This is a genomic window from Sutcliffiella rhizosphaerae (assembly GCF_917563925.1).
Classification (GTDB): Bacteria; Bacillota; Bacilli; order Bacillales; family Bacillaceae_I; genus Sutcliffiella_A; species Sutcliffiella_A rhizosphaerae.
The window spans coordinates 1-57,671 of record NZ_CAKJTJ010000022.1; the positions used below are offsets into that span (position 1 = coordinate 1).

Annotated in this window: 69 protein-coding genes, 2 pseudogenes and 1 riboswitch (1 of these 72 running past the window's edge); of the genes and pseudogenes, 11 read left to right on the top strand and 60 right to left on the bottom strand. The window is 36.3% G+C overall.

The annotated features are described in order from the left end of the window. Positions 1-227 precede the first annotated feature (227 nt). From LRP81_RS16155 to LRP81_RS23380, 5 genes are all read right to left on the bottom strand, one after another. Positions 228-896 carry an SGNH/GDSL hydrolase family protein gene (locus tag LRP81_RS16155; protein ID WP_230502935.1) on the bottom strand — a complete coding sequence of 223 codons (669 nt, stop codon included), beginning with the start codon at positions 894-896 and terminating at the stop codon, positions 228-230. A gap of 496 nt (positions 897-1,392) precedes the next feature. Then, a complete protein-coding gene (locus tag LRP81_RS16160) occupies positions 1,393-2,232 on the bottom strand; it encodes an uS10 family ribosomal protein (RefSeq protein WP_230502937.1) in 840 nt (279 codons plus the stop codon). An 89-nt stretch (positions 2,233-2,321) separates the two neighbouring features. Then, a complete protein-coding gene (locus LRP81_RS16165) occupies positions 2,322-2,819 on the bottom strand; it encodes an SRPBCC family protein (RefSeq protein WP_230502939.1) in 498 nt (165 codons plus the stop codon). Between the two features lie 13 nt (positions 2,820-2,832). Continuing rightward, positions 2,833-3,174 (bottom strand): ArsR/SmtB family transcription factor, encoded by a 342-nt coding sequence (locus LRP81_RS16170; RefSeq protein WP_230502942.1) that lies wholly within the window; start codon positions 3,172-3,174, stop codon positions 2,833-2,835. Between the two features lie 582 nt (positions 3,175-3,756). Next, positions 3,757-4,470, bottom strand: a complete 714-nt coding sequence (locus LRP81_RS23380; RefSeq protein ID WP_317987087.1) for a D-Ala-D-Ala carboxypeptidase family metallohydrolase — start codon at positions 4,468-4,470, stop codon at positions 3,757-3,759. A gap of 296 nt (positions 4,471-4,766) precedes the next feature. Between LRP81_RS23380 and LRP81_RS16185 the strand changes: the two genes are divergently transcribed. Both LRP81_RS16185 and LRP81_RS16190 read left to right on the top strand, forming a co-directional pair. Further along, positions 4,767-5,312 (top strand): PadR family transcriptional regulator, encoded by a 546-nt coding sequence (locus LRP81_RS16185; RefSeq protein ID WP_230502944.1) that lies wholly within the window; start codon positions 4,767-4,769, stop codon positions 5,310-5,312. 2 nt (positions 5,313-5,314) lie between these two features. Next, on the top strand, positions 5,315-5,794 hold the full coding sequence (locus LRP81_RS16190) for a DUF4188 domain-containing protein (RefSeq protein ID WP_230502946.1): 480 nt from the start codon (positions 5,315-5,317) through the stop codon (positions 5,792-5,794). A 63-nt stretch (positions 5,795-5,857) separates the two neighbouring features. Here LRP81_RS16190 and LRP81_RS16195 read toward each other — a convergent pair whose 3' ends face one another. The 7 genes from LRP81_RS16195 to LRP81_RS16225 are packed head-to-tail and all read right to left on the bottom strand — an operon-like array spanning position 5,858 to position 10,418. After that, positions 5,858-6,370, bottom strand: coding sequence for a GNAT family N-acetyltransferase (locus tag LRP81_RS16195; RefSeq protein ID WP_230502948.1), 513 nt, complete (start codon positions 6,368-6,370; stop codon positions 5,858-5,860). After that, positions 6,367-6,885 (bottom strand): nucleoside/nucleotide kinase family protein, encoded by a 519-nt coding sequence (locus tag LRP81_RS16200; RefSeq protein ID WP_230502950.1) that lies wholly within the window; start codon positions 6,883-6,885, stop codon positions 6,367-6,369. The genes LRP81_RS16195 and LRP81_RS16200 overlap by 4 nt, the downstream gene beginning before the upstream one ends. A gap of 17 nt (positions 6,886-6,902) precedes the next feature. Further along, positions 6,903-8,126, bottom strand: a complete 1,224-nt coding sequence (locus tag LRP81_RS16205) for an MFS transporter (RefSeq protein ID WP_230502953.1) — start codon at positions 8,124-8,126, stop codon at positions 6,903-6,905. Between the two features lie 17 nt (positions 8,127-8,143). Then, positions 8,144-8,719, bottom strand: coding sequence for a DJ-1/PfpI family protein (locus LRP81_RS16210; RefSeq protein ID WP_230502955.1), 576 nt, complete (start codon positions 8,717-8,719; stop codon positions 8,144-8,146). Further along, a complete protein-coding gene (locus LRP81_RS16215) occupies positions 8,716-9,489 on the bottom strand; it encodes a class I SAM-dependent methyltransferase (protein ID WP_230502957.1) in 774 nt (257 codons plus the stop codon). The genes LRP81_RS16210 and LRP81_RS16215 overlap by 4 nt, the downstream gene beginning before the upstream one ends. Position 9,490: 1 nt before the next feature. After that, positions 9,491-9,940: an NUDIX domain-containing protein gene (locus tag LRP81_RS16220; protein WP_230502959.1), complete on the bottom strand. Its 450-nt coding sequence runs from the start codon at positions 9,938-9,940 to the stop codon at positions 9,491-9,493. A 13-nt stretch (positions 9,941-9,953) separates the two neighbouring features. Then, positions 9,954-10,418 carry an NUDIX hydrolase gene (locus LRP81_RS16225; RefSeq protein ID WP_230502961.1) on the bottom strand — a complete coding sequence of 155 codons (465 nt, stop codon included), beginning with the start codon at positions 10,416-10,418 and terminating at the stop codon, positions 9,954-9,956. A gap of 148 nt (positions 10,419-10,566) precedes the next feature. Next, a riboswitch (SAM riboswitch) is annotated at positions 10,567-10,673 on the top strand. A 152-nt stretch (positions 10,674-10,825) separates the two neighbouring features. Between LRP81_RS16225 and LRP81_RS16230 the strand changes: the two genes are divergently transcribed. After that, complete coding sequence (locus LRP81_RS16230; RefSeq protein WP_230502963.1) at positions 10,826-10,999, top strand: hypothetical protein; 174 nt, start codon at positions 10,826-10,828, stop codon at positions 10,997-10,999. A gap of 79 nt (positions 11,000-11,078) precedes the next feature. Next, entirely contained in the window at positions 11,079-11,867 is a 789-nt protein-coding gene (locus LRP81_RS16235; protein ID WP_230502965.1) for an alpha/beta hydrolase family protein, read from the top strand. Between the two features lie 212 nt (positions 11,868-12,079). On the opposite strand, the gene LRP81_RS16240 is transcribed toward LRP81_RS16235, so the two are convergent. From LRP81_RS16240 to LRP81_RS16295, 12 genes and pseudogenes are all read right to left on the bottom strand, one after another. Beyond that, positions 12,080-12,835 (bottom strand): phosphotransferase family protein, encoded by a 756-nt coding sequence (locus tag LRP81_RS16240; RefSeq protein ID WP_230502967.1) that lies wholly within the window; start codon positions 12,833-12,835, stop codon positions 12,080-12,082. A gap of 23 nt (positions 12,836-12,858) precedes the next feature. Further along, a complete protein-coding gene (locus LRP81_RS16245) occupies positions 12,859-13,383 on the bottom strand; it encodes a hypothetical protein (protein WP_230502969.1) in 525 nt (174 codons plus the stop codon). Between the two features lie 43 nt (positions 13,384-13,426). After that, positions 13,427-13,885 carry a hypothetical protein gene (locus LRP81_RS16250; protein ID WP_230502972.1) on the bottom strand — a complete coding sequence of 153 codons (459 nt, stop codon included), beginning with the start codon at positions 13,883-13,885 and terminating at the stop codon, positions 13,427-13,429. A 157-nt stretch (positions 13,886-14,042) separates the two neighbouring features. Continuing rightward, positions 14,043-14,228 (bottom strand): hypothetical protein, encoded by a 186-nt coding sequence (locus LRP81_RS16255; protein ID WP_230502974.1) that lies wholly within the window; start codon positions 14,226-14,228, stop codon positions 14,043-14,045. Positions 14,229-14,741: 513 nt separating this feature from the next. After that, positions 14,742-15,059, bottom strand: coding sequence for a hypothetical protein (locus LRP81_RS16260; RefSeq protein WP_230502975.1), 318 nt, complete (start codon positions 15,057-15,059; stop codon positions 14,742-14,744). Positions 15,060-15,189: 130 nt separating this feature from the next. Continuing rightward, positions 15,190-16,374 (bottom strand): IS200/IS605 family element RNA-guided endonuclease TnpB, encoded by a 1,185-nt coding sequence (gene tnpB, locus LRP81_RS16265; protein WP_230502977.1) that lies wholly within the window; start codon positions 16,372-16,374, stop codon positions 15,190-15,192. Between the two features lie 42 nt (positions 16,375-16,416). Then, positions 16,417-16,479, bottom strand: a pseudogene (locus tag LRP81_RS16270) (IS200/IS605 family transposase); the annotation flags it as partial. A gap of 176 nt (positions 16,480-16,655) precedes the next feature. After that, a complete protein-coding gene (locus LRP81_RS16275) occupies positions 16,656-16,988 on the bottom strand; it encodes a hypothetical protein (protein WP_230503165.1) in 333 nt (110 codons plus the stop codon). 27 nt (positions 16,989-17,015) lie between these two features. After that, the gene (locus LRP81_RS16280) at positions 17,016-17,348 is read right to left on the bottom strand and encodes a DUF4406 domain-containing protein (protein ID WP_230503166.1); all 333 of its coding nucleotides are present in this window, start codon (positions 17,346-17,348) and stop codon (positions 17,016-17,018) included. A gap of 16 nt (positions 17,349-17,364) precedes the next feature. Continuing rightward, positions 17,365-18,312, bottom strand: coding sequence for a DUF2268 domain-containing putative Zn-dependent protease (locus LRP81_RS16285; RefSeq protein WP_230503167.1), 948 nt, complete (start codon positions 18,310-18,312; stop codon positions 17,365-17,367). Positions 18,313-18,327: 15 nt separating this feature from the next. Then, positions 18,328-18,666, bottom strand: coding sequence for a hypothetical protein (locus LRP81_RS16290; RefSeq protein WP_230503168.1), 339 nt, complete (start codon positions 18,664-18,666; stop codon positions 18,328-18,330). Positions 18,667-18,753: 87 nt separating this feature from the next. Next, positions 18,754-19,300 (bottom strand): annotated as a pseudogene (locus LRP81_RS16295) (AAA family ATPase). 148 nt (positions 19,301-19,448) lie between these two features. On the opposite strand from LRP81_RS16295, the gene LRP81_RS16300 reads away from it, so the two are divergent. After that, on the top strand, positions 19,449-20,327 hold the full coding sequence (locus LRP81_RS16300) for a DUF6843 domain-containing protein (RefSeq protein WP_230503169.1): 879 nt from the start codon (positions 19,449-19,451) through the stop codon (positions 20,325-20,327). Positions 20,328-20,647: 320 nt separating this feature from the next. After that, the gene (locus LRP81_RS16305) at positions 20,648-21,613 is read left to right on the top strand and encodes a serine hydrolase domain-containing protein (RefSeq protein WP_230503170.1); all 966 of its coding nucleotides are present in this window, start codon (positions 20,648-20,650) and stop codon (positions 21,611-21,613) included. Positions 21,614-21,928: 315 nt separating this feature from the next. Here the strand turns inward: LRP81_RS16305 and LRP81_RS16310 are convergent, their stop codons facing one another. Continuing rightward, positions 21,929-22,138, bottom strand: coding sequence for a DUF3006 domain-containing protein (locus tag LRP81_RS16310; RefSeq protein ID WP_230503171.1), 210 nt, complete (start codon positions 22,136-22,138; stop codon positions 21,929-21,931). 201 nt (positions 22,139-22,339) lie between these two features. Between LRP81_RS16310 and LRP81_RS16315 the strand changes: the two genes are divergently transcribed. Genes LRP81_RS16315 through LRP81_RS16325 form a run of 3 tightly spaced genes read left to right on the top strand, consistent with a single transcriptional unit; the run spans position 22,340 to position 24,338 of the window. Beyond that, positions 22,340-23,224, top strand: coding sequence for a ComEC/Rec2 family competence protein (locus tag LRP81_RS16315; protein ID WP_230503172.1), 885 nt, complete (start codon positions 22,340-22,342; stop codon positions 23,222-23,224). A 16-nt stretch (positions 23,225-23,240) separates the two neighbouring features. Beyond that, the gene (locus LRP81_RS16320) at positions 23,241-23,819 is read left to right on the top strand and encodes a hypothetical protein (protein WP_230503173.1); all 579 of its coding nucleotides are present in this window, start codon (positions 23,241-23,243) and stop codon (positions 23,817-23,819) included. A 24-nt stretch (positions 23,820-23,843) separates the two neighbouring features. Beyond that, positions 23,844-24,338: a hypothetical protein gene (locus LRP81_RS16325; protein WP_230503174.1), complete on the top strand. Its 495-nt coding sequence runs from the start codon at positions 23,844-23,846 to the stop codon at positions 24,336-24,338. 665 nt (positions 24,339-25,003) lie between these two features. Here LRP81_RS16325 and LRP81_RS16330 read toward each other — a convergent pair. The 20 genes from LRP81_RS16330 to LRP81_RS16425 form a co-directional block, all read right to left on the bottom strand. Then, positions 25,004-25,732, bottom strand: coding sequence for a S26 family signal peptidase (locus LRP81_RS16330; RefSeq protein ID WP_230503175.1), 729 nt, complete (start codon positions 25,730-25,732; stop codon positions 25,004-25,006). After that, positions 25,729-26,262 carry a sigma-70 family RNA polymerase sigma factor gene (locus tag LRP81_RS16335; RefSeq protein ID WP_230503176.1) on the bottom strand — a complete coding sequence of 178 codons (534 nt, stop codon included), beginning with the start codon at positions 26,260-26,262 and terminating at the stop codon, positions 25,729-25,731. The genes LRP81_RS16330 and LRP81_RS16335 overlap by 4 nt, the downstream gene beginning before the upstream one ends. A gap of 106 nt (positions 26,263-26,368) precedes the next feature. Then, positions 26,369-26,563 (bottom strand): hypothetical protein, encoded by a 195-nt coding sequence (locus LRP81_RS16340; RefSeq protein ID WP_230503177.1) that lies wholly within the window; start codon positions 26,561-26,563, stop codon positions 26,369-26,371. Positions 26,564-26,585: 22 nt separating this feature from the next. Beyond that, positions 26,586-26,966 carry a group-specific protein gene (locus LRP81_RS16345; RefSeq protein WP_230503178.1) on the bottom strand — a complete coding sequence of 127 codons (381 nt, stop codon included), beginning with the start codon at positions 26,964-26,966 and terminating at the stop codon, positions 26,586-26,588. 121 nt (positions 26,967-27,087) lie between these two features. Next, complete coding sequence (locus LRP81_RS16350) at positions 27,088-27,846, bottom strand: TerC family protein (protein ID WP_230503179.1); 759 nt, start codon at positions 27,844-27,846, stop codon at positions 27,088-27,090. Positions 27,847-27,946: 100 nt separating this feature from the next. Further along, a complete protein-coding gene (locus LRP81_RS16355; RefSeq protein WP_230503180.1) occupies positions 27,947-28,807 on the bottom strand; it encodes a S16 family serine protease in 861 nt (286 codons plus the stop codon). Between the two features lie 15 nt (positions 28,808-28,822). Next, a complete protein-coding gene (locus tag LRP81_RS16360; protein WP_230503181.1) occupies positions 28,823-29,377 on the bottom strand; it encodes a histidine phosphatase family protein in 555 nt (184 codons plus the stop codon). 65 nt (positions 29,378-29,442) lie between these two features. Next, entirely contained in the window at positions 29,443-29,793 is a 351-nt protein-coding gene (locus tag LRP81_RS16365; RefSeq protein WP_230503182.1) for a VOC family protein, read from the bottom strand. 64 nt (positions 29,794-29,857) lie between these two features. Next, a complete protein-coding gene (locus LRP81_RS16370; RefSeq protein ID WP_230503183.1) occupies positions 29,858-30,619 on the bottom strand; it encodes a hypothetical protein in 762 nt (253 codons plus the stop codon). Between the two features lie 13 nt (positions 30,620-30,632). Next, a complete protein-coding gene (locus LRP81_RS16375; protein ID WP_230503184.1) occupies positions 30,633-31,112 on the bottom strand; it encodes an SRPBCC domain-containing protein in 480 nt (159 codons plus the stop codon). Between the two features lie 16 nt (positions 31,113-31,128). After that, positions 31,129-31,431 carry a hypothetical protein gene (locus tag LRP81_RS16380; protein ID WP_230503185.1) on the bottom strand — a complete coding sequence of 101 codons (303 nt, stop codon included), beginning with the start codon at positions 31,429-31,431 and terminating at the stop codon, positions 31,129-31,131. Positions 31,432-31,451: 20 nt separating this feature from the next. After that, positions 31,452-31,730: a hypothetical protein gene (locus LRP81_RS16385; protein ID WP_230503186.1), complete on the bottom strand. Its 279-nt coding sequence runs from the start codon at positions 31,728-31,730 to the stop codon at positions 31,452-31,454. An 85-nt stretch (positions 31,731-31,815) separates the two neighbouring features. Beyond that, positions 31,816-32,043, bottom strand: coding sequence for an alpha/beta fold hydrolase (locus LRP81_RS16390; protein WP_230503187.1), 228 nt, complete (start codon positions 32,041-32,043; stop codon positions 31,816-31,818). Between the two features lie 23 nt (positions 32,044-32,066). Further along, a complete protein-coding gene (locus LRP81_RS16395) occupies positions 32,067-32,366 on the bottom strand; it encodes an alpha/beta hydrolase (RefSeq protein ID WP_263458261.1) in 300 nt (99 codons plus the stop codon). A 79-nt stretch (positions 32,367-32,445) separates the two neighbouring features. Then, positions 32,446-32,631 carry a hypothetical protein gene (locus LRP81_RS16400; protein WP_230503189.1) on the bottom strand — a complete coding sequence of 62 codons (186 nt, stop codon included), beginning with the start codon at positions 32,629-32,631 and terminating at the stop codon, positions 32,446-32,448. 21 nt (positions 32,632-32,652) lie between these two features. Next, a complete protein-coding gene (locus tag LRP81_RS16405; RefSeq protein ID WP_230503190.1) occupies positions 32,653-33,225 on the bottom strand; it encodes a hypothetical protein in 573 nt (190 codons plus the stop codon). Between the two features lie 79 nt (positions 33,226-33,304). Continuing rightward, positions 33,305-35,191: a squalene--hopene cyclase gene (shc, locus tag LRP81_RS16410; RefSeq protein ID WP_230503191.1), complete on the bottom strand. Its 1,887-nt coding sequence runs from the start codon at positions 35,189-35,191 to the stop codon at positions 33,305-33,307. Positions 35,192-35,304: 113 nt separating this feature from the next. Further along, on the bottom strand, positions 35,305-35,574 hold the full coding sequence (locus tag LRP81_RS16415) for a hypothetical protein (protein ID WP_230503192.1): 270 nt from the start codon (positions 35,572-35,574) through the stop codon (positions 35,305-35,307). A 53-nt stretch (positions 35,575-35,627) separates the two neighbouring features. Then, positions 35,628-36,020: a hypothetical protein gene (locus LRP81_RS16420; RefSeq protein ID WP_230503193.1), complete on the bottom strand. Its 393-nt coding sequence runs from the start codon at positions 36,018-36,020 to the stop codon at positions 35,628-35,630. A 13-nt stretch (positions 36,021-36,033) separates the two neighbouring features. Then, entirely contained in the window at positions 36,034-36,225 is a 192-nt protein-coding gene (locus LRP81_RS16425; protein ID WP_317987086.1) for a helix-turn-helix transcriptional regulator, read from the bottom strand. Between the two features lie 164 nt (positions 36,226-36,389). On the opposite strand from LRP81_RS16425, the gene LRP81_RS16430 reads away from it, so the two are divergent. Continuing rightward, on the top strand, positions 36,390-36,989 hold the full coding sequence (locus tag LRP81_RS16430; protein ID WP_230503194.1) for a cupin domain-containing protein: 600 nt from the start codon (positions 36,390-36,392) through the stop codon (positions 36,987-36,989). Positions 36,990-37,557: 568 nt separating this feature from the next. On the opposite strand, the gene LRP81_RS16435 is transcribed toward LRP81_RS16430, so the two are convergent. From LRP81_RS16435 to LRP81_RS16470, 8 genes are all read right to left on the bottom strand, one after another. Continuing rightward, positions 37,558-38,736, bottom strand: a complete 1,179-nt coding sequence (locus tag LRP81_RS16435; protein WP_230503195.1) for an aminotransferase-like domain-containing protein — start codon at positions 38,734-38,736, stop codon at positions 37,558-37,560. Between the two features lie 27 nt (positions 38,737-38,763). After that, entirely contained in the window at positions 38,764-41,205 is a 2,442-nt protein-coding gene (locus tag LRP81_RS16440) for an ATP-binding protein (RefSeq protein ID WP_230503196.1), read from the bottom strand. Continuing rightward, positions 41,202-41,561 carry a response regulator transcription factor gene (locus LRP81_RS16445; protein ID WP_230503197.1) on the bottom strand — a complete coding sequence of 120 codons (360 nt, stop codon included), beginning with the start codon at positions 41,559-41,561 and terminating at the stop codon, positions 41,202-41,204. The genes LRP81_RS16440 and LRP81_RS16445 overlap by 4 nt, the downstream gene beginning before the upstream one ends. A 21-nt stretch (positions 41,562-41,582) precedes the next feature. Then, positions 41,583-42,992 carry a glycosyltransferase family 2 protein gene (locus LRP81_RS16450; RefSeq protein WP_230503198.1) on the bottom strand — a complete coding sequence of 470 codons (1,410 nt, stop codon included), beginning with the start codon at positions 42,990-42,992 and terminating at the stop codon, positions 41,583-41,585. Next, a complete protein-coding gene (locus LRP81_RS16455) occupies positions 42,982-44,037 on the bottom strand; it encodes a HEAT repeat domain-containing protein (RefSeq protein ID WP_230503199.1) in 1,056 nt (351 codons plus the stop codon). The genes LRP81_RS16450 and LRP81_RS16455 overlap by 11 nt, the downstream gene beginning before the upstream one ends. A 2-nt stretch (positions 44,038-44,039) precedes the next feature. Next, positions 44,040-45,605, bottom strand: coding sequence for a diguanylate cyclase (locus LRP81_RS16460; RefSeq protein WP_230503200.1), 1,566 nt, complete (start codon positions 45,603-45,605; stop codon positions 44,040-44,042). Between the two features lie 432 nt (positions 45,606-46,037). After that, positions 46,038-46,172 carry a nucleotidyltransferase domain-containing protein gene (locus tag LRP81_RS16465; protein ID WP_230503201.1) on the bottom strand — a complete coding sequence of 45 codons (135 nt, stop codon included), beginning with the start codon at positions 46,170-46,172 and terminating at the stop codon, positions 46,038-46,040. A gap of 35 nt (positions 46,173-46,207) precedes the next feature. After that, the gene (locus LRP81_RS16470) at positions 46,208-47,155 is read right to left on the bottom strand and encodes a DUF4097 family beta strand repeat-containing protein (RefSeq protein WP_230503202.1); all 948 of its coding nucleotides are present in this window, start codon (positions 47,153-47,155) and stop codon (positions 46,208-46,210) included. Between the two features lie 373 nt (positions 47,156-47,528). Here LRP81_RS16470 and LRP81_RS16475 point away from each other — a divergent pair, with 373 nt between their 5' ends. Continuing rightward, the gene (locus LRP81_RS16475; protein ID WP_230503203.1) at positions 47,529-49,196 is read left to right on the top strand and encodes a transglutaminase domain-containing protein; all 1,668 of its coding nucleotides are present in this window, start codon (positions 47,529-47,531) and stop codon (positions 49,194-49,196) included. A gap of 59 nt (positions 49,197-49,255) precedes the next feature. On the opposite strand, the gene LRP81_RS16480 is transcribed toward LRP81_RS16475, so the two are convergent. From LRP81_RS16480 to LRP81_RS16510, 7 genes are all read right to left on the bottom strand, one after another. Next, positions 49,256-50,179, bottom strand: a complete 924-nt coding sequence (locus LRP81_RS16480) for an HD-GYP domain-containing protein (RefSeq protein ID WP_230503204.1) — start codon at positions 50,177-50,179, stop codon at positions 49,256-49,258. Between the two features lie 66 nt (positions 50,180-50,245). Beyond that, positions 50,246-50,797: a hypothetical protein gene (locus LRP81_RS16485; protein WP_230503205.1), complete on the bottom strand. Its 552-nt coding sequence runs from the start codon at positions 50,795-50,797 to the stop codon at positions 50,246-50,248. Positions 50,798-51,255: 458 nt separating this feature from the next. Beyond that, positions 51,256-52,293 carry a fatty acid desaturase gene (locus tag LRP81_RS16490; protein WP_230503206.1) on the bottom strand — a complete coding sequence of 346 codons (1,038 nt, stop codon included), beginning with the start codon at positions 52,291-52,293 and terminating at the stop codon, positions 51,256-51,258. An 862-nt stretch (positions 52,294-53,155) separates the two neighbouring features. Beyond that, positions 53,156-54,106 (bottom strand): DMT family transporter, encoded by a 951-nt coding sequence (locus LRP81_RS16495; RefSeq protein WP_230503216.1) that lies wholly within the window; start codon positions 54,104-54,106, stop codon positions 53,156-53,158. An 85-nt stretch (positions 54,107-54,191) separates the two neighbouring features. After that, positions 54,192-55,259: a sugar ABC transporter substrate-binding protein gene (locus LRP81_RS16500; protein ID WP_230503207.1), complete on the bottom strand. Its 1,068-nt coding sequence runs from the start codon at positions 55,257-55,259 to the stop codon at positions 54,192-54,194. Continuing rightward, positions 55,240-56,802, bottom strand: coding sequence for a response regulator (locus LRP81_RS16505; RefSeq protein ID WP_230503208.1), 1,563 nt, complete (start codon positions 56,800-56,802; stop codon positions 55,240-55,242). Before LRP81_RS16505 ends, LRP81_RS16500 begins: the two co-directional genes overlap by 20 nt. Further along, a protein-coding gene (locus tag LRP81_RS16510; protein WP_230503209.1) for a sensor histidine kinase crosses the window boundary here: on the bottom strand, positions 56,795-57,671 show its 3' portion. Its footprint extends 572 nt past the window's final position; only the last 877 of its 1,449 coding nucleotides appear in the window; its start codon lies off the right edge, out of view — the gene reads right to left on this strand; the stop codon is at positions 56,795-56,797. The genes LRP81_RS16505 and LRP81_RS16510 overlap by 8 nt, the downstream gene beginning before the upstream one ends.

Below are 57,671 nucleotides of genomic sequence, written 5' to 3' on the forward strand. Positions count from 1 at the left end.
GTAATATACTTACCAATATCAATGCACTAAATATAAGAATATCCGAAAAAAACTCTGACAAACAAAATCCCCCCTATTACAGCTTCTATATTTGTTACAAAATATTTTATGATATAGGATATCTTTTATAATTTTAACATATTTACCCAATTTATTTATCAACTAATTTTGACAAAAATAAAAACTTGAGAAAGGATTATCTCCCCCAAGCCTTAGATGCTACATATTTAAATATCATCAATTTTTTCAGCGTAAGCTTCTGCTACTAAATTAGCTCCGCGGCTATTCAAATGAATGCCATCCATTGTCAGGTGTAAACCTCTCGTAGCAGACAGCTTGTCTATTCGTTTTGCACTTTTGTAAAAGAATACATCTTTAACAAGTTGGACAACACCAATGTTTAGGAAATCAGAACTTCTTCTGGTTTCTAATTCTTCCATGAACTTCGCCTGCAAATCAATAAACGTGACAGCCTTTTGTTGTTTAGCAATTTCCTCAATAATTATCGAGAGGTTTAAAAGGCCTCGATTGGATGAATTAATGGTTTCTCCAATTACTGCTGGGGAAACCACCACTACACGCTTAGCTGCCTTTTTTACGATTTCAAGGACACTCTCATAGAAGTCTTTAAACTCCTCTGATCCTCTCGTTATAGGCTGAGCCTGCACCTTCAAAAGACGGGAGTAAATATCATTCACACCAATCCACAGAAATGCTAAATCAAAATCTTTCTCCATTTCTTTCTTCATTAACCTGGTATGTAAACTTTTCACTGTCTCGCCAGCCTTGCTTATATTCACAAAGGTAACGTTTGGATATTTCTTTTTTAAAATCTTGAAAAAGGAAACCCCTGGGCTTCCATCTGTTAAACTATCACCGATGCAGGCTATCTTCATGTTGGCTCCTCCTTAGAGAATAGTATCTCTATATTACCAGATATAATTAAACTTATTATCTATCAAAGTACATCTTGTATTGAATAAATCCTAAAAGGAGAGTATTCGCTAGAAATATAGGAACTACATAACTTAAAAATCCATCTATTATGGATAAATTCTTCAGAACTAACAAAATACCCATAGATATTATAAATAAAGCTGGCACCAGCATTTTATTACTTTTGGGTGCAAGTCGATAAACCGTTATACCCACTCCAGCCATTAAAAAAAAGGCAGCTAATATTAGTGAGGAAATCCAGATTATCCCGATTGGGCTGTGCTCCGTTGGCAGGCCTTGAAACAATATGAACTACCAACTAATTAGAAAAATAACCAATACTATTATATTTATTTTTAATGTCTTTTTCTTTTTCAAACGCAAAAAAATAAGTGGACTTATGAAAGCTCCAAAAAGTACATAACTGGCCACCCTTATTCCTCCTCGTATTACATATTATCGAGAAAGCCATTCCTGCACATCCTCTATGAAATGTTTTTCTTTCCATGCTACAATTGCTGTATGTTCTCCTAATCTTTTCTTCTGGTATTGAAAAAATTGATCTCCGATATAATACGCTAGTCTAGCGTTTTTAAATGTTAATCCACCCCTGATAGAAAACCACTCTCGGAAAATAGATCCCGAATCTTCCTGTTCTACATCCTTCGCGAACGCTTTCTTAATCTCGGAGAAATGTGTGCTGGCAAATTCAATCCATTCTTCCCCTTCATCATTAAAAGAAAAATACACAGATGGCTTCAAATCAGGAATGATATTCCTTGAAAAATGAGTCGCAGCCCCTTCCTGATTTATCCATATCAGTGGATGATTCCACGCCATTTTTGTCCAGTCAGTACCAGCTTTATCGGAAAGCAAATTATGTGCAGCATGACCAAACTCATGAGCTACGATTACTCTTAAGTGATCGGGATCTGACGATAATTTTTCAAGGGCAAAGGTAATATCGGGAATAACTTGTTTATGCGTGTAAGCATTGGATCCATAACCGCCAACAATGAGATTCACTCCTATCGGGAGGTCTAACTTGTATAGCTCAGCAAATGTTTGAGATACTTCTTGAATAATTGGTACGATACGTTTGTGGGTTTCTAAAATAGAAGGAATCGAATCAGGATACTTAGTCAAAGATGTCATATGGCGTTCCTCTGTATCTTGACAATGATAAGAAAAGTATTCATGAAAAATGGCAGGATATGTTTCATAATAGCTTCTTAAGAATGGTATGGTTCTCTTTTCTTTTGCAAGAAAAAATGGAACTGTATCAATGATTTGCATAGTATCCCTCCTATGCCAATTATTTCAAACTTTTCAAACAGTTACAATAAAAAAAACACAACCCTGTATTAGGATTGTGCCAGATTTATTTATCCTTTGTAACTTATTTCACCAGTTTCTACTAATTCTTTCAGTCCCATAAACATCAGATTCCAACCATGCTCGCTTCCAGAGTGGTACTCACCAAGTGCTTTTTGTAAATCAGCTTCTGTCCAATTTTCTTCTGGAGCTACATGAATAAGCTGAGTAAAAGTCATTTCACTACCTTGTTCTGTTTTTTTCAATAAAACGGTGATGGTATCTTCTAACTCACTGAACTGAGGCATTTTAAATGTAAATACCAATTTTTTCGGCGGATCAATCTCTAAATACTCCCCAACTGCCCTGTAATCTTTACCTTCTCTGTGATCAACTATTTCCCAAGTTCCCCCTACTTTTGGGTCATTTTTTGCCACTTTGTTTGTTCCTTCTAATGTAAAAAACCATTTGCGCATCATATCTGGATTGAGCCATGCATCAAATACTCTTTCTGGTGCTACATCAAAGTTTCTAGTCATAGTTAAAGTGGTAGTGGATACGTTATGCATCATCATTCTCCTTTTAATGTTCCTTTTTCTTAGCTTGTTGCAGTTCTTTTTCCAGTAAATCAAAACGATTGCTCCAAAATTTTTCATAAAAGCGGAGCCATTTTGTTGCTTGAGATAATGCGTCCACATTAAGTTGGCAAATGTGGGTTCTACCGCTTATCCTTCTGTTTACAAGTTGGGCACGTTCAAGTACTTTAATGTGCTTAGAAATAGCCGCGAGAGACATATCAAATGGCTCGGCGAGTTCTGAGACCGTCCTTTCTTTCTCCGACATCATCTGAACGATTTCCCTTCTAGTCGAATCAGCCAAAGCATGAAAAATATCATCTAAATGTTCTTCATTATATTTAACCATATAGTTAAATATAAACTAAACCCACTATTTATTCAACCATTTAGTTAAATAAAATAGGGTGTTTGAAAATCGACTCGTAATTACAATTCGATAAAGGTATATTAAATACTTTTGTGGTAGGGGGGGCTGCAAGACCTTTTGCAATTTGTCCGAATAATTAGCGGGGGTGTCCATATTACTTGGTGATGTCCGAAATATCATTCTGAGTGTCCGAATAATGCAATTTAGTCCTATCACCTTCGCAGTATAATGGAATCTCCCTAAAAATAACCTTAATTTTCACGTGGATTCATGCCACACAAATAAAGGATAGGTACCAACTCATATTTTTTGACTATTTCCTTAGAAAAGTGATCATTATAGATCGAGTCGACAATTTTACTACTTTTTTTATTTTGCCCATAATACCCTTCAACAAATCGGTCGATGTGCCAAGGGGAAACCTTACAGACTGACCGGAAGACATCTTCTTAACGGAGTGGCTTATGATCTCAATGGCAAAGGAGCTGTTCTAAACTTGAAAATCTATACTTTCTAACTAAAAAAATCCCTGCACTCTTAACGAGTACAGGAATCCAACTATTATCTCCACCACCAAGCTTGCGATCCGTATGGAAATTCTACACGACTGTCCATATGGGTGAATCCACTTTCACTGTAGATTCCACTAAATCCTGAGCTTTTAGCTGCGTTTTGAACGGTTGCATTGCTAACACCAGATACACTGATGTCTGCTGCAATACCGTATGTGTGTTGGCTGTTAGATGCGCCGCCAACATTGCGGTTGTGAGAGATGCTTCTAAATCCAGAATTAATATTAATTGGTCTATTTCCAAGCTTTACACGAACGGCTTCTAGCTTGTACATCGTGCGTCTAACATTTTCACGCACTGTTGCCGCTGATACATTTCCACCGTTAAATTGACTTCCGTCTTTAGAATAAAATTCACTGTAGCTGAAGTGTTTCGTACCATTTGATGATTCCAAGTCATTTAATTTTGCTTGCGTTTGTGGGCCAACAATTCCATCTGCAGAAAGGCCATAAGCACGTTGAAACCTAATTACTGCTGCTCTTGTCCCTGGTCCAAATTGACCATCCACTGATACCACAGTCTGTTGTGGAGAATCAGCTGCCCAACCTGCCACACGAATTTGCAATTCCCTAACATCTGCACCACTTGATCCTTCACTAAGTGTTCTCGTCCAGTTATATGCGGACGCCTCTTCTGCTGAAACCAGTGACAAAACCAACCCAAGCATTAATGTAAAACTAAATACCATAAAACTACGATACACTTTTACCAATTTACATCTCTCCCAACCACAATTATTTTTTTGAATTTTCCTTCAAAGAAAAGTGCAGTTACAACAACGACTAAATGTATATCTAGGAGATTACTAGATTAGTAGAATCAAATCCTCCTTTCATAAAAAATTTAGGTAGATTATGTAATTTCTTGAAGTTCACCTTTATATTACTTCATTTTGATAGTTTAAAAAGGAAATATTCCTAGAAGAATTAGAATATATTGACATAAGATGAATTATATATCATAATGATATATATCAATAAGATATACAGAGGTGCAATCATGACAAAAGAAAATACTCAATTCGCTATCCTCGGTCTTCTTACAACGGGCTGTAACACTGGATATACGATCAAACAAATGATGGATGGCAGCTTAAATCATTTTTGGAAAATTAGTTATGGGCAAATCTATCCCACATTAAAGCTGTTAGTTGATAAGGGATATGCCACTGTGGAAGAAACGAAACAAGAAGGTAAGCCAGACAAGAAAGAGTATCAAATAACGGCAAAGGGAGAAGAAGCGCTTAGGGGCTGGCTGGTGAACGATGTTCCAAACCTGGAGACAATAAAAAACGAACTACTCTTAAAGCTTTTTTTCAGCAGGCATCAAGAGAACACCTTAACCATAGAACATATCCAACTCTACAAACAAAAACTTCAAGAACGTTATCAGACCTATGAAACGATCAAAAACGATTTAAGCAAACATCATATGAGCAACGCAGACGCAACCTTTTGGATTATCACCTTAGATTTCGGACTAATAACGACTAAAGCTGCGATTGACTGGTGTGAAGAAACAATATCAAAACTAATGGAGGTATGAAAATGGGAGTATCTTTATTTCCGGGACGTTATACGATAACAGATAACAACGAAGACATTGTTGTATTTGTAATAGGGATGAGAATTAATAAGTGGTGGGCTATGCATAAATGGTTGCCTGTATTGATGGCAATGCCTCCAATGATACGAGAACTATACATGAATAAAGAGCTTGGGTGCCTTTCCATGGAAAACTTCTCAAGGCTCAGGACTACCCTTTTAATTCAATACTGGCAGTCTGAGAAGCATCTCATGGCTTATGCTCGTGGGCAGAAACACCTCAAGGCTTGGGCAGATTTCAACAAAAAAGTAGGAAATAATGATGCAGTTGGGATATATCATGAAACCTATATTGTTCCAAAAGGGAACTATGAATCTATTTATGGAAATATGCCAAAGTTTGGGCTAGGCAAGGTAATGGGTACGACACCAATTACTGCCACTACTAAATCTGCAGAACATCGTTTGAAAAAAACTCCGTAAGAACTATCAGATAAGGAGCTGTCCAGAAAGTGAATATTTTCTGGACAGCTCCTTCTTCATGCACTAAAATTGCATTTCATAATATGGCTCTTCTTGCTTTGTATCTTCAAACCACCTCATCTCTACAAACTGAAATCCTAATTTTTGGAGGATATGATGAGATGACGTATTTTTTGGATCAGCTGAAGCGAAGATACATGTAACAGATTTAAGTTTTCGTGCTATATCCATACAAGCCTTGGCTGCTTCTGTTGCGTATCCATTTCCCCAAATATCTTTTGCAAAATGATAGATTAGCTCTACTTGATTAATGGAAGATTCCACATTAAATCCTGCTGCACCAATAACGTGTCCGCTCGTTTTTTCCACCACTGCATACACAGATATCCCGTTCTTCTCATAGCAATCACGGTAAAATTCCAAGTTTTTAGGAATTTTAGAATGAGGAGTAGCCCCAGAACACTGTGCCATTACCTCTTCATCTCCCCAGAATCGTTTTACCTCCATTGCATCTTCTTGTTCAAAAACTTTAAGCAACAATCGATCTGTTTCAGCTACCACCATCTTATTACTCACCTTTTCTTCAACTTATTTAAAATAATACTCACTATATTATCAAGCGGTAGAGTTCCATCCACCACTAAATCACAGTCAGGTTTGATACTTTTTTCCATTTCCAAATATGCTGCTCTGCCGAAATTTAAGTAAAATGCTAAATCTTGGTGGATGTCTTGCAGTCGAATATGATCTCTCAGCATCCTTCTTGCCATGGCAATATCCAAAGGCGTATCGATAAAGATCGATAAATCGATATATTTTTTCAATGAATCATTCTTGTACGAGAAAGGATAATCTAACAAAATATATGACTTTGAAGAAATATATTTTTCTATATCCTCTATTAAAGGTTTCAGGCACCAGAGATTATAATCAGCTCCATCTTCTACCCATTTTATGAGATCATTTGGTCCATTAAAGTCATAATCATCAAAGTGTAGAAGAATAGAGTCGGGTAACGCCTGCAGCAGTCTTTTCGTTACAGTCGTTTTCCCTCCTCCCGAAAAACCTGAAACAGCAATGATTAAAGTCAATCTAGACCAACTCCGTTCTATACATGTACTTGCTTGGTTTCTTCACGAAAGTAGTCATCTTTGCTTTTACCCATTACCGTTAGTAAAAGTATCGTAGCAAAAAGTGTTCCGACAACTGCAAATACTATACAAACGAACTGTAATGAAAACCATTCTGCTAGAAAACCAAGTAATAGGGTCAAAAGGATTTGTACAAACCCTTGAAACATATCAGCTATACTTGCAAATCTACCCATAATATTCACTGGTACCGTATTTTGAAAAAACGTAGCATATCCTGCATTTGCAAAAGCCATAAAGAAACCTAAAAATACAAAGGCTGCAGTAGCGGTAAGGAAATCAAAGGATGCATAAAACGCAACGTATCCAATTGCAGTTAGCAGCATACCTCCCCCTAGATAGAGCTTCAAGGAAACCTTCTTCGCCACCATCGCAGAGACGGTCGCACCCACTAATGCTCCTAAACCAGTTAAACTCATAATTAATCCATAGTCTCTATCAGTGAGTTGGAGATGTTGTTTAATAAAGGTTACTTCTTGTGAATCTAACGCAAACCCCATTAATAGAGCAATCTGGAAAAGCAAATAAACACTAATAAAAAACTTCGCTTGCAAAGCAAAATCCTTCACTGCCTTCCAATCACTTACAAGCGTTTGGAAACGAATTGGTTCTGCCTTTTCTGAACTCTCTTCATCCACATTTGGAAGAAGATATAAAAAGAAAGAACACACCAAAAACGCTATCCCATTTATCCATATACATATTGACGTATTAAAGAACATAATTAGAAACCCTGCAATCGCAGGACCAATTAAAAATGCACCATAGCTAGTCATACTCATTAAGGAGTTAAATCTTTTTCTATTTTCCACTGGAATAAGCCTTGTAATATAAACAGAAGAGCTTGGACCAAAAAAAGCACCGGCAATATTAATTAATAAAATAATAAAATAAATGATCCATAGATGACTAATGAATGGGATAATACATACTAGTATTCCACGTATGATATCAATAGAAATCATTAACCTTCTTTTGTTTACACGATCTACTACGCTTCCTGACCAAGTATTTGTAAGTAACATTGCAATTGGTCTAATAATATAAAGACCAGCAACAGCTGCAGCTGATCCAGTTAGATTCAAAATGGAAAGGTTAAGGGCAACCAAATAAATCCAACTTCCTAGATGAGAGACACCTATTCCTGTTAATAAATAAATAGCATATTTATAATGTTTCACCTGTTTACATCACCTTATCATAAGTCTTTTTCCATCAATCGATTACCCTCACCACTGTAAAACGTAATCGAATCTTTGCTAACTTCCCTCATCAATTTATTCACTTCTATGCCAAATTCAACAAATGCATGCCCTTGTGCAGTAACTATGTTCCCTGCTGTCACTACATTTGAATAAATATATGAATCTTCATTAAATCCACCAAGAAATTTCCGTTGTTCTTTTGATAGAGTAGCCGTATAGGTAGCTTCCTTTAATAAGCCAGCTTTGGCTAACACAAATGGTCCACTACAAATGGCTGCAACAATTTTACCAATTTTTGCAAAGGATTCGACCAAATGAAACAACTCCTGTGCATTTGCAATTGGTGCTAGATCTCCCCCAGGAATAATAATTAAATCATATTCCATTGCATTCACTTCTTCTAAGATAAAATCTGGTTCTGTTCTTAACCCAGCTTCAGAAGTATAAATACGATTTTCTAAGGCACATGTTTTTATAGAATGTGTATCTCTTAACATAGAAATAGCTGTTGCGATTTCGAATTCACAGTAGCCTTCAAAGATAAACAATAATGCTTTTCTAGATTTCATAGTCTTTCCCCTTTACGTGCCAAGCACACCAATTCTGCAAAGTCCACGACGATTTTCTTTTCTGGATTTGCCTTTAAATCGTATTTCATTTTTGCTAGCCCTTCTTGATAGTCCTCTTCACAAATAAGTGTTAAAACCGAAATATCCCTGTTATCTGCATAATTGATAAGACCCTTTATCTTTGCCTGTAGCATTTTATACTGGATTTGAAGATTGACATCAAAACCTCGTTGACTTAATTCATGATAGAGCAATTCCTTCGACCAGAATCTTTTCAAATCCTCCATACGGGCAGTTGGAAAATAGTGATACACCCACCACTGCGGCATATCATGTATCGCAATATTATGGAGTTTGTATACTCCACCTTTTCTTAACACCCTGCTAATTTCATCTATTGCTTTCTCTTTATTTTCATAATGATGAAAGGCATAATTGTTCACGATGTAATCAAATGTCTCGTTCTCAAAAGGAAGGTTCTCTGCACGACCATGGTGAAAAGAAACAAAGTTACCCACCTTCTCTTTTGCTTTTGCCAGCATTTCCTCAGATGCATCGAGACCAAACCATTGGATTGATGAAGACGTAAAGTACTCTGTCTGTTTTTGTAAATAAAGGCCTGTCCCACATGATAAATCTAATACCTTGTATTGCGGTTGTGTAGATTTTCTTATGTAATCCTCTAATTCTGTATCTGTTTTAATTTCCTGCGTTCTGAATGTATTTTTATCATACTTATCAGCTATGTTCGCATATAAGGTTCTCTTCATCTTATTTCTCCTTTTGAAAAATATCTGTTGGAAAAGGTAAGGCTAGTGGGGGAAAGTGACTATAATCTACATATTTCAATATTTTTGATTCTCCATCGATTGGTATTAAATCTCCATGCAGGACGGAGCAATCAAAAACACTTACGACGTATTCCACCTGATCTCCGTTATGGTAGATATAACGAAAACCTTTACCACCAAATACGCCAACTAACTTTTCTACTTTCACTCGAAGCCCTGCTTCTTCCCAAACCTCTCTGATAATAGCTTCCTCGGGACTTTCCCCTGGCTCTATTGCTCCTGCTGGAAGACTCCAACATGTTTCATTTGCAGGAAGTTGTAATAAAATTTCATTTTTCCCATTGCGGATAATGGCTGCAACAGATGGTATAAGAAGTAAATCTTTGCCGATTTTGTTCCTTAATTGTTGGTAGTATGCTGAAATAGCCAAATGGTTCACTCCATCAACTTATAATTGGCTTACCTCTATTTGAAAGTAAGTCTCTAAAAAGCATTTGATGATCACTAAATAAATTAGAAGGCAATTCCGATAAGGAGAAGAATTCCATACTTATCGATTCATTGTTTATGAGTAGGTTCCCTTCATAGTCATTACACGTGAAGAAAAATTGAACAAGTGAAACTTGGTCCCCATTAGGAAATGTCTTGTCATACTCCGGACCTGAATAAACTCCAAAAAGCTCGAGTTTTCTCATTTTCAACCCTGTTTCCTCATGCACTTCCCTTCTTGCTGTATCTTGAATATTCTCGTTCAACTCCATAAAGCCGCCAGGGATTCCCCAGGTTAACGTATCCGAGCGTTGTTGAAGTAGGACGCGATGGTCATTATCAAATACTACTGCGCCTGCCACTACCATAATTATTTTTTCTTTTCCAACCATTGATCGTATATGCTGTACATAATCCAAAATTTATCATCCTCAAATTTTTTATAATTCCAATTATTCCAAACAAACCCATCTATTACAATCTTTATTTTAGAAATGACCTATTCTAGGTCTGTTATTCCAATTGACTTTTCTGAACATTTCTTGTATCTTAGTCTTTATAACTTAATCCTTATAAAGAGTCGGGGGAAGAACTGGTCTTATGATCCCGCAGCAACCTCTTCACATGTAAGAAGGTGCTAAATCCAGCAGGTTACTATGCCTGAGTGATAAGGAAGATATCGGATGTACGTTGTAATCCTCTCCTTATCTTGGAGAGGATTTTTTTCTTGAGATGATTTCTAAGCCACGTATATGATTTGGACATTTTTTTTACTATCAATTCCAAGTAAACCAATATGAATAATAAAACAAAAGGAGGAACAGAAATGTCTACCCACTTTCGGAAGGCGATTAAAGTACGGAGGGAACAGCTCATTCGTGAATTATTAAAGTTGAATAGAAAAGAATTGAATGCGATATATCTAGATAATCTCCTATTAAGTGACCTAGAAAAAGAATTAAAAGAACAGCTAGAATCGAAAGGAGCACGAAAAAAGTGAGCCGCAGTTTTGCCACACACCTTTATTGTTCGAAATGTCATAAAACTGATTGTATAAGTAATAATAAAGAGGTATTCATATGAGAAAACATACTAATCTATTATGGAAAGATATAAATCTCTCAGTTTCAATTGATTATCCAGCATCCTATTTTGCAAACACCTATCAGAAATCTCCTGCAATTATTATCTGCCACGGATTCATCGGTTCTAAAGTTGGAGTGAATAGACTCTTTGTAAAAGCTTGTGAGGAATTAAAGAAAATTGGCTATGTTGTCGTTCGCTTCGATTATGCTGGCTGCGGGGAAAGTGAAGGGCACTATGGAAAGAACACTCTGCGAGGCTTTATTGAACAAACAAAAGAAGTACTTAACTTTGTGAAAAGCCTTGATAAAATTGATTCTAATCAACTTACATTAATTGGGCATAGTCTTGGAGGAGCTATTGCCACCATTTGTTCAGTTAATGAAGAAAATGTGAAGAGGCTGATATTATGGTCTGCTGTTGGAAATCCATATAAAGATATCCAAATCATTATGAGTAGAGAGACTACTAACATTCACGATTATTACGGATATACTTTTCATACGGAATTCTTTGAATCACTTAAAGAGGCTAATCCTATCAAACTCTGTTCCTTCTTCAAAGGCGATGTCCTAATTATTCACGGGGATGCAGATGAAGATATACCTGTACAATATGCTGCATTATATGAAAAAGATTTTTTATCTAGATCATTAGGAACATGTAATAGGTTCACCATAAGTGAAGCCGATCACACATTTTCTAGAAGTGATTCCTTTAAAAAGCTTATAGGCATTACCAAAGACTGGTTATTGGATGGTTACTTGCAAAAGAAGACTATGTAAAAAGTAAGTCCCCTTTTTATTAAAGGCTTTTTTCGCAAACTTTGTTGCTTTTACGAACTTTATAAGATACTCGTAATAATCGTTACTATCGTGCTCTTTTCCTGCATTTAGTATGAGTCAAAAGGACAAGTTTTCAATGAACATGCACGTAAAAAGTCCAGAACCCGACTTTTTACTGGTTACTAGCAACAATCTTTTAGAAAAGAGCCTTATTAAAAATGGGGACTCATTTGGTGCACAATATTCATTAGTTTCTCCGAATCTTCTTTTGTTCCCACTTTTTCTGATAATCTCGCAGCTGCAATGATTGGTGCCCATTGAAAGATTTCTTCTCTCGTTACGCCACTTTTCTTACAATAAAAGTAAAGATATTTTTCTGCGAGTTCACTTGAAAATTGGGAATAAAGGAGGTAGGTTCTATATACATCTGCTCGAATATCTCCAGAGCTTGCGTCCACCCAATCAATAATATGTGCACGTTCCTCACTCTGGATTAAGTTGTAAAGATGAAAGTCACCATGACACAATCTTGGTTCGTACTTTATTTCTTGCATTTTGGATAGCAATTGATCTTTAACCTCTCGAGAAAGGTGTGATACTTTGTGAATTTGTCTTTTTAATTTTTCTTGCATGGACATAAGACTCTCTGCCTTCTTGGTATGAATTTCTTTTTGAATATCTACAGACATTTCTAAATAGTATTCTGTCCGGTCAGTATTATCCATAAAGAGCTGACCTAGTGTTTTTCCGGAAACATACTCCATTACTAGTGCGTTTTTTCCATTTATTTTTGTAACTTCCAATATCTTCGGAACTGGAAGGTTACAGTCAAACGCTATCCTTTGTTTGGTAGCTTCATAAGCTGGCTCTGAGTCAGAGATATGATCATGATATATTTTTATTGCTCTGTCTTCCTGCAAGTAAACATTCGCAGTATTACCTTTTGCGTATGGTTTTCCAAGTTTCACAACTATACCTCCCTTCTATTCCCTTACATTTGCTCTACTTCTTTTAACTTGCTTTTTAAAAATGCTAAAGCCTGCACCGAATTACCTTCAGGAAATGCACGTTTGTAAATTGGATGAACAATTTGATTGTATTTTAAAGCACCTGTAAGAACTGCTACAAAAAACTCTTTTTTATGTAGAATAAAATTCTTTCCTGGAATTTCAAACTGTACTGTTTCCGTATCAACCGCCTTAAGAGTTAATTTCATTACGTAGTCAGGAAAATATTCAACACTATAGCCATTCTGCAAACAATCATAAATTAGATTGAGTAGAATTCCCCATATTCCAGCTATAGAACCATACTCTTCCTCTCCTAAAATTTCCTTACCTTTATATGTTATTTGTACAAAACCATATAACCTTGCATGAATAATCGTGTTAGCAAGATCAGGTAACTTCTTATGATCTTTTTCAAGATGCACATACTGGTTCTTAAATTTCTCAAGAGGTAGCCTATCCTCATACCATTTTGAATCCTTACTAATATAGGTTTTTACATGAAACATTCAAAATCACCCTTAAATTTATTTTATGTAAACTACGCAAAATTTAAAGGGCTCCTGAATCGCCACCTTCTCTTCCACCGCTGTATAGATTGTAATTTTGATATTTTGTTTTATCCGCTCCTCCGTTAGGCTTATTTTCCTGTCTCATTAAGCAAATAATTATATTGGCAACTCCAAGCAAGAATATCCCACCAAATAGGAACAATGATAGGCCGCCTCCCCCTAGATTAATCTCATCTGCAATGATTGCTTCAAAGTACACTACTTGGCCAGCTAATATAAAAGAAAATATTGATATTCCAATTGCAGTTAATCCATTTATTTTCCCCTTAACTCTTTTAGGCATTACCACTAATATAAATACAATTATTACAGCAAAAAGAATTGTTGTGAACAAAGGCTGCAGCAACGTAAATGAGCCACCAGACTCAAAAGATGAATAGGTATACATTTTCTCCTTATATAAGAAACCAACTATTACTGTGATAACGCCTGTAGCCAAAGTTAGCTTAACGAAGGTGTTTGGGAAATTGCATAGCCTCTCATAAAGTGAAAAACAGTGGAACTAAAACGATTAGCCCATTGATTTCCCTTGAAACTGTTTAACTGTTTTGATATAAACATGTAAACAATTACTCTACAAAAGCATTTCTGAATATTTAATGATTTCCTCCACCATCACCATCTGAGCTATTGTAATGTAGATACCTTGAAGTTTCTGCCTCTACGTTTTGGTTCCCTTTGTTTACGTCTGGTGGTGAATTCTTCCAATTGTTCTTTTTATCAATGATAATTGAAAATACTATTAAAATGCTGATAGGTACTAATACAAATAGCCAAATCATTAATTATCCCCCATCTCTTTGTTGTCATTTATTATTTCTATCCCCCTTATACTACGATTTAGGGAGTGAAAAGTTTCAAAAATATTCTAATAACTAGTAGTAAATTTACATCTAATAGAGAAAGTTTCACCAGCTATATCCACATGGGTGTGTAGTAACCCCCTTTTAATATAGAATGAACTTTCACTTTAATGTAAATAAAGATAGTGAGGATTAAAGGCTACAGTAGATTCCACCAGATTCAAAGCATATATAGATATACATTTTTTGACCTCCTATTTCTCCTTATATAAGAAACCAACTATTACTGTGATAAAACCAGCTACAAAAATAAGCTGTACTAGAGTGCTGGGATAATCCCCCATAGAAATGTTATGAATAAAAAAACTTAATAGTAAAACGGTTATACCCAGTAGCATTATTTTAATTGAATTTTTCATATTTTATTCCTACTTCCTATATTTCTTATAGTACGGTTATAATTCTATGTAGTATTCCTTCCGTTTTATCATTTTAAGAATAATCATTTGGTAAACTGATTGCCCATGATTGTCTTCCACCTTCACTATTTTGAAAACCTTGGATGTACTTAGCAGACTCGTCATATGCAGAATCCATCCCTACATTTTCAAATAAAAAGGCAAATATATTTGTATTTTCTAATCCGAAGAAAAAAACTGGATATTGGACTGGATTGTAAAAAGAAACATAACACTTTGCAAAAATTATTAAAGCATCATACTTTTTATTATCGTTTAGCATGTCCTCTGCACTTATATTTACATATTTAACATTTTCTATTTCGATTAACTCATCTTGACCAAACCGCAATTGTTAATAAGCGTTCACTGATAGTATCATCTTTATAAGAAATCTCTTCATCATAATTGTTTAAACATCCAGATAATATTGAACCTCTCGCCACTTAACACTCTTACAAGTTGTTTGAAGTGGGAGATTCCTAAGAACACCAGCGTAACCGCCAGTTATGGATTAGGCTAGCCCAAGTTATTCCTACGGTTAGAAGTCTTATCGCTTCATTTTTAAGATTGATACTTGCGTTGATATCTCGGTCATGATGTGTACCGCATGAAGGGCAATTCCATTCACGCAATGCGAGATTCTTTACGTCTTTATTCCGATAGCCACAACCTGAACAAGTTTGAGAACTAGCAAAGTTTTTGGCTACCACAACCACTTGCTTGCCATACCATTTTGCTTTGTACTCAAGCATGGTTCTAAATTGTGACCAAGATACTTCACTTATCGCTTTGGCTAATTTGTGATTCTTTAACATGTTCGATACTTGCAAATCTTCCATTCCGACTATATCGTGGTTTTTGATAATGTCAGTTGAGATTTTATGTAAGTAGTCTGTTCTTGCATTGATTATCTTTTCATGAATGCGTGCTACTTTCCGCTTTTGCTTTTGATAGTTTTTCGCTTCATCTAAATTACCATTTCGTTTTAACGCTAATTCTTGACGTCTCGAAAGGATGCGCTGTGCTTTAGCCAATTTCTTTTCCTGTGTGCGGAAATACTTATGATTTTTATATACGACTCCATTAGACAAAATAGCAAAGTCTTTTATGCCAACATCTACCCCAATGGAAGAACCTGTTTTTTCTAATGGCTGTACGTCTGTTTCTGCAAGAATGGATACAAAATATTTCCCACTCGGATTCCGTCTAACCGTAGCTTGAAGAATACGCCCTTTTACTTCACGACTTTTTGCAAACTTAACTAATCCAAGTTTAGGCAACTTCATTTTGTTTTCTACAATCGCAATATTGCCTTTCGTGTGCTTGGTTGTGTAAGATTGCACGTTGTTCTTTTTAGACTTGAAACGAGGTGCTTTGTTCTGTTTCTTGAAGAATCGAGTATACGAATCGGCAAGGTTTTTGAGGGAGGATTGAATGGCAATGCTGTCCACTTCTTTTAACCATGGTAGATCTTTTTTGAGTTGTGGTAGTTTTGCTGAACAAGAATGGTAGGTTAATCCTTTTTTTGTTTCTTTGTACGTATCATTCCATTGTGCTAAAAAATGATTGAACACAAAACGGCTACAGCCAATTGTTTTAGCAATCAGTATTTCCTGTTCTTTGTTTGGATAGATACGAAATTTATATGCTTTGTTGATTATCATTCATTTCACCTCACTTCTTGACCAAAACCTTTCTTTCCATCATTTTTTTCTTATTTGTGGAAAGTCCTTTTTAATCATTCGAGAACTTGCACTCTTGTAAGCATTATCTATCATAAGGTAAGCAGATTACCAAAAATAACCTTTAGACTTATGCCTAACCGACATTCATCTCCCACTTACTCATTGGGCTAAGCCCTACACATTCCTTGAAGTGGGAGTCTTCTGTCGGGAAACGATAAAAGTGATAAGACTAATAAAACTTTTTTCATTTGTGTACACCCTTATTCAATAGCATGATTTTTCTTCCCAATCACTGTCATTTCATCCTCTGCAATGTAAACAATCAAATTTCCAACAACATCTGTTTCAGTATGATTAAAAGTTACTTCATAAAGTATTTGATTAAGGTGATTGCCACCCAAATAACTATTCAATTGATGATCCACGACTACTTTGTTTACATGTGAATCCTTAGGACTAACTAAAATTCTATTACTTTCTTCTTTCGTTAAACTATTAAAGGCAACCATTTCTAACGATAGTTTAGCAGAGTGATGATAATCGTATAGTCCACTTACAATTAAAATAGCTAAAAAGACAAAAAGTAATCTCATCCAACTCTCCGCCTCTCTATATACCAATTATACTAATGGACAATTTTCTTCTATTACTTCTTTTTCCTCTGACCAATAACGTATAGGCTTACCATTTTTTCGTGCATACTCGATTTCACTTGCTGTACTCTCTCCGATGTAGCCCTTCTCATCCACAACAAATATCTCGTCTGCCATGTCTATTTTTTTATAGTGCATTTCTTTGAAAAGTTTTACCTGTTCTTGTGTAATCGTTATTCCCTCGCTTTGCTCAAAGAAACCGAGGCTTAGTACGATGTTTCCTTGCAAGGTCAGGGTAGCTTCTGCCATTCTGAATTCTTTTTTAAATTTTGTTGAACCGCATAGGGTAATTACTTTCATCTTGCATCCTACCTCTCTATTTAAAACGATCCACATAATTACTCTTTTCCAAAATTTTTTCTGGGGATAATGCCGTCCACTCATCAATAGTAACTTCAGGATTATTATTCAAAAAGTCTTGCATAATATTAAACCCTGCAGCATAACCGTATAATCTTGGAAATTCTCCACCACCAAGGATAATCTTTTGATTATCAAGACTAATAGAATCTAAGCTATCTACAATTTTAGCCCAACTAGTTTCTTCTTGTTGTTGTGTTATAGAATACGTGGTTGCAGTCGGATATAGTCTATGTTTGAAGCTTTCTGCCCGTCCTTCAAATATCATATACTCCAAAAGAGTTGTATACCCATGTGTATAATGTCTATCTGTCCAGACACTATGATGATATTCATGTGCCACTGTACCTGCTAAATCTTCTTCTGTTCGATAAAAGTTATCATCATAAAAGATGGTAATTTTTCCTGCACCAATATTAACTGCAAGTCCACCTGCGTTTTGATTATAAGGAAGTATACATACATTCGTGTCAGGACCAGATAGTAATTGAGCAGATTCAATGAGTGACTGCTTAATTATCTGTTCAAGATTAGCACCTGCCATTTTATCAACTAATCTTTCTAAAGCATCTAAATTTGCTGGTGGTTTATTAATATACTTGTTCATTAATTGAAGGTACTCTCCTTCTCTAAAACATTTATCCCAATTAGGTGTAAATACGTTTTGCATATATAAAACATGTAAGTTTGGATCTTCCGCCTCTCTCGCTTTTTCTATGTAAACTCGTAAACTCTCATACAAAGGGATGATTTCAAAATTTTGCTCTCCGGTTTCATGTTGAACTGAAAACACTCCTACTTTTTCTTTTTCTTCAGCAATAACCTCCTCCTGCATTTCTCCTTGTTCACAGGAAGTTAAGAAAAGAATAAGTAATAAATTCCAGATAATTATATTAACTTTCACTTAATTCACCTCAACTCATTGAAATTTTTCCCATGCCAAGTGCTCCACATCCTTAAGCTTTTTCACGTCTTTCTTAAACCATTCTATATTTCCAGCAAAATGTTCTGAGCATTCAAACTCTATTCTTTTTGCTTTTGTTTGTTGGACGCACCTTAAACACCCTAAAAATATCTTTTCTTTGATGGGGGATTCTTTATATATACCAATTTGAGGGACGAGCTCGTAATAATATTCCTTTGCGAGAGAATCAAAATAATTCCTTTTAACAATTTTAGCTATTTTTATATAAGAATCTGTATCTAGTCCCCAACGAACAGTTACCCATGTCCCCTCTAGGTAGATTTTGAGCTTCATAAAGTTCCCATACTTATCACATGAGACCTTTAATACCTTAAAATTCCTATGCTGGAATGTCATATTTCACCTCTATTAATGATCCAACTATTGTGCGAGATGTACAATGTCATCGATAACATGATTCATTTCTATATTGTCTCTTACGAGAAATAAATAGTCTGCCTCTTCTTCAGTCGAAACATCTTCATTTTCTAACTGTTGTCTTTTAAGTAATGCTTCAAAATTATTGGTGTCTCCTCTGAATATATTCGTGTTCCTGTTACTAGATTTTACTCTTTCAAGCAGAGTATCCTCAGGAACATCAAAATATACAAGGACCCGAAAAAAGTTTTTCATAGGAAAAAATGTATCCAAAACATGAGATCTAGCATGTTTAGTTCGATTTGAATTACAGATAATTAAGTGATCTTCTGTATTAAATGGCATAATTGACGATAAGCTCCGTAATAGCGTGCTTTAGCTTATTAGAACCCTTTTCGGGTTGTAAGCTTTTATAATAAGTATTGATGAACAGAGCATGATCATCCTGGTCCGACAATAAGGAATTATTCATATTTTTCTCTAGCATTCTTGCAAAAGTTGATTTTCCGCTATGCGTTTTCCCAACTGTCATTATTACAAGTCTTTTCATGTTCTACCAGTTAATTACGATAATAATACTTTTTTCGACACCACCAGAAAAAATCCCTTCTTTTTCCATAAATTAAAACCTCTTAAAATAAAAAATATGGTAAAATATAGTTATAACAGAAATTATCATTTACTAGGATTGGTGACCCTTGAGAAAATTTTTAGCAGCTGTGTATTCAACCCTTTTGTTTTCTTTGTATTATTTTATTTTAGCACTCATAGAACCGGAGCATATTGGATTCTTTATAATCTTGTTTTCTATATCAATCGCAGGAAATATAATTTATGGCATACCAGTTTCTTTGTTGTCTGATTATGTAACTAAAAAGCTTACAAAAGGAAGACTATTTAGTGCCGGTATTATTCACATAATATTTGGTTCTCTTCTAGTGTTTTTTATTGGTGGTTTTGCCTTTTTCGCCATTATTTGTGCAGTACTCTTCTTTTTCTTTGACGAGTTATTAAAAGGGAGCTTTAAAACATTTTGGAAAAAACCGATTATAGTAATGGAATTTACGATTGTCATTCTTTTAGGAGTATCATCATCATTTTGGTGGCTTGGATATAATATAGAAGAAACAAGGGAAGAAACGAATACTATATTTTTAATTCCTGATGATTATGAAGGTTCAGTTATGGTATTTTACAATGTACCTGAAGAACCACCTTTGGATAAAGAAGGGGAGTATTCAATTGTTCCACTTAAATTAGAGACAATCCCACAATTACATATGACAAATATGGATGAGGTTGCCACGTACAGCACATCTAGCAGACAGGTTTTGGGTTATATAACTGACGAATATTATTATGTGGATGAAAATGGGGAAAGAATTGCTATTGATGGCTCATGTATCTATCATGCTAATTCTGGATCTGATGGCAACATAGAATATAGTGTTTACCAAATTAAGGCAAGCGGCTGTGGTGAGAACTTTAAATGGGATGGACATGCACCTTATTTCGATCAAACTAGGGAAGCATTAAAATATTTTAACTATGGATATAAAGAAAAAAAGAGTCTCTGATTTTCCTTAAGTAGTTCGGTTGTGAAGTAGAAAATATAAAATCACAAGTATTTTAACAAGGGGATTTGACAAGGATTACTATGATTAAACATTGAAATTAGCAACGGTTTTAGCATTGTTTTTACAAGTGGACAACAGTTATTGTCCACAAGTTGAACGTGTGCTAAAAATAAGGTCAAGATTTATGCTAATTGTATAACTAATTATCGGTATACCAGAGGAAAATACGGTTTTATGGTAAAATTTAGATATGGAGATTATGTAAGAATGTTCTTACACAAACGGATGATTTTGATGGCAATTATATGAAAGGAGAAAATATGGAAAAAAAAACAGAAAATATTTTAGTTTCTAAGAAAAATAGAAGCAGTGATTCAAGTACCTTACTTGGTATCGTGAATCAAAACGGGAGACAGATATATTCAGTAGGCATAGACGATAGATCAAATATACCTATTGAAGACAGAATTTTTGAAATTGGCTCTATTTCAAAGGTTTTTACTGCTGTACTCTTACAGACAATGATACAGGATAATATGGTTCATTTAGATGACTCCGTATTAAAATATCAGCCGAGTTATAGCCAGGCGTTTTCAAATGATAAAAAAGAAATAACTTTACGAGATCTAATTACCCATCAATCGAATTTGCCAAGAGATGCTACAAATATTAAAGTTCAAGATAAACTGAATCCGTTTGCATCTTATCAACCAACTGATTTAGACGATTATTTGTCAAACTTTCAGTTAAAAAAGTATAAATACAAATGGAAATATTCGAATGTTGGTGTAGGGTTTTTAGGAAATTTACTAGCAAGTGTGCTTGATACAGAATATGAAGATGCAATAAACGAGCGGATTTGTAAACCTTTAGGTTTGCATAGTACTAGTGTTAATTTAAGTGATAATAACCAACAAAGAGTAATTGTATCGTATATGAAAAACAAAGAAATACCTCCATTTTCAATTCCTGCTTTACCAGGAGCTGGTGGATTGAAAAGTACATTACACGATATGTTAACGTTTTTAGAAGTAAACTTGGGATTAACGAATAGTCGTTTACAACCAGTTTTTAAACAAACGCACAAAATACAAAATAATGTTAAAGTTGATAATAATACACAAATGGGATTGGGATGGATGATTTCCAAAGATAAACAGACACAAGATTATATTCATTGGCACACTGGTGGTACAGTCGGATTTAATACTTATATTGGAATGAAAAAAGATATGAAAATGGGTATTTTATTGCTACAACTCAAAAACACTCATTGTGGAAAATAGTTAATATCCTGTTGGGATTCGGAATAACGATTGGTGAAGAAATTGCCTTAGATGTATTTAATCACTTATTATCAAGGGAATAATTTTATCGGAATTCTGAGGATTAATGATTATTAGAAGATAACTTCTTGAACGGAGGGATGTCTTATTTCAAGAATAAATCAATAAAGTTTTAACACGCAGGGGCTTTTAAATCCCTGCGTTTTCTTGTGCGATTTCCTTATCTAAATTTATACGATTTATCCTGTTCATTCACTTGTTAATTTGATTTTTCTATCTCTGAACTGAACTACTTAGATTGTCCAGAGGCTCCTTTTATTCTTCCACGAATAACTGTTTTGCCAAGCTATCAATATTTCTTTTTCGTTTTGCTGTTTCGGATTCATTAATTTCAAAGGTAATAGAAAGCACATCTCCTTCTTTCACTCCTTTAGGTAATACAGAAAGCGGACAATCAAAGGTTTGCCTTTCATATTCAAGCACTGCCCAGCTACCTTCCAAACGATCGACTATACATTTTTTCATCTATACCACCTCCATTTTCATCATAACATAAAAAAATCCCCATCCAACTTTAGAATTATATGACAAACCATCCTGCTGACCTATTTTAATTATGTGGAAGAAAGATAGAATTAAATTGAAGGAATATACAGATTATTATTGATACTCTGTTACAATTCATTTGGCTAATCTTTAAAAAGAAATCAACAACAGGAGGTATAAATGAAAAATTCTAAGAGCGTACTGTTTAGAGTTGTATTATTAACCGTATTAGCATTCTCTTTTCTTTTTCCACAGCAATCACTTTTTGTAAACGCGGCATCCAATTTACAGGTTCACTTTATTGATGTAGGTCAAGGTGATTCAATCCTCGTAAAATTACCAAATGGGCAAAATATGCTGGTCGACGCTGGGGATAACCATTATGGGTCGACTGTCGTGAATTATCTTAGAAACCAAAATGTAAGCCGTCTTGACTATGTGGTTGGCACCCATCCACATGCAGACCACATCGGCGGCCTCGATGATGTGATTAATACTTTCTCTATTGGGAAGGTCTATATGCCAAATGCAACAGCTAACACAAAAACGTATGAAGATGTATTGTTGGCGATTCAAAATAAAGGACTAACTATTACGAGGGCACGGGCAGGTTTGACCCTTGTTAATACCACTGTGGATGGAAAAGCACTGCGGGTAAATATGCTTGCACCAGTAAGAGACTCCTATAGTAACACAAACGATTACTCCGCTGTCATTAGAGTCTCGTATGGATCGACTTCCTTCCTTCTAACTGGAGATGCCGAGCATATTTCGGAGTCAGATATGGTGAATTCTGGTGAACTATTGTCTGCCAATATATTAAAGGTTGGACATCATGGCAGTAATACTTCCACAACTGATGCCTTTTTGAACAGCGTAAATCCTTCTGTTGCTATTATTTCTGTTGGGGCAGGTAACCGGTATAATCACCCCACACAATCTACTATCGATAAACTAAAAGCAAGAAACATATCCATTTTCCGAACAGATATGAATGGAAGTGTCATTTTTACTACAACAGGCTCTGGCTGGTTAATTAATAAACAAGCATGGTGGCGACCATAGAAAGGGGGAGAACTTGATGAGGATCATTCCAAATAGATTTTTTCCGATTTTTGCAGTCTTGCTTGCCCTCCTCTTATTCATACCTAACACTGGGCAAGTCCAAGCATCAACTTATTCCTGGAACATTTACAGTAATAACATCCAATATAAAGCTACTGCAGCAACCTTTTACAACAAATCATGCGGTCAAGTAAATAACGCTACACAAGGCTATTTCAGACTACCAAATACGTATGCTAGCACCAATATCGCAAAATATGAAGTTGGGAATGGCAAATTTGTAGATTTAGATTTTGGCAGCTGCTCCACTTACGGAATGACGCATATTCTAGCTCGTCATGCACCAGAGCATTTTATTGGAAACCCGACCACGGTGCAATCTTTCTTTAATCCAGGTCACAATTTAGGGTACTATGAAAGTATTATCGCTCAAATCGTACATAACAACCGTACCCAAATATTGAATAACGGTTTCACAAGCAACGGCACTGTTGTTTATGGAAATACTGCACACGGTCAAGTTCGCCTTGTCGTAAAAGGTGGTAAAGTTATTACCATGTATCCAAACGGCTGGGGCCTTGGTGAACGTATGTAAAATACTTTGTTAAGGAGAGGTTAGATGATTACCAGTTATTTTTTAAAACCCCAATATCAAATTGGAATGGCAGTGGAAAGAATGGATTGTTTTATCCCTTCTACCAACATCCAGGAAGCACAAAAGCTTCTAAATCTACACCAGCCTATATTTCCTGGAACGTTCCGAATGAAAGTGGGGGACATCATCTTTCCTAACAAAATAATCATTGATAGTATCGACTCCTTTTGGTTCGGGGTGCTAACTGCTTTAGAAGCATTACAGGAGCATGATGAATCTTCCATTCCATTAGTGTATCAACCGTTAGAAATAAAATTAATAAAAGAATCCAATCAGCTCATCATTCGCGTTGTCCATGGAAAAATGACGATGGAGCAGCAAACCTTTCCCCTTAATGTGCTGGATTCGCTTCTTACCTGTGCGGAGTCGTTCTTTCAGCATTGTGAACAGATAGGGTTAACAGTAATAAAAAATGAATACGCTGATATTTGTACGCGGATGAAAGTGTTGAAAAGATAATTGTAGAACGAACTCCATAAGGTGGGGTTCGTTTTTTTTGTGTAGATTGGGGAGGATGGTACCTCGAAAGGTTTGCAGGTTTTTCAGAGGATTTGGTTTATCTCCAAAGGTTTGCTGAATACCTCCAAAGGTTTTGGATTTTCCTCGATAGGTTTGATGAATACCTCCAAAGGTTTTCTGGTTTCCTCTTAAGGTTTCACATTTACCCCGAAAGCTCTGGCGGTGACACTAATATGTATTTTCACTTCTATTTTGAAATGAAATCTGGCACTATCTCCAAAGGTTTGCTGATTACCTCTAAAGGTTTTGGATTCTCCTCGATAGATTTGATGAATACCTCCAATGGTTTGCTGGTTTCCTCTTAAGGTTTCACATTTACCTCCAAAGCTCTGGCGGTGACACTAATATGTATTTTCACTTCTATTTTGAGATGAAATCTGGCGCTATCTCCAAAGGTTTGCTGAATACCTCCAAAGGTTTTGGATTTTCCTCGATAGGTTTGATGAATACCTCCAAAGGTTTTCTGGTTTCCTCTTAAGGTTTTGCATTTACCTTCAAAGGTTTTAATTTTTGTATCTGTAAGTCAAATAAAAGAAAAAGCCCATTGTCGATGAATGACTAAAGGGCTGTGATTATCAACTGGAGTTTATTCAATTAAGTATTTGTCAATCAGATCGAATCCCTACTACCTTACCAATTATCTGCTCACGAGTGATAAGCCCCTGTGTCCCTCTCATCCAATCATCACTCATGCCAAAAAAGTGTTTTTCAGGAATATTGGTTTTTGGTATATTTAACTCAAATAACTCTAGCATTCCTTCCTTATTGTAAACCATGTTTATTTTATCCATCTCAATGAAATACTCCTCTTTTTCTAATCCTAGCCGGTGTGCCTTGCCATAAAATGTATCTAGCATCTTATTATCAATGTAAACCTGCCCTACTTTTATCTCTAAGCTTTCCCCTTCAAGACCCACAATTCTTATTAGATGATCACGGTCACCTTCCCCTTTATAATAAACAATGTCACCTCTGGAAAATTGGGTTATCTCAGGATCAATGATAACGATGTCGTCATAAAAATCATGATTTCCCCGATCCATATTGTCTGATACATAATGTACTTTTATCATTCCTTCTTCTACAGACTCTATAACCGGAATGTCAGCTCTTGTAACTGTGTCGGTGGTAGTTCCTGGCCCTGATTGTAAGGTAAAAATTAATACCACTATTAATGATACTGCTAGTATAAAAGCAGCATATCCAAACACTGTTTTATTTTTCTTTCCTTTTACGCTGCCTATATTTTCAAGAAAACGGTGTTTGTCTGTGTCTGTTATTTCAACATCTTCTAAAACAGACTCCTCCAATATTTTTCTCAGTTTTTGCCTCATTCAAAATCACCGCCCCTCAATACCTCTTTCAGTGATGATCTTGCTCGATGCAGTCTGGTTTTCACTGTATTTTCATTGATTTCCAGTATACTGCTGATTTCTTTAATCCCCAGTTCTTGATAATAAAATAATATAATGACTTCTCTTAGTTTGATGGGTAGCTGGAGGATAGCCATTCCAATTTCTTTCTCTTCCTCACTAACAACTGCCTGATTCTCTGGCGTCTTTGTTTCCACTAATTTATCACCAGCATCTTTACTGAAAAATATATTCCAGAAGCTCCATCTCCGTAAGTGATCACGGCACTTGTTAACAGTAATTCTTATTAACCATGTTTTATAGGAGCATTCTTCTCGAAACTCCTCCAGCTTTTTGTAACAAGCTATAAAAACCTCTTGCAAGACATCTTCTGCAAGGTTTATATCTTTTAAGTAAAGATACGCTGTTCGTTTAACCTCTGTTGCGTACCTATTGAATAGTTGCTCCACAAAGTCCTTTTTGTTTAGCCATTCTTCCCGAAGCTCCCCCACACACTTCCCCCCTCATGCTTTCATATTAATAGACGCAGCTAGTGACTTTAGGTTCCCTAACATAAAAAAGTGTTAACTCCTAATGAATTAACACTTTTTATAACGTTTAGTTTTTCAAATAAACCACAAGCTCTTCAAACCAAATGCCTTCTTGTTCATAATGATTTAAAATAAATTCATCAAAGTTATAAACCTCCTCAGCAAAATGGATGCTACTGGATCTCTCAATGGCCATCATCAATCCGCTCAAGTCAGAGGTATGAGTTTCATATATTAACTCGTCCTGATAATAATATTTCACATTCAAAGCAATACAGCCCTCTCTAACGTAGTTTTTCTATTAGATCATCGACAGTACCAATTACCTTCACCACGTTATCCAGATGATAAAACGTGCTTGTTGTTTCAGGATTATTCACATCATCATTGGTCGAGTATAAATAGATACGTTTGTTATGGCCAAGAGCTATTCCAAACTCAATGTGACTTCCTTTTCCCGCTGGTAACAACACAATCACGAAGTCCGCCTCAATGACTGCCTCTTTCTCCAGCTCACCAATTCTTTTTAATTCTTTTAATGTTGCTGCTCTTTCGTTCTGAGTCCAGTCGTAGGTTTGCACATACCCCTGTTGTCGTAAAATGTCACTTACTTCCCTGACCATATCAATATTTTGAAAACTTGATGCGATATAGAATTTTTTCATGTTGGTCTCCTTATATATCTTTTCTCTATAAAAGTATTTCAACAAAAAGAGAGATTCCCCTTTAAAACTCACAAAAAAAGACGTTTATCTTATTTAGATGAACGTCCTTGCATGGATTTTATTATTGTATTTCCTCTTCTTTAACTTTTGAAAAAAACCATCCTCCTCCTGCAATTAACAGGAGTACAACGTAAAACGTTATTTTCCATTCTGGAGATTTTGGGAATTTCTCTGGAATGATAGCTAGCTCTGGATGACCTAATGTATATACAAGGAGCTTTACGCCAACCCATCCTACGATTAAGAAAGCAGCTATTTCTAAGCCAGGTCTTTTATGCAGCAAGGCTACAAATAAGTTGGCAGCAAATCGCATTATAATAAGTCCAATTAAACCACCAGCAAATATAACTAAAAATTTCCCGCCATCAAGTCCCCCGATTCTAGGCAAGTTAGTGTTTGGCAGTGTTACAGCAAGCGCAACTGCTGCTAGAATAGAATCTACTGCAAAAGCAATATCTGCTAATTCTACCTTTAAAACAGTTCCCCAAAAACCGGCTTTCTTACTTTCTTTTTTCTTGATTTTATGCTTTTTCCAAACGTACCGTCGAAAAATATGATTCAACGCGATAAAGAGAAGGTATATCGCACCGATCGCTTGAACCTGCCAAACATCCACTAAAAAGGAAATGACAAACAAGGAACCGAATCGAAATACAAAAGCACCAGCCAATCCATAAAATAATGCTTTTTTCCGCTCTTCATCCGGTAAGTGCTTTACCATAATTGCCAACACTAACGCATTATCGGCTGCTAATATTCCCTCTAATATGATTAACACTAATAAAACCCAAGTGTATTCAAATAAAATGGAAAGCTCCATCATAATCCCCCTAAAAGCAGATTTTCGCCTTATAATATAATGTGCAATTCAATCTGCTTTTAGTAATGATTTTTATTTTTCTTTTTATTTATTTTTAGGACTAATTCGTATTCCATTCTTTGATAATCGCTAATGCTTCATCTAAATTTTTAACCCCTTGCACTTCTATAGGGAGGTTTAACTCTTCCTTAGCCTTTAATGCTTCCTTGAGATTTGAAGTAGGTACAATCATGTGAGTGTGTCCATATCGGGTTGCTATTTGGATTTTCTCCTTAATTCCTCCAACAAATAATACCTTTCCATCCTTATTAATAGCACCTGTTACTCCAATGGAAAGCTTATTTTTCCAAGTAGGTTCTATAGAAAGATAGGAAAGAACAAGCGCTAAACCCGCACTGTCTCCACCTACATCTTTTCTATAGAAATAATTATGAATTTCGGTATGTTCTTTATCAATAAAGTAATTTACATTCTCTTTCATCTCATCATAAGAATTCTTTTTATTTAGAAAGTTATGTATTAAAGCTACACTCTTACTTTCATATCTAATAATATTTGAAACAGGTTCTACCTTAAGAAGTACAGTATCGTCAAAATAAGTAATTTTTTCATTTTTATACTTTTGATACTCTGCTATGCTTATGATGTGAATTCCTGATCCAACTACTATTTCTTCGGTTGGAGTATAAAATTTATAGATAACTTCAACTATTTCATATTTAGTAGTAGGGAACTCAAATACTAACAACACAAAGCTAAAAACAGTAGTGATAATAAACGTCCTTCTTAAAATTCGAATGTCCAAAGCGACAAAAATATATATAAAATTCCCAATTACAAGCAACAATAAAAACAGTACAAAGTACCAAGCTGAAATATGGTCGAATAAGTACAAATAGAGAAACGATAAATATAAAAAGCATGATGCCAAAAATGGCATAGTATGATACGACTTCTCCATGATATCCCCCAGTTTCTATCTCTCCCACAATTTCTCTACACTAATAAGTTTCGAATTATTAAAAATCAGCTTATAAATATCTGGCATGTCTAGGTTGTTCCAAAAGGATAAATCAAAGGCTGAATTGTAATGATTCATTATTAAAACCATAATGTTGCCGTGGGAACCTATGACAATATTTTTGCCATCGTATTTCTCTAATATATGCTCGAAGATCTGAATGCCTCTGCTTTGTGCTTCGTTATTTGATTCACCATCTTTCCATGAGAAATCAGGTTCCTGCCAGACTTTTTTGATAGCGGTTGCGAAATCACCAATAGGAACTTTAGATAGGGTACGCTCTTTAAGGTTTTCATGAACCTCTACAGTCAGTCCAAAATAATCTGCTGCACCTTGTACAGTTTGTATGGCTCTTCTATAGGGACTTGAAAGCACGACTTCTATCGGTGCTTCTCCCAGTATTTCTGTTACTCTTTCGGCATCCATCATTCCTTCACTGGATAACGGTCTTCCTAGCTCATCTGGTGTGTATACAGAATGAGCATGTCTTACAAAATACACAGTAGTCATCACTTTACTCTCCTATGTCCATATAAATAGAGCCCATCCAATTTATGAGCTCCAGTCAGTCATTTTTACTTTTCCCATAGTTCAATTCTTCGGCCTTCCGGGTCTTCAATCCAAATGAACTTTCCATATTCACTTGTTTCTAAATCTTTTACAAGTGGAATGTCTAACTGTTTGAGATGCAGCATACTTTCTTCGATACTTTCCACCTGAAAATTCAACATTACTTGTTGTTCTAATGGAAAGTAATCACTACTTTCTGTAAAAAGGGAGAAAACCGTTATATTGTCTCGTTGGGGTGAAATAATTGCCCCGCCCCATTCTTGCATATCAATGTTCAGTACTTTTTGATACCATCCCTTTAGTTCCTCTACGTTTCTACTTCGGTAGAAAACACCGCCAAATCCTTTTATCTGCATTAGGTTCACCTCTTAAATCAGGGTAATTCGACAGAAAAAAGCTATATCCCTTCTTTTTCCAATATTAATTATCTAATTCTTTATATGCCGTGAGTGTTTCAAGTAAAAAATCTCGATGATACCCAGTCTTGGCATGAATCCGCTCCACCCAACCTTCCAATTTGCCAGTTAGGTCCTTATCATTCTTAATTCCTTCTGTCGTACTAAGGTAGCTTTTCCAGTTATAGAATTCCCAATGTGCAGTTTCATTTTTATAGGGAATCCTGCATTCTAATAATGGTTTTGGATATATGTTGTTTTGTGAGATTTCTGCGGCTCTCATAAAATCCTCTAACTCTATCGGTTGTAAATCATAGTGCTGTCGTGACATTTTTCCGTTTGGTCGATGATAGTGGATTTCAACCGTTTCCTTACTTGGGATTACTTGAATATCTGCTGCTGGAAAAAATCCACTATGCTTAGCATGGCTGAAATTTTCATTAACATCGAGTAAGATTGGGGATAGCCATTGATCACCTAAGTCACACAAAAAGCGATTACCTTTTTCATCAAGAGCCATAACTGCGACATGAGCCTCTTCGCTCCCGATATCATGGCCAATTGGATATGCCTCAATTCTATCTTTCTTAAACTCATCCAATAGCCAAATGGCTAAATCAAAACAGTTTCCTGTAATGCCATATGCTTCATAATCTTCTTTCATTTGAGAAACAGATCGCTGTCTCTGTTCTTCTCTACGTTTATGAACCCATATTTTCGTTAACGTTTCCATCGGAAAAGTATTAAATTTTTGCCAGGTGGATTGAATATATTTAGGTGAAAACATAAAGAACACCTTCCTATGTAGTGGTAGTAAAAATTTCTTTATAATAGGACCTTAAAGAAGAAGCATTATTTTTCCATTCTATTTCTTCTCCATTCACAATCTGCTCGAAAACATCTAAACATCTGTGCCAGCCTGCTGCAATATACATTGCCATTTCTTTATTATCAAAAGTATGTATGAATGTAAGTTTGCATCCATTCATTTCTTTCTTTACATACATTTCCAACAAATCCTCTACCTCTTTAAATACGAAGGTGCTTGGTGCTTCCAATTTACTAATAACTCCTTCATATAAACTGCCATCTCCATCATTGAAATGGATCTTTCCACCAACCCTCCATTCCACTTCTCCTGTTGCAAAAGGATACCAAAGGGTGAAAAGATGAGAATCTGTGAGTGTTTGAAAAACCTCTTCCGTTTGTTTTGGGAAAAATCGTTCAAATTGTAAACAATAGCGGTTATCCGCTTGATATAATTTGCCAAATTGATTCATTGCATAAGCTCCTTCCTCAGTGTCCATAAAACTCAACATAATGAAAAAAACCGTATCTTTTTACTAAATAATTCTCTAACATTCCTTGGGTCGCTTTTTCAATCGGCGGGTTTGTTAATGTGTATATTTTGGCATTCATTTGTTCATAACTTTCTTTTTCCCCAGTACTGTAATTATTATAATCCATAATATCCGTTGTCATTGCAATTATAGGATTTCCACTAACAAAAACATATGTACGAACTGCTAGATTAGGTGTGGAATGTAGGGTTAATATCGCTATTATTAACGCTAAAACAACCATTTTTTTCTTCTTCATATATGGTACTCCCTCACCCTTTAGAAATTTTCCCCAGTTACGTTTTTATAAATTCCAGCTGCTAAAATTCCAATACCAATTAAAAAGATAACGGGAAACATAATCCCCATAACAGCTACTGCCGCAAACCCTTCTCCTACCATTACACCATAGCTAATAGCAACAAGCCATGTAAAAAGCGGGGCAATAGAAAACATGGTAATTACACCCCAGATGATAAGTATTTTCTTAGGGAACTTCCTACTGAGTATAAAACCTAATAATAAGGTAGCTGTTAAAATAAGCAGTGCAAAAGGCATATTTATAACCTCCAACTCTATTAAACTTAGACGAATAAAATAAGAAAAAGTTCTCTAATTTGTAAAAATATTACCCTATTAAGTTTCACAATCCTGTAAAAAAGCCTTCCGCAATATTGTTTTTTTCATTCGGCTTTTCTAATAGTGTCCAATGGCCACATTCAGTAATTTCTACTAATTTTGCATGTGGAAGATGCGATAATAATAGCAGTTTCATGTTGTGAGGAGGTAAAATATCCTTGCTTCCTTGTGCAATTAATATTGGAATGTCTGATAATGATTGAAGTTTGTCTGTTAAATCATAGTTATCCATAATATCCTTGCTCTGCAGCTAATTTACTTTATGATTGATGGGGGTATATTTTTAATACTTCTGAAGAGAAAACATTGAAGGGGTTTATTAAGTTTAATACCATCATCAAATGAAGCTTTACCTTTCTTTATTTTTCTATCTAGCATGAAAAGTTTCCACTTATCAACCCATGGTATTTTTCTAATGAGTTCTTTTTGAAATAATACATATCCTTCTGCATTTATGCCTACTGCTGCAGTTAGGAAGATTTTCTTTACACGCTGAGGATAATTAGCAGCATATTGAAGTGCAAGCATGCTTCCCCAAGAATCACCAAAACAAATGAACTTTTTCTATTATTCTTTTCTTAATTCCGCCAGTACTTCCACTTCATCACTTATCGTATATGTATGGACTAACGGTTCAGTAGACTGCCCCCATTCGGTTTGATCGTTGGAATTTACCTGCTAACGGTAATACATGTAGCAGAATACTGAAGTTCACTACTTGGTCCACCATGAAGGAAAATAATAGACTCACCATTACCGAACGATTTACTAAAAATCTTCCCATTTTTGCGTATAAAAAGAATGCCTCACCATCTAGCAAAGCATTCTTAAAATCGTACGATTATTTTTCTTTCAAGGGCATAACACGGATGCCGCTCTCTTCTAACTTTGTAATAACGCGTTTTAACCTCTGCTGATGTTCCACCGTTCCTTCTTTCGGAATATAAAACTTCTCATCTTTCGATCTGCCATTTCCAACATAAAATAAAAAGTTACGAGCGGAGGAATGAACAAGGAGAGAATTATTTGCACGTATTTTACTTTTATCCTTACCAACTTGAAATTCCTCAGATCGAGAATCAAACCCAATGTGAAGCTTAGAGTCGATATTTTCATAAAATACGTTACTCCGCTTTTGGACAATTTTTTTTAATATCATATTTACAAGAAATCGAATAACGAAGTAAAATACTAATCCAAATACAATTGTAATAACATTTAAGATCACGAACTGGGTACCATCTACAGCAAACTTATAATTTTCAACAATATTATAAATACAAAAGGTAAGTAGCGCTATGATGTTCCCAACCATTGCAAGTTTAAACAGTGTTTTAATATATGGAGTGTTTTGGAAAAGCTCGTAAGTATCCTCCTTGCTGACCTGAAACTGAAATGGGATAATCTTCTTCAATGTAATCCTCCTGATGTAATGTAATCTAATTTCTAAATATTATAATTATATTTTAGCATATGAATGTCCCATTTTAGTTTTATTTCCCACCAAATTTATTTCGATAGTGACTAAGGGTCTGCAATGGCCAGATGTAATTATAGCTATGGTATCTGATGTAAAAGCCACCTGGAATACCCGCACCTGTAGGATACTTTATACGCCAATCATCACTTTTCAACAAATGAAGCAACGTCCGTATTCCCATTTCTATTCCTGGACTCGATTCATCAGATGCTGCGATTAATGCGTCCAATGCCCATGCAGTATGTGATGGCGTACTCGCATGGAGTGGTACGTATTTTTGATTCCAATCACTTTGACAGGATTCTCCCCATCCACCATCTTCATTTTGAATGCTATACAGCCACTCAACACCCTTCTGTAAACTAGGGGATTGACGTGTTTCTCCAATTGCAGTCATTCCCGTTACCGCAGCCCATGTTCCATAAATATAGCAGTTTCCCCAACGACCATACCACGATCCATCAGCTTTTTGATTTTTCAGCAGCCATTCTTTACTATGACGAATAGCCTTCGAATGTGGTGATACCGTAGTGTATTTCCCAAGAAAGTACATAGTCCTCCCCGTTAGGTCAGCTGTTGATGGATCAAATAAAACTCTATCCTCATATTTAAAAGGAATAAGAAAAAGTAGGTAGTTATCCGTGTTTTTTTCAAACGCAGCCCAGCCACCGTCATCATTTTGCATTGATAAAAGCCATGTTATTCCTCTCTCCCAAGCATTTTTATACTTTGCATCCAGCTCAACAAAAGGTGTGACCACACGTAAAGCAGCTGTCGTATCATCTACATCAGGAATCATTGTGTTTATATCGGAAAATCCCCAGCCACCTGGTTGTACGTTTTGATTTTTTAGTGACCAGTCCCCGTATTTTGTTTGCTGCCTTGAGAGGATATAGTTGCGCGCGTTTTGGATGGCTTCATGATTTTTTGGTACACCAGCCTGCAGCATGGCCGCTGTCAATAAGGAAGTATCCCAAACAGTAGAAGGGGAATTTTGTACGTGAATGAAATCTTTATCTTGAAAGATATAGGATTTCATTCCTTGAAAAGCTTTCTGAATAGAAGGATGGTTTCTATCGTAGCCTAGCGATAAAAATGCAAATACCATAAAAAAGCTTGCACTAAAATAGCTATATAAGATTCCGTTCTCTTCTATTCTATTTTTGATATATGCTTCTGCTTTTGAGTAGGATTTTTTGCGCAACGTTTCTGGTGCGTCTGCAAGTTTTTGGACGAAGCTATTCACAAAGTGGTGAATTATCCGTATTCCGTCTGAAGGATCCTCATCACGTGTTCTTGTTTGTAAGTGGGAAATATCTGGTGTTTTGCTTGTTGTAAAAGAGGAGTTTTTATTACTGCAAATAATAATCGGAACCCAGTGAACCCTTGCATATCCAACTAAGTGATAAATATTAACTGGTGCCCATTTCGGAAGGAGCATAATTTCAATCGGGATACTCCTGATAATTGCTGGCCATGATATTTGCCCCGTCAATGCAAGCATTACCCGTGTCAGCCAGTCACTTTTTGTTAAACCACCTTTTCTGCGAATATAATTCTCTGCCTTTTTCATCAATGGTTCGTTTCGACTGACATACCCTGAGTATAGTAAAGAGTAATAACCCTCAATTGTTGCATTTACATTACCCTCTTTTTCATCGGAAAAAATCTTCCAAACCCCTGTTTCTTTTTCCTGCCTGGCTATAATTTGGTGAACTAACTTCTTCACTAGTTCCTCTTCATTTTTTATTTGTAGCACTCGAATCAATATGATCATATATGCATCTGTCATGACCGTACCTTCAAAACAAAAATTCCAGGATCCCTTTACTGTTTGCTTTTGGAGAAGTTCATTTACCAATAACTGAATCTTGTCATTAACCTCGTTGATAATCGTCATAAATTCCTCCTAAATCAATAGGTTACTATTAATTTATGACTTCCACCTTTTTTTAGAAGAAAGAAAAAAAGAGCATTTCCATCAGGTAGAATACTCTCCAGTAAAATATCAACTTATAAACTGAAAACTGATAATAGACCAGTAAAAAGAAAGCCAATTACAATCATAATTAATGATGCTTTTGCAAAATTTTTGATGCTTTGATTATGATCTCCAAATGCCAAGAATAGCATGACAATAATGTTCAAAAACGGAATAGCAAGAAGTATCAAGATAATTAGCCATTGTCCAAGAGAAACTTCTTCATTGTCATTGTCTGAATGAAAGGAATTCCTGTTGTCTTCGTGTTGATTGTAGTGATGAGGTGATTGATAATAATCCAATGAGTCTCCTCCTTCCTTTACCATTTTTATACATTATGTTAAGGGGAATAAATTTATCTATATTTTTTTGAATAGAAAAACTCCGTAATCGGCAAAATCGCTAAGGAAAAGAATACAACGAGGGCCAGTGGGATATTTTTAATCTCGTTTAAGTTTCCTACTCCTTCTGTCATAATTAAGATGACAATGGAAAGTACCATCAAAGTAAAATAGCCAATTTTTGCACTTTGAGTTTTGATATGCATATCCAGTTCATCTGTAGACTTGTCAGCGTTCACATCTCCCCAGGTTAACGCGTTAAAGAGAAAAGCCAGTGCTAATGATCCCGTAAATATGGCGTTTAAGTCTACTATTCCTTCACTAAGCCATTTATATAAGCCAAAGCAGATGAGAACTGTAAGCAATAACGCCGAAACTACAATACTAAATTTCTTCATTTTCCCCAAAATGATTTCCTCCTTATTCCGCAAAAAATAATTCGTCTACCTTTACTCCTAAATGTTTAGCCAAATCAAATGCCAGCTGTAGACTTGGAGAGTATTTTTCATTTTCAATTGCATTGATTGTTTGCCTGCTGACACAACAAAGCTCTCCAAGTTTCCCTTGAGATATTCCTTTTTGTTCCCGGTATTTTTTTATATGATTTTTCAAAATTATCACCTTCTAATGTAAAAAACTTTTTACATTTATACAATATTATTTTCCTCCTAATGTGTCAAACATATTTTACAGACTGTTTTAAAGTGCCTTGGTACTTGCTTTTTGAATAAAGTGGAAGTAATGATACGTTATCGACTGAAAAGGAAAAGGGTAAGATGACTAAAGAAATGGATTATACCTCCCCTAATACGCAGTTCTTCTTTGATGTGAACACAAGTAATCTAGTCGCAAAGGATAATCAAAATTTAATTAATATTATGGGGGTCGAGCAGCTTAATACGTTGGACAATGTTTCCATCTTAGATATTTTCTTAAGTAAGAACAATGTTGTAGAGCCACATTATCATCAGAATGCATCAGAGACAGTGTATTGTATTTCTGGGGCAGCGGTGGTTTCCATCTTTAATCCATTTACAAAGCAGCTTTTGAACTATCCAATAACACCAGGACAGGTCGCGAATGTTCCGCAGGGTTGGTGGCATTATGAAATCGCAACGATGGATAATACTCATTTGCTTGCCATATTTAATGCGTCAACTCCTGAAGTAATTTTAGGGTCTGATTTATTGAAATTCACGCCAGCTAATGTGATGGCACATACGTATTGCATGGACGAGGAACAGTGGAAGCAGACGACAGCCCCCGTAGAAGCAGGCACGTTTATCGGTCCGACAGTTAATTGTCAACGGCATTACCAGCAACCATCCTATCCTCAAAATCAGGGATATCACTATCCCTATAGGTACTATAAGTAAAAAAGGGACTGCCCAGATTTGACTAAAGTCTTCTGGCAGTCCCTTCTTTATTAAAATTAGTTTTAGAAACCAATGCAATGTGCTGAACTTCTTTTATACTGGGAGGTATAACCTTGAAAATGTGTCAGGAACGATGGCATTTTCATGCTTGCAACTTTGATGTTTTTGTCTTCATCGACCTTATGAATACTTTTTTAGGTTTCCAGCACTGCTAGTTTTGTCTTCATCGGCGTCTTAATACTTGTTCGTAAAATATATTCCTTTTTCTATTTTTCAGTGCCCGGTTTTTTCTTTTTGCTGTTTTTCGGGCACCTATTTTCCTTTTCAGTGCCCGGTTTTTTCTTTTCGCTGTTATTCGGGCACCAATTTCCCTTTTAAGTGCCCGATTTTTTCATTTTCCTGTTTTTCGGGCACTTAATTTCCTATTAAAAGAGCAAGGTTTGGTGCCATCACCTCTATGTGGCCTCAAATCCAAACTTCATTCTTCCCTACCCCTGCACCGGTTCCCTCCGTAATTAAAAGGTACACGACCCTACATTTGTTTCTCTATGGTAGCCAAACCCGTTCCCTACAAAATGCTGCCTAATAATTTTATTCCCTTTTCAATCTGGCCTTCGCTTTCATAGCTAAAAGACAGTCGTAGGTATTCCTTACCCTCTTCTTGATTCATAAAGAAGAACTCACCAGGAAGGTAGGAAACTCCTGCCTGACTTGCTTTTGTTAGCAGTTTAGAGGTGTCTGAACCTGGTATACGCACCCACACAAAGTAGCCTCCTTTTGGAATGTACCATGTAACAGAATCTGGTAAATAGGTTTCTAGAGCCTTTAGCATTACTTGGCATTTTTCTTGATATCTATTGTTTAATTGATGAAGTCGGTCTTTATAATTAATTGTTTCTAACAAGGCGGACATAGATGCATGTGAAAACGGGTGATCCAAATCTTTTTTGAACCAGGATAAAGTCTGAATGAATTCACTTGCTGCTGATATCCATCCTATTCTCATGCCTGGTGCCACTACTTTCGATAGCGAGCCCACATAGAAAACACGTTCGTTTTGGTCTAGAGCTTTTAATGCTTTCGGACTTTGATAAAAAGCAAGCTCACCATACGCATCATCCTCCAGCACAAGGAAATCATACTGTTCCGCAAGTGCAAGGAGTTGCATGCGCCGTTCTACTGACATCGTGGTACCGGTTGGATTTTGGAATGTCGGAATGGTATACACAAGCTTTGGTTTTGGAAGTCCTTGCTCTTGTCTTGTAGCGAGAAGTTTGGCAAGTTCTTCTACCTGCATACCTTTTTTATCAATTGGTATACTTATTATTTGGTTCGTATAGTTTTTAAAAATCTCTAATGCTTCCATATACGTTGGTGCTTCCACTACCACAACAGATGATTCATCAAGAAGTATTCTTGCGATTAGATCTATTGCCTGACATGCTCCAGATGTAATCAAGACATCCTCTTCTTTTGCAGGAAAACCCCGCTCTTCTTGTCTTGCTAGAATAAAAGCCTTCAAGCTATCAATTCTGGGACTTCCAATGTAATGTAGCGGCAGATCCTGCTCTTCATCCAGTAATGTGGATACTGCACCCTTTAACTGTTGACTTGGCACTAGAGCTGGGTCGGGATAGCCAGAGCTTAGGCGAATACATCCTTCAGGTACGTAAGGCATCCATTCTCCAGGGGGATCTTGTTGAAGTGCTTTCTTAATTGTGTCTGGGTAAAATTTCTCTGGTTTCACGTTGATCTATCCCCTTTCTAAATTGGTTCAGTTCTCTAAAGGAAGCAGTATGGTCACCTTCGTGCCTTTTTCTTCCTTCGAATTAATCCAAACCTCTCCTTCGTGTGCATGAACTATTTCTCTTACTATAGATAATCCTAGTCCTGTTCCACCAATTTTCCTAAGGTCGGAATTATCGACCCGATAAAATTTGGTGAAAAGGTGTTGGATAGCATTTTCAGGAATCCCCATACCATGGTCCTGTACCTCTATTTGTAATTGCTGATTTTGTTCAGAAATGGTAATTAATATGTCACCACCAGATGGTGAGTATTTAATAGCATTACTAATAATGTTAGTAAATACTTGCGTCAATTTCTCTTTATCTATCAAAACGTTCGTTTGATCTGTTAACACATGAAAGTGAATTGGATGCGTGATGGAACTTCCCTCGAATATACCACAAGCATTTTTCACTATTTTAACCATATCTTCTTTAGTTTTATGATATTCTTGCTTTCCTGCTTCCATCCTCTGTACGTCTAAAAAATCATTTATTAGACCTGTTAATCGATTCGCCTCTTGAAAAATGGTAGTCAGATAGGTTTTTTTACGCTCTTCTGAAAGGTCCTTATATATCATTCTCTCTGTAAACCCTAGAACGCTAGCAAGAGGTGTCCGTAACTCGTGACTAACCGTACTAACAAACTCTGACTTCATTTTGTCTACTTCAAATTCTTTTGTAATGTCACGAAATACAAGAATATATCCGTAGCTTTGGTTTTGGCGGTACACCTTTTCTCTGTATACCTTAATTACATTTTGGTAGCCATTATGTTTTATATCAAATATAAACGTCTGATCACCATCTTGTAAGTCATTAAAAATTCCAATTAGCTGATTCCGTACATGCTCTTTATCGTCCACTCCATCTAGTAAGGCAGTAGCCCACTCTTCAAAGGAAAGATTCAACAAGCGGTTTGGTGAAGGATAGTTTAATAGTGCGCACATTTTCGTATTGGACTGGAGCACTTTTCCACTGACATCGACTAATAATATTCCTTCTTGAATCGTATTGATAATGTCCTGATAGAATAAACGCTCTGCTTCTGAGTTTTCATAAAGCTCTACTTTTTCTAATGCCATGCTGACTTGTTTGGAAAGGGCTTCACTAGTCTCTAATTCACTTTCATTAAATGGTGAATCAAATCTTGTAAATTGCATATACGCAATCATTTCTCCATTGAACGCAATAATAGGTACATACACATCAAAGGCATACATCTCACTAGAATGGTAGGAACTTTCTGATGGATAACTGCTTCTTTTAACAGCAAATGCCTTTTTAGTATCTTTTAATTGTTGTAAAAAGACACTGTTTTCTTGTGTTTTATAATTTTCTACAGATTCTTTCGCTAAACCAATATTGGCACTTGTTTTTTTCTCATCCAACAGCAAAATAATTCCTACATGCGCACCGAGTACCTTCCCCATATTACGGATGACGCTATCTAACAAATGCTGCCGATTTAATGTTTCCGCCATTTCATGTATGAATGTGTTCCGGACTTCCAGTTCCTCTTTACTTTCTTCTACAAGATGCAAGGTATCTTGCAGTTGCTCTTGCTGTGCCTGTAATTCATCCTGCTGAGCAATCAATTCATCCTGTTGGGCTATTAGTTCCTCATTTTGGCCAACTAACTCTTCCTCTTTATATTGAAGTGTAGTGACCATCGTATTAAAGGAATCTGATAAAACGGTAATTTCTCTCGTACTTTTCGGAAAGGAAGGAAGTTTAATATGCTTTCCTTTCGTTATATTTTCAGCTGCCTCTGCAAGGACTCTAAGTGGCTTCCCGATTTTTCGGATTAGTTTCCACGTAATTGCGAAAAGCAAGGCAAGGACAAACAGAACATAACATCCAAAAAGGAGTTGGCCAACCTGTAACCTGTCATATAGTCTATCGATATTATTCCTAACTTCCTGATTGACATCGCCACGATATTCTTTCACATATTCTCTGAAGGTTACTATTTTTTGTGAGGCACCTTGGTTTATTATATAGTCGTGTATCTCTTCTATTGCATCTTGTTCAAAAAGTACCTCGATTTGTGGAAGGTATTCACGAAAGTAAAACGTTTGAAAATCTGTTACGGTATTTACAAACTTTAAATCATGCTCTTCCTTCACCAGATTAGCCAAACGCTCTATTTCCTGATTAATTATCCTCTCACGGCTCCGTGCATCCTCTAGCATCAATTGATTAGAAAACGCAACATACCCCCTTGATTGAAGGATGGATTGATTGTATTCATATTCGATGGATTGTACGATTTCTTCTTTTTCCTTTAGCTTTAAGTTATCCGCTACAAACTGTCTAGATAATGACACCTCATACATTAATAAGGTTATTAGACCGATAGCTAAAACCACAAAGAAGATTCCGTTCATCACTAAAAATTGCTTGGTAATACTATTTTTCCATTTCATGTAAGTGCCTCTACTCTTTCTGCAAGTTCCAAAGGACTAAATGGCTTAGACATAAAATTAGCACCGCTATTCTCCACTTCTTCACGAACTGATTTTTGGGTTTTGGCAGTCAGTATGAGAACAGGGGGGAATGGTGAAAGGTCCATCTGTTTCATTTGTGTAAATACCTCCATTCCTGTAAATACAGGCATCATGTAATCAAGTATGACTAAATCATAGTGCTCCTCTGTTTTCAGTACATTGATTGCTTCCTTCCCACTACAAGCCTCTACGACGGTATGTCCTTCATCTTCCAAAGTATCAGTAATCAGCATACGTAACACACTCTCATCGTCGGCAAGTAATATCTTTGCCATATGTTCTCTCCTCCGTTCATATTATTGAGAAACACCACGGCGCTGCATGTCTCCCCATCCTCTTTTTTTCCTTAGAACATCGATTATTCCTTGACATCGCCAAATAACGGTTAATGGCCGATACCACAAGGTTTCCGTTAATGAGTAAAAAAACAAGACCGTAATCTGCTTTGCTTTTGGATAGCGTCTGAGACTCCATTCTTCCATTAACACTGCGAGCATGGAATACATAGAGCCATATATAATAAAAAGCAAGAATAATAAAAGTGCCATTTCGATATAAATTCCACCAAGGAAAAAGGAAAGTAGAATGTAAAGAAATCCACCAAGTTCTATAACAGGACCTAAAAATTCAATTAAGATAAAATAGGGCATCGATACCATACCGATAGAACCGTATTTCGGGTTAAAAGCCATGGAACGATGCATCCAAAGACTTTCAAATAAACCTCTATGCCAACGATTTCGTTGCCTTTTCAAGTAAGTCATTTCCTCTGGAGCTTCTGTCCAACAAACCGGGTCCGCTACATACACAATTTTATTTTTTGCTTTTTTTTCTTTCACAAGCCTGTGTAACCGGACTACAAGCTCCATGTCCTCACCAACAGTGTGGAGGTAACCACCTGCATCAATGACCCATTTTTTCGAAAATACCCCGAATGCTCCAGATACGATAAGGAGGAGATTGTGTCTGCTAAGGCCTACTCTTCCCATTAGGAACGCTCGCAAGTACTCAATGACTTGCATGATCACAAGGGGATTTCTAGATAAACCAACCTTACTAATGGAACCATTTTCTATAACCGATCCATTAGCTATCCTTACACTACCTCCAGTGGCAATCACTTCACCATCTGAATCAATGATAGGCTTCATTACTTTTAGGAAGGCATCTCTTTCAAGAATCGAATCCCCATCTATAGAGCAGAAGTACGGATAAGAAGAAACGTTAATGCCTACATTTAAAGCATCGGACTTCCCGCCATTTTCTTTATCAATGACAAATAAATTATCATAGATGGTAGACTGGTAAATTCCTTTAACATTCTTCGTTGTAAGCTTTTGCTTTACAATTTTTTTTATTTTTTTTAACTGGAATTCCTCCATAAGCTTATCGAGCGTATCATCCTTCGACCCATCATTAATCACGATGACTTCATATTGTGGATACTCAATACTTAGCAACGAACGGATAGAAGGAATAATACCAACAGATTCGTTATAGGCTGGGACCAAGATTGAAAGTGGTTTCGAATAACTTACATTTAAGAGATCTTCATAAGGTTCCGTATTATCCAATTGATATTTTCTTCTAATCTGAAATAACGCTACAAGTAACATAAAAAAGTAGAATAGGATGACAAGTACCATATAGCCAATTACAACCCAGCCAATTCCTTGAATAACCACTAAAAGAATATTACTGTCCATCCAAATACCCACCTCTCTGTAGCCATTCTTCTGCCATATCCTTGGCATAACGATCAGATGTAGTCTCATAAATGTTGCGAAGGTATGCGACTCCTCCTTGGATATCTAGCATCGATTTTGCTGCATGGTTCCGAACATCAAAGTTACCGTCATTTATGAATTCTCCCAATATTTGAAGACTTTCCTTCAGATTGGTTTTGCCAAGTAACTTACTCAGCATTAATCTCTCTTCCCAAGAACCATTTGGCTCATATACCTCCGCATAAGATTGAAGAATTTGAGAGTAACCAAGTTCATTTAATGCTTTTAAGATTCTGATTTTCTTTTCAGCGCTAGCAGTAAGTAGTTGTTGTTCAAGAAATGGAAGGAATTCTCTAGCACCGGTTATTCCAATCATATCAATTACAGGCAGCTGAATATAGTTTGGAAAGGTATCGTATTGATTAACCATTTCCTGAAACTGCCCCTCATCCATTCCCCCAAGGAGCGAACGGTACATAAACTCAGATAAGCGCCAATCTGGTCTTATTATTAATGTTTCCCAATCTTCTACATGAAATTTTACAAGAACCTTTATTAATTGCATTTTCTCTTCATGTGTTAACGTACGTTTTTGATATTCTTGAAGTAAAAAAGGTACCATTGCTTTCACATGAAAATCCTCTATCTCATACAACGCATTCATTCTAATACTCCAACGATGGTGGAACAGAGATTTTTGATAATATTTCTGAAAATGCTGTTCAGCAAAAGCAGATATCCTCTCCTCAACTTCTTCCCCTTGCACTACATCGGCAAAATCACTAAGTAGTTCCTTCAATGACTTTTCATGTAGCCCATCCAACTGTTTCTCAAGAAAAGTATTGTCACCTCGATATAAATAATCAAACATATTAGACCGATATTTCTCTTTAAAAGCATCTATTTGAATTCTTTGCTTATTTTGATATAGTTTGATTCCAATTAAATAGATAAATAGAATGGATAAACAAATAAAAAAGATAATTATAACAACTAAAACAGTCCCTAATAGATTTGTTACCAATATTACATCACCCTCTTTAGTAAGTGCTGTATTCTTGCTTCCACTTCTAATAGCTTAAAAGGTTTTGTGACATAATCATCTGCTCCTAAAAGAAGGGCCTTTTGAATATCACGCTCACTTTTTCTTGATGTCAGCATCATTACTTTGTATAGGTCATCTCGCTTATCATTACGCAACTTCTGCAATACTTCCAAACCATCCATTTTTGGCATCATACCATCCAAGATAATAACAAACTGGTCCTTCGTTTGGATCCACTCCGATTGCAAAAAGCTTTGTCCATCCTCAAACACTTGAATGTCCAACTCTTTATTTGGTGGTACCTCTATTTTTCTTATGATTTCAGACAGCATCATTCTAACAACCGAATCATCATCTACAACCGCAACTTTTATTTTTTGCCTGTTCAGTTTTTGATCAAATGAATAGACACTGATTTTTCCTTTTCCATTTTTCTTGGAATCGTACAGCGCTTTGTCTGCACATTCCATGATTTGATCAAGTGTGGTATTTTCATTAATAATTTCCACGACTCCCCCGGAAAAGGAACATGTAAACGGTTTTATATCAGTCATAAAGGGCTGCTTCTTAAATCCCTCCAATAGTCTCACCATTAGTTTTTCTGCCTGTTCTACAGAAGTTCTCGGCAACATTACAGCAAATTCCTCGCCACCATACCTAGCAAAAACATCTCCTGCCCGCATATGCTTTTTCATAAAGCCAGCAAGACCTTTCAATACTATATCTCCAACCAAATGCCCATATGTGTCATTAACGGATTTAAAATTATCAAGGTCTATTATACCTACACTAAAGCTCTCTTTCGTTCTTGCCAAGTTAGAGAGCATTCTCGAATATGCACTTTGAAAAAACTTTCGATTGTAGGCTTGTGTCAATTCATCCACAAGCAAGAGCTCATCATACTGTTTTTTTCGCTCTACCTGCCGTGTAACTCTAACAAACACTTCTTCTAAATCAAGTGGTTTTGAAATAAAATCGTCTGCACCCGCACGATAAGCTGCAAGCCTATTCTCACGATTATCATTTGCACTAATTAGCAAGACTGGACTTAATACTTGTTGACCACTAGCTTTCAAATGATGAAGAAGATGCAGTCCCTGTTCATCTTTTAAAGTATCGTCAATGATAATACAATCTGGCTTTACATTATAAAAAGTGTCCATTGCTTTTTCCAATTCTGTACTGACCAGCACATGGAACTCTCTAGCCTCCAAAAAATCTTTAAGAGAAACCAAAAGTGCTGCATCCGCATCTACTATCAGAATAGTAGCCTTTTCTACGCTCTTATCCTTCGATAAAGTAATGATTTCATGGAAAAAAGTATGTATTTCTGCCCAATCCCATACTTGTTGCTGTTCTTTCTCCAGTTGCTCGTATAAGTTTTCAGTAACATTCCCTAAATCAATTAAACCAATCGTTCTTGCTGTCCCTTTCAAAGAATGAAGAAAGCGGTATACCTCTTCGAACGGAATACCCTCTTTTCTGTTTTCCCATAACTCTAACTGACTCCTAATATTACCGATCAATTTCAATTTATACTTTTCCAACTATATGACAACCTTTCTAAATAAAGGGTTATTTTTAAAATTTTGATGACTTTTATCTCAATTTCCAACATACTTCATTATAAAAGAAATACCTTTACCATGTCATGGTAAAATTGAGAAGAATGATATAGTATTTCTTTCTTTAAATGAGTGTGAATATCTTTTATAACAAAAAAGCGCCATCCGCATTCGAATGACACTAACAACCTATTAATATCGCTTCTTTTTCTATACATTCTGGCACTAAGTTCCTATTTAAGTACGACTTCATGCTTAATATTTACTGCTTAATACCTCACGTATAAAATAGCTTCTTACTTTCCTTATAATGAATAACATACATAGCTAACCAAAGTCCTCCAACTAGCAAGATAGGAGTTATTAGAAAGTCAATATATAGTCCATAGGCTAGAAGACCTCCTAACACGAAACTCAACAGTATAAATCAACATCAGAGTATTCATCATACTCTTCTCTTCCCATAGATCCTATTAAAAAAATTGCCTGTACCCTCTTATCTTGTTTTAAACTCTCTGTTATGGCATGAACTGCATTTTCTTGTTTCAAAACTCGACCAACTTCCCTAAAAAATTCTAAAGGCTTTACCTTAAAACAAAATCCCCCGAAGAAGTTCTGACCTTTATGGAATACTGACCATCTCCAATTTGACCAAGGATCTCCCTTTCTCTTTTTTCCGTGTACTGAAAGTCTTTTACTCCAATTACTCCACTTCCGGAGTTTGCTTTATAATCTACAAGTAGGGATCTCGGTTCTTCTTCATAGGAAATGATAACATCCCCACTTGTAATATCTGCCGTAATATTTCCTGTGACACGCTTATTTTTAATGGTAATATCACCAGAGGTTGCTTCTATATTTATGTTCCCTGTTACTTCTGTTACAGTAAAATCTCCTGATGTTGTTTTTACAGTGATGTCACTCTCCACATTACTTATGTTCAAATCTCCGCTCGTTCCATTCATTTTCGTGGCTAATGCTTTCGTATTCTTTAAACGCACATCACCACTTGTATTCCGGATGGCAAGGAGATTGTTGATCTTAAGCTCCTCCATTACTACATCACCTGACGTCACTACTGTATTCATGTTTTCAGCTTCAATTTTGTTTACTACTATATCCCCAGAGGTGGATTGGACCTCCAAGGAATTATATTCTTTAGCTGGAACCTCCACTTCAAGTTTTAGGTTTGTAATATTAATTCCGACTTGAAAGCGAATTTTCGGTTGTGAGACACTAATGTGAGCAGTTCCACCTTCCTCTTTTAGTGAAAGTTTGTATGAATCCTTGTTTCGTTCACTTACCTTCCCAGATAGCTTCACATGTATGTCATCCCTTTCCGCTGGGACTATAATAATGTCTGCTGCAGAAACTTCAATTTTTATACTCTCAATATCTTCCCCATTTACCGTATCTTGTTGATTGACTAACGCAGTCGTAAATGAGAAGTTTCCAGTTATTTGTCCAGTCACCATAGTGGCACCTACAATTAATAGGATAAGAACAAATAGGAAAGTTACTATTTTTTTCATTGCTAGTTCCCCTCTCAACTTTTGAATCTGATTATGTTTATCTCGTTATATACCATCGACGAATTGAGTATTCCAGAAATAAAATATTCACGCTCCATCAAGTTGTCATTTATGTATTGAAAACATATGCACTTTCTTTGCATAAATGATTTTTTCTTTTCTTTAACTGATATACAGTCAATCGTCCCTTCGCTATTCATATATCCTTTAAGCCTAAGGAATTTTTCATCTAACAATTAATATAATACCTTTAGTTGGTTATTTCTACCACACTCTTTCTATTCAATCTTTTCCAGTTTAATAGTAAAATAGCATCAGAAACAATTTATTTTTTCATTCGTACATATTTATATGATTGCTGAAGGAGGAAAAAATGGCACTAAAACACCATTACTATACTGCGTTGTTAATAAGTTGCTCGTTGTTTCTCACTGCTTGTTCAGATAAGGAAGTCGTTAATCAGGTCCAAAATCCACCTGTAGTGGAAGAGCAAAAAGATCAAGATAATGTGGATTTGCAATTAGATCCACTTGAGTTAAGTAGTTATGCAGAAGAAGTCAAGGCTACCATAATTTCTCCTCTTTACAAGGAGTTTACTGCCAATGGAACGATCGAGATCTCTGGATACGTCGAAAAGCACGCAGAGCTTAAATCCAATTACGTGTGGGTAAAAGTAAACGCTTCAGAAGATGGTCCTTTAGGAAAACAATTAGATTACTATATTCCAATAAAAGACGGAAATTTTTCCGAAACCCTTTCCTTTTTTAATGGAGAAGGAGAGTATAAAATCTCGATTCAGCTTCCGGACATTGACCGCGAAAATTATTACTATGATGCAGCAACATTCAAAGTTAATAACACCAATTCTGAGTCTGTCCGTGATGTAACCTTCACACCATTTGGTCATGACGCTTCGTTGAAGTTAGATGTGGGATCAAGTTTTGTAAAAACTCAGGAAAATTTTAATTTTTCCGGAACGGTTGATACCGAGGAGCTTATGCTCCGCTTAAAGAAAGACTCCGAAACTTGGAAACATGTAATTTCTATTAAAAATGGCGAGTTTGCGGTAAATATTCCCCTCTTTTTCGGACGTGGTATACACGAGCTAGAGGTAATGGTACCGGATAGAGAACGGGAAAATTACTATCAACCAGCAACGACTATTTTTATCGACAATACATCGGATCGAGTCATGCAACCTCTTGAATTTTTTCGTGCATATGAAGAACGTGGGGTAACGTTGGAACACCCTCAGTATGGTGGAGATGAAGTGAATGGCATTTATTCTGTTAAAGGACAAATAAATCCAGTTGCAGAATTTGCACAAGAAACCACCCATATTTACATTTCCTCAAAAAAAGGGGACGATGAAGCATTAGATGTCATCCCAGTTGAAAACTTAATATTTGATGGATCCTTTTATTTACGATTCGGACCGGGAACCTATGAAATAACGCTTAGTGTGCCAGAAATAAAAGAAGAAAACAGCGATCGCTTCCGCTTTTTTGGATTCGCCAAGTTTGAAGTTACATCAACTGCTGACGACAATCGCGATCTACTTCCCTCCAGAGGAGTACAATCAGACGCACCCGAAATAATCACATTGGCGAAGGATTTGACTTCTGGCAAACAAGCAGCAAGGGAAAAAGCATTAGCCATCTACCAATATGTCGCAAAAAACGTCTCTTATGATGTGCAAAAATATAAGAATAACGAATTCTCCTGGGATGATAGCGCCATAAAAACCTTAAATACAAAAACAGGCGTCTGCCAGGATTATGCTTATTTGACCATTGCTCTGATGCGAGCTAGTGGATTGGAAGCAAGATATGTAGAAGGGCGTGCTGGCTCACCATGGCCTGGCAACCACGCTTGGGTCGAAGCCAACATAGACGGACAATGGGTGGAAATGGACCCTACCTGGGGCTCTGGCTACCTTGACCGCAATGATACTTTCGTTGCAAACTATAACGAAGATTATTTTGATCCTGATGCAGAAGAATTCGGGAAAACCCACACACGAACAGGTGTGAAGTATTAATTAACAACGGACTTTCTGACTGATTCTATACAAAAATAAAAACAACCCTTGTTCACACCTCATGTGCTTGGGTTGTTTTTTAGCTTACCCTCTTCTTCTAAAATTTCAATGAGTGCGGCGACCACTTCTGGATCATATTGAGAAGGTGAAAGTCTATTTAATTCATCTACGGCAATTTCCGCTGTAAAAGCATTTCTATATGCACGGTCTTCTGTCATGGCATCAAACGTATCACTTACTGCAATAATTCGGGCTTCGAGGAGAATCTCATCACCTTTTAAATTCTTTGGATATCCTACACCATTCAAGCGTTCATGATGCTGTTCAATGATGGTCGCAATCGTATCACCGTAATACAAATCTTTAACCATTTCCGCACCGTCTTCAGGATGTTTTTTTATGAGTGCAAACTCTTCATTTGTTAATTTAGATGGCTTGTTTAGGATTTCTGATGGAATATTTATTTTACCGATGTCGTGTAAGATAGACGCAATGAATAGGTTTTCAAGTCTGTTTGATGATAATTTGAGCTTTTTAGCAATTTTAATGGAGTACTCCGCTACTCTTTTACTATGATTAAATGTATAAATATCTCTTTTCTCTACACGGTGAACTACTTCTTTTAGCGCTCTAAAACTTTCACTTAGCTCATGAAATGTAGGTTCCGTAATTACCCAAATATAACATACATCTGTAATTGCAGTAAAATGTACCGGTAACTCTAAATCCGTTGCAGTAAAGTAATCTTTTTCACCTAGAAATATTTTGTCTCCATTGACTTCACATAGAATATCACCTTGTAAGATATAAAAAAATTCCATTACATCCTTGTTTTCACTTGGATAGACATAAAATATATTCCCTTTTTCAATAGTTTGTAAAATTACTTCTGTACCGTTTCCTCGCGCTAAGAGGTTCAATTCAAAATTCTTAAATATTGCCCGCTCTATGCTTGTACCCTTCTTTCCAATCGTGAAAGCCACCTTAATCACTCACCTTTATTATAATAGAGCGGGTCCATAAATGACCCGCTCTCTATTGTTGCAATATTAAGTTCCAACTACACGTACAGGATCTATCCATGCCCATCTATCTGCAAAGCGTACATATTTCCAACTGCACTCCGCAATAACACCCATTTCAGCAACTCTTGCAATTGTGTTAGCGGACATTTCGAAAGTTACATCAAAAACATAAGTGATGATTGCATCAACTTCTTGGTCAAATTTTGCTGTTCTTTGAGCGATGTTTTCTTCTAGCAATGCAATTTCTGCTTGTACATCTATAAGCTGCGCACTAAGTTCAGCATGTTCAACAGCGTCTCCAGCATTTACAATAGCAGTTTTTATTCTAGCAGTTTCTTGCAACAATACTTCCAAAGCATCCTTTAATTCAGCCTTTTCTGCGAGATAGTCAGCCCATAATGCATCAGCTTCCTCAACACCAGCATCAATGATTTCATCAATTTCAATATTCGTTTGTTCAATTAATTCCAACGCCTCTTGTATAGTACCTTCTGATGCATGAGCTGTTGGAGAAAATCCTAATGTTACCCCAAAAAATAATAGTGCAAAAAATGTTAAAAAGCCTAACTTTTTCATTATTTTCCCCCTAAAATATAATATATTTTTTCTCTAGTTGTAAATGCGTAACTTTTTCCTGAAAGTCACGTTGTACGAATTTTTCGTGTTTTTTCTCCATATATCACCATAATTATACAAGTTAACCATGGGTAAATCTATATTTTTTTGTAATATTTTGTTTACAACAAATACTTCATACAAGAATATCGTTACATGCAAGGAAAAGAGATTTATGATGGGTACATATTTAAAAACATAAACATTCTAGGTTGTAGATTATGTATAATTAAAAACTTTTCAAATAGAAATCTTCCTAAGAATGAATATGTCAATTACTAAAACTTTACTTAATATATATAATTTAGACGTATATCATTTGAAACTCTTTCATTAACAGAGTTGTATTGTAGTAATACAACCTTATAAAAAGATATACCAAAAAACGACCAGTGAAAGCTTCTGGTCGTTTTAACTTCTTACAATTCCGGATTTACTTTTACACCTGTAACACTATTGCTAATTAGCTTTTTTGCTTCTTTAAAGGAAACAAAGTTTTTACTATCTTCATCCCACAGTCGGAATTTTAGTGATTTTAAGCTTGTTGCCAACGTAATTGTCGGAACATGCTCCAGTGGTGGAGTATTAGCATGACATTTTTCAAGTTCATAATTCGGTACTCTTGGGCTTAAATGGTGAATGTGATGGTATCCGATATTACCTGTCAAGAATTGAAGGATTTTCGGTAGCTTATAAAAAGAGCTTCCTTCTACTGCAGCTAATACATATTCCCAATTCTTATCTACTTCAAAATAAGAATCCTCAAAAGTATGTTGGACATAAAAAAGCCAAATTCCAAGTATTCCAGCAATCATGAATATCGTACCATGAACAATTAAGAATGCTTGCCAGCCAATCATCAAGCTTATTAGTACAGCAACTAGTAAAATTAAAAAGTTAGTTAAATAAAGATTGTAACGTTCTTTCTTTCTTGCACCTTTTCTGTTAAAACGGTTTTTTAGCAAAAATGTATAAATAGGTCCAAGTCCAAACATTACGATTGGGTTGCGATATAGACGATATTTTAATTTTGTTAGGGATGAAGCTTCTTTATATTCTTCAACTGTCAGCGTCCAAATGTCACCAACACCACGTTTGTCCAAATTTCCACTTGTTGCATGATGCACAGAATGATCATGACCCCATTGGTCGAAAGGAAACAGAGCTAAGACTCCCATACCAGTTCCAACTGCTCGATTTGCTTTACGACTTTTGAAGAAAGAGTAGTGCGTGCAATCATGGAATATGATGAAAATGCGAGTCATAAATCCAGCTGCAAACACCGCTGGAACTAATGCCAGCCAATACGATACAGAAAGACTTATATAAGTTAAGTACCACAGCGCGAAGAAAGGTACTAAAGTATTAATAATTTGCCAAATGCTTTTTTTCAAATCCGCTTTTTCGAAAGGGGCAACTAATTTGCGTAAGTTTTTAGTTTGAGTTTGTGATGACATGATTCAATCCCTCGTTTCGAGTTGATAAATCATATTATAACCAAGTAATAAAAATAAGTTAGTAGCAGGTGTCATATGCTGCATATGACAAATGTCATATACTTTTTTAAATGGATTGTAAAAAAGATAGTGAAACCTTGGTGTGCAAGGGGTTTATGATGATTTTGCAGATGAGTTAAATACTGATTTTTTGTGAAGTTTTTTTGAAGTGGAAATTAATTTTTTATGATTCATTTGGATTTTTTGGATTATGTGGTTTATAAAATTACTGAATAAGGGATGTCTACATATTCGTGGTGATCACCTTTGGGTCTTCATCATCTTCATGATAACGGTTTTAGCTTTTACTGCTCAGGCTGTATGTTTTCAATCGCACTTATGAAGACCTTTTCCTCTCTCTAAGCAATCACCCTTTGTGTCCTCATCGGCCTTATGAAGACCTTTTCCTCCCGAAGCAATCACCCTTTGTGTCCTCATCGACCTTATGAAGACCTTTTCTCCTCGAGATCCACACCTTTTTTGTCTTCATTTCACCTATGAAGACAAATACCCTCCCATCTTTGGAGCCAGGAATCAAAAAAAAAAAAGATAGCTCATCTTTATTAGATGGGCTCAGTGTGTAGACAAAGGTACATTTTTATTTAAATCCATGCAATTCCCTTGTTGATCGTAGTGGAAGACGCGGAGACTCCTGCGGGAGGAAGGGACATGGGAAACCCCACAGGGCGCAGCCCGAGGAGGTTCCCGGACCGCCCGCGGAAAGCGAAGCGTCTGCAATGAAGATCAACAGTTAAATCTAAAAATAATTTGGGTTTGTCAACAGTCTGAGCTCATCTTTATTAGATGGGCTATCTCCTATTCATTATGCTGCCATTCGTTTCGGTCTGATCCCTCGTTTCGTAAATAGGCTATGAAGTAGCATTCCTATTATTATCGTTATCAGGCCAGTCACTGCTAATCCGCTCGGGAGTGGAGTGGAGAGAAGCAACACCTCACCTACTAGGACAAACAGGACTTGGGTCGATTGGGTTGCTTCGACGGAGGCTAGTTTTTCTTGGTTGTTTCGTACCATATCGGTAGCGACAAAGAATAGTGAGGTGGCGATAACACCAGAACTGATTGCAACAATTAGTGTTTGGATCACTTGGTTTTGGGATGGCGGGCCGGCTGTTATGTATCCAGTAGCAGCGACAAGCAGCCAAACAGGAATAGTTGCAAGTGTCATTCCAAGCACACGTTGGAACGTGTCAAGCCTTCCGTTACATACCTCCATCATTTTCCGATTCCCTAATGGATATGCAAAAGCCGCAATAGCAACTGGCAATACACTGAGGAGCAACGTATGTGTCGATAGTGCTTCTCCATGCTGTGATTGTATTAATGCGACACCAGCAAAAATAATAAGGGAGAAGAAAAGGCCACGGACGGGGATTTTTTCTCGTACTTTGTTTCCCAGTTCTATTTTATAAAAGAATGGGGTTAGTAGGATTCCTGCAATGATGGTGAGCTGCCATGTACCTGCTACTAGCCAGCCTGGTCCATATCCGGTGGCAAAGGTGATGGGACCATAGAATAAAACAAAGCCGACAAAACTCCAGGTGAACCAAGGTGCTGGGTTTGTTTTCATCTCGAAGAAAAGCTGCTTTAGATTGCCTCTCCCCCAAACGATTAAGAGTAAAAATGGAACCATGAAGAAGAATCGGAGGGATGAGCTCCAGAGCCAGCTACCACCCGATAGTTCCATGGATCGATTAAGGATAAAAGTTACGGCAAAGAACATAGATGCAAGGATGCCGATTAAGATAGCTTTCATGGAACAAACACCTGACTCTCTGTTATTTTTCATCATTATATTCCTAACAGGTCACATAAAACCATCAATATGCTCGCTAAGGAGGCTATCTGTCACTACCATAAACGTCTTCTTCCAGATGAAACCCATCAGCTATAATCGTGTGATCAATATTCGTTATATCGACTGCAATTGGTGACAGCAGGACAGATGGGACTTCTATTTTGCCATTGTTGATTTTTCGATTTGTATCAATGTATTCTCCTTTTGCCATTTTTACTGCAAGGCGGGCAGCTTCTTCAGCAAGGGTTGGGATGGGTTTATAGACAGTCATCGTTTGTGTTCCTTCTACTATTCTTTGAGCTGCAGCAAGCTCAGCGTCCTGTCCCGCAACGGGAATGACAGCAGCAAGTACAGATTCAGTTATAACTTGGATTGCCATTCCTGCGGTTGCATCGTTTGCAGCTATGACAGCGTCAATATTATTGTTGTTTGCGTTTAACGCTTCTTGCATGTTCATATACGCATTGGTTGGCACCCAATTTTTTGTCCATTGATCATAAACAACGGTAATATCTCCTTTTTCAATAAATGGCTGAAGGACATTGAATACACCTTGTTTTAGGAGGTGGGCATTGTAGTCTGTTGCTGCTCCTCCAATGTAGACGTATCTTCCTTTTGGAACGAGCTTCGTAATCGCTTCTGCTTGAAGTTCGCCAATCCGGATATTATCAAAAGAAATATAAAGATCTATATCAGCATTTTTGATTAAACGGTCATAGGAAAGAACCTTGATTCCAGCAAGATGTGCTTTTTTTACAATAGTAGCTGATGCTTCAGCATTATGTGGTACCACCACTAACAAATCAATTCCCTGGCTTATTAATGATTCTGCCTGAAGAACCTGTAGAGCGTCATCACCATTCGCTGCCATAATTTCCACTTCTGCACCGAGACTTTCCACAGCTGCTTTGAAAAGATCTCGATCACGTAACCATCGTTCTTCTTCTAGGGTATCCATTGAAAAACCTATTTTTATTTTTTCATCAGGCACAGGAGTTATATCTTCTTGTTCTTTTGTTTTTTCTTTCGGTTGCACAGTAGCTGCATTCTCGCAGGCTGATAAAAGAAGAACTATCCCTATGATTAGAATGCTACGTATTTTTATGCTCATAAGACAGCTTCTCCTTTTGATTTTGCAATGTTTTCCTGTATTCCTTTGGCGAGGTGGTTGTTACCTTTTTAAATACTTTACTAAAGTAATTTGGGTCATGATAACCAACTTCAAACGTGATTTCTTTAATGCTTTTTTCTGTATCCGCTAAAAGGTGCTTTGCTTTTTCTATCCTGCACTCTGTTAAAAAGTCTATATAGTTGATGCCCTGCTTTTCTTTAAACATTTTACTAATATATATAGGACTGAGCCCTACCTTTCTTGCAAGTGAATCGAGCGAAATGTCTTGGTCTGAATTCTCTTTGATAAATTGTTTGATCTTTTGAAACGTATCTGCTTCCAATCTATTAACATAAAGCAGATAGGATTCTCTCAACGTATACAAGAGTTTTTCTGTTTCTGTGCGTAAGTGGCGGTAATCTATTGGTTGTATCGTATATATTGGAGTTAGGGTTTCCGCCCCCATTTCAGTCATGATTCTGGAAGCCAACCACAACATTTCTAATATTCGCTGTTGGCTATAGACGAGGGCATCCCCTTCTTTTTCGTAATATGCTAATTGCTGCATTACTTTTTCCTTTAACTGCTCCCATTGTCCACTTCTAATAAGCTCCACAAACTCTTTTTCTTTTAAGAACATACTCTCACTATTTTCATGGCTCGAGAGGAGGTCTTTATAGAATCGATATTTTGATTGTGATTGTGTATTCACCGCCGCTACCATAGCTTCTTGATAGGATTTACGTACCTGGCTGAAGGAACGGCATGTTTGTCCGATTCCAATAAACCATTTTAATTCTTGACTTGTTTTTCTAATAGAGATAAGTTCTCTTGCGAGTATACTTGCTTGTGTACGATAAGTCACAGTAGTTTGTCTGAATACAATAATAGGTATTAGATTTCCGTACAAGGCTCCTACCCAACCACTCTTTTGGCTCCTTACTTTTTCTTTAATCGAAAAATAATGCTGTTCTGCCTTCTCAGGTAAAAGCAACACCATCACAAACATCTCATCTGTTGACGGGATATCGAGCATATGCATTAGCATATCAACGTGAACTTCATGTACATGGTCGAATAATAGCTGGGTTACAACATCGGTTTCCACTAGAGTCAGTGCTTTTTGCAGCGCTTCTTGTTGTAGTAAGGATTTTTTCTTTTGGTCTTGTTCTTCTTCTATCTGCTTCAATACCTTTCCAACAGTTTCAACGATTTCACTCGCTTTACTTGGCTTTAATATATAATCTTTCACACCCAGTTTGATAGCTGCCTTCATATATGAAAAAGTATCGAATGCTGTTACCATAATAAATTTAGTAGAAGGTAAATCATTTGCAATTTTTTCTACTGCTTCGAGTCCATTCATCCCTGGCATTTTTATGTCCATTAATATCAAATTTGGTTTAAAGCTCTGTGCTAACTCTACTGCCAATTTTCCATTTTTGGCTTGCTGAATGATGAGGGAAGGGAAATTCTTCGTTAATATGGCTTCCATTCCTTGTCGTTCCATCTGTTCATCATCCACAATGAGAAGTTTAATCATGTGTTTCAACTCCTTCTCTTTTTATTTTTAGCTTGATTCTTGTACCACTTCCTAACTCACTTTCAATCTCCATTACATCTTCATATCCATAAAATAACCGCAATCGTTTAATTACGTTGATAAATCCAATTCCAGTTGAATGTCCTTCAATTTGTTGAGGTGTATCTTCATTTAGAATTCTCCTTATTTTTTCATCTGACATACCCTCTCCATCATCTTCAATTTCAATGTGTACGACATTATTCACTTCCTTGACACGAAACCAGATTGTCCCCCCATCCTCTTTTGGTTCAACCGCGTGGATAACCGCATTCTCAATAATCGGTTGTAGGGATAGAGCTGGTATTTTCACATCAAGGCAAGCTTCATCAATTTCCGTAATGAGCAATAGCCGATCTGTAAACCTCGCCTTTTGAATCGCCATGTATTGCTGCATCACATTATATTCATCCTCCAGCGTCACAGAACGATCTTGGCGTTTGAGGTTATAGCGAAGGATACTCGCTACACTTACTAGCAAGTCACTTGTTTCCTCAGAACCTTCCAAATATGCTTTTTTCGAAAGCGTATTTAACGTATTAAATAAGAAGTGTGGATTGATTTGGGATTGAAGACTGCGAAATTGGCTTTCTTGCAGAAGAAGTTTACTTTCTTGCAGCTCCCGTTCCAATGCTGCCTTTTGTTTAATTTCAGAAATTAAGTTATTAATATTTATGCGCATCCGGTCAAATGTTTTTGCCAAAAATGCGATTTCATCGTTCGCTTCAACCTTTACCTGTTGCTCGAAATTCCCTTTTGAAAGTGTGTTAGCCGCCTTCGTCAATTGAAAGATTGGCTTTGTAATAGTTAAGGAGAACCAATAGGAACCA

What these genes read in the sequence shown, in the direction of transcription:
- LRP81_RS16235 (WP_230502965.1), top strand. Translation starts at nt 11,079, where the DNA reads ATGAGAAAACATACTAATCTATTATGGAAAGATATAAATCTCTCAGTT.
- LRP81_RS16360 (WP_230503181.1), bottom strand. Translation starts at nt 29,377, where the DNA reads ATGACTACTGTGTATTTTGTAAGACATGCTCATTCTGTATACACACCA.
- LRP81_RS16475 (WP_230503203.1), top strand. Translation starts at nt 47,529, where the DNA reads ATGGCACTAAAACACCATTACTATACTGCGTTGTTAATAAGTTGCTCG.
- LRP81_RS16155 (WP_230502935.1), bottom strand. Translation starts at nt 896, where the DNA reads ATGAAGATAGCCTGCATCGGTGATAGTTTAACAGATGGAAGCCCAGGG.
- LRP81_RS16330 (WP_230503175.1), bottom strand. Translation starts at nt 25,732, where the DNA reads ATGAGGCAAAAACTGAGAAAAATATTGGAGGAGTCTGTTTTAGAAGAT.
- LRP81_RS16375 (WP_230503184.1), bottom strand. Translation starts at nt 31,112, where the DNA reads ATGAATCAATTTGGCAAATTATATCAAGCGGATAACCGCTATTGTTTA.
- LRP81_RS16245 (WP_230502969.1), bottom strand. Translation starts at nt 13,383, where the DNA reads ATGTTTCATGTAAAAACCTATATTAGTAAGGATTCAAAATGGTATGAG.
- LRP81_RS16160 (WP_230502937.1), bottom strand. Translation starts at nt 2,232, where the DNA reads ATGCAAATCATTGATACAGTTCCATTTTTTCTTGCAAAAGAAAAGAGA.
- LRP81_RS16310 (WP_230503171.1), bottom strand. Translation starts at nt 22,138, where the DNA reads ATGAAAAAATGTATAGTCGATCGTTTGGAAGGTAGCTGGGCAGTGCTT.
- LRP81_RS16255 (WP_230502974.1), bottom strand. Translation starts at nt 14,228, where the DNA reads ATGATTTGGCTATTTGTATTAGTACCTATCAGCATTTTAATAGTATTT.
- LRP81_RS16385 (WP_230503186.1), bottom strand. Translation starts at nt 31,730, where the DNA reads ATGCCTTTTGCACTGCTTATTTTAACAGCTACCTTATTATTAGGTTTT.
- LRP81_RS16505 (WP_230503208.1), bottom strand. Translation starts at nt 56,802, where the DNA reads ATGATTAAACTTCTCATTGTGGATGATGAACAGATGGAACGACAAGGA.
- LRP81_RS16495 (WP_230503216.1), bottom strand. Translation starts at nt 54,106, where the DNA reads ATGAAAGCTATCTTAATCGGCATCCTTGCATCTATGTTCTTTGCCGTA.
- LRP81_RS16440 (WP_230503196.1), bottom strand. Translation starts at nt 41,205, where the DNA reads ATGAAATGGAAAAATAGTATTACCAAGCAATTTTTAGTGATGAACGGA.
- LRP81_RS16445 (WP_230503197.1), bottom strand. Translation starts at nt 41,561, where the DNA reads ATGGCAAAGATATTACTTGCCGACGATGAGAGTGTGTTACGTATGCTG.
- LRP81_RS16430 (WP_230503194.1), top strand. Translation starts at nt 36,390, where the DNA reads ATGACTAAAGAAATGGATTATACCTCCCCTAATACGCAGTTCTTCTTT.
- LRP81_RS16280 (WP_230503166.1), bottom strand. Translation starts at nt 17,348, where the DNA reads ATGAAAGTAATTACCCTATGCGGTTCAACAAAATTTAAAAAAGAATTC.
- shc (WP_230503191.1), bottom strand. Translation starts at nt 35,191, where the DNA reads ATGACGATTATCAACGAGGTTAATGACAAGATTCAGTTATTGGTAAAT.
- LRP81_RS16290 (WP_230503168.1), bottom strand. Translation starts at nt 18,666, where the DNA reads ATGAAGCTCAAAATCTACCTAGAGGGGACATGGGTAACTGTTCGTTGG.
- LRP81_RS16380 (WP_230503185.1), bottom strand. Translation starts at nt 31,431, where the DNA reads ATGAAGAAGAAAAAAATGGTTGTTTTAGCGTTAATAATAGCGATATTA.
- LRP81_RS16190 (WP_230502946.1), top strand. Translation starts at nt 5,315, where the DNA reads ATGGGAGTATCTTTATTTCCGGGACGTTATACGATAACAGATAACAAC.
- LRP81_RS16355 (WP_230503180.1), bottom strand. Translation starts at nt 28,807, where the DNA reads ATGGAGAAGTCGTATCATACTATGCCATTTTTGGCATCATGCTTTTTA.
- LRP81_RS16210 (WP_230502955.1), bottom strand. Translation starts at nt 8,719, where the DNA reads ATGAAATCTAGAAAAGCATTATTGTTTATCTTTGAAGGCTACTGTGAA.
- LRP81_RS16325 (WP_230503174.1), top strand. Translation starts at nt 23,844, where the DNA reads ATGATTACCAGTTATTTTTTAAAACCCCAATATCAAATTGGAATGGCA.
- LRP81_RS16500 (WP_230503207.1), bottom strand. Translation starts at nt 55,259, where the DNA reads ATGAGCATAAAAATACGTAGCATTCTAATCATAGGGATAGTTCTTCTT.
- LRP81_RS16345 (WP_230503178.1), bottom strand. Translation starts at nt 26,966, where the DNA reads ATGAAAAAATTCTATATCGCATCAAGTTTTCAAAATATTGATATGGTC.
- LRP81_RS16370 (WP_230503183.1), bottom strand. Translation starts at nt 30,619, where the DNA reads ATGTTTTCACCTAAATATATTCAATCCACCTGGCAAAAATTTAATACT.
- LRP81_RS16230 (WP_230502963.1), top strand. Translation starts at nt 10,826, where the DNA reads ATGTCTACCCACTTTCGGAAGGCGATTAAAGTACGGAGGGAACAGCTC.
- LRP81_RS16485 (WP_230503205.1), bottom strand. Translation starts at nt 50,797, where the DNA reads ATGAAAAAGTTAGGCTTTTTAACATTTTTTGCACTATTATTTTTTGGG.
- LRP81_RS16350 (WP_230503179.1), bottom strand. Translation starts at nt 27,846, where the DNA reads ATGGAGCTTTCCATTTTATTTGAATACACTTGGGTTTTATTAGTGTTA.
- LRP81_RS16315 (WP_230503172.1), top strand. Translation starts at nt 22,340, where the DNA reads ATGAAAAATTCTAAGAGCGTACTGTTTAGAGTTGTATTATTAACCGTA.
- LRP81_RS16365 (WP_230503182.1), bottom strand. Translation starts at nt 29,793, where the DNA reads ATGCAGATAAAAGGATTTGGCGGTGTTTTCTACCGAAGTAGAAACGTA.
- LRP81_RS16450 (WP_230503198.1), bottom strand. Translation starts at nt 42,992, where the DNA reads ATGGACAGTAATATTCTTTTAGTGGTTATTCAAGGAATTGGCTGGGTT.
- LRP81_RS16275 (WP_230503165.1), bottom strand. Translation starts at nt 16,988, where the DNA reads ATGAGATTACTTTTTGTCTTTTTAGCTATTTTAATTGTAAGTGGACTA.
- LRP81_RS16165 (WP_230502939.1), bottom strand. Translation starts at nt 2,819, where the DNA reads ATGCATAACGTATCCACTACCACTTTAACTATGACTAGAAACTTTGAT.
- LRP81_RS16185 (WP_230502944.1), top strand. Translation starts at nt 4,767, where the DNA reads ATGACAAAAGAAAATACTCAATTCGCTATCCTCGGTCTTCTTACAACG.
- LRP81_RS16305 (WP_230503170.1), top strand. Translation starts at nt 20,648, where the DNA reads ATGGAAAAAAAAACAGAAAATATTTTAGTTTCTAAGAAAAATAGAAGC.
- LRP81_RS16320 (WP_230503173.1), top strand. Translation starts at nt 23,241, where the DNA reads ATGAGGATCATTCCAAATAGATTTTTTCCGATTTTTGCAGTCTTGCTT.
- LRP81_RS16215 (WP_230502957.1), bottom strand. Translation starts at nt 9,489, where the DNA reads ATGAAGAGAACCTTATATGCGAACATAGCTGATAAGTATGATAAAAAT.
- LRP81_RS16470 (WP_230503202.1), bottom strand. Translation starts at nt 47,155, where the DNA reads ATGAAAAAAATAGTAACTTTCCTATTTGTTCTTATCCTATTAATTGTA.
- tnpB (WP_230502977.1), bottom strand. Translation starts at nt 16,374, where the DNA reads ATGATAATCAACAAAGCATATAAATTTCGTATCTATCCAAACAAAGAA.
- LRP81_RS16490 (WP_230503206.1), bottom strand. Translation starts at nt 52,293, where the DNA reads ATGTCATCACAAACTCAAACTAAAAACTTACGCAAATTAGTTGCCCCT.
- LRP81_RS16390 (WP_230503187.1), bottom strand. Translation starts at nt 32,043, where the DNA reads ATGGATAACTATGATTTAACAGACAAACTTCAATCATTATCAGACATT.
- LRP81_RS16170 (WP_230502942.1), bottom strand. Translation starts at nt 3,174, where the DNA reads ATGGTTAAATATAATGAAGAACATTTAGATGATATTTTTCATGCTTTG.